Annotated in this window: 44 protein-coding genes, 2 tRNA genes and 2 pseudogenes; 26 read left to right on the plus strand and 22 right to left on the minus strand. The window is 70.5% G+C overall.

All coding sequences use genetic code 11. The annotated features are described in order from the left end of the window. The first annotated feature begins 150 nt into the window (after nt 1–150). The 5 genes from Q0R13_RS20995 (at nt 151) to Q0R13_RS21015 (ending at nt 4,072) form a co-directional block, all read left to right on the plus strand. Nucleotides 151–1,935: an acyl-CoA dehydrogenase C-terminal domain-containing protein gene (locus Q0R13_RS20995; RefSeq protein ID WP_293907642.1), complete on the plus strand. Its 1,785-nt coding sequence runs from the start codon at nt 151–153 to the stop codon at nt 1,933–1,935. A gap of 13 nt (nt 1,936–1,948) precedes the next feature. Then, complete coding sequence (locus Q0R13_RS21000; protein ID WP_293907644.1) at nt 1,949–2,431, plus strand: OsmC family protein; 483 nt, start codon at nt 1,949–1,951, stop codon at nt 2,429–2,431. Nucleotides 2,432–2,515: 84 nt separating this feature from the next. Then, complete coding sequence (locus Q0R13_RS21005) at nt 2,516–2,881, plus strand: hypothetical protein (RefSeq protein ID WP_293907646.1); 366 nt, start codon at nt 2,516–2,518, stop codon at nt 2,879–2,881. Further along, nucleotides 2,878–3,354 (plus strand): hypothetical protein, encoded by a 477-nt coding sequence (locus Q0R13_RS21010; RefSeq protein WP_293907648.1) that lies wholly within the window; start codon nt 2,878–2,880, stop codon nt 3,352–3,354. Before Q0R13_RS21005 ends, Q0R13_RS21010 begins: the two co-directional genes overlap by 4 nt. Before the next feature lie 130 nt (nt 3,355–3,484). Continuing rightward, on the plus strand, nt 3,485–4,072 hold the full coding sequence (locus Q0R13_RS21015; RefSeq protein WP_293907650.1) for a hypothetical protein: 588 nt from the start codon (nt 3,485–3,487) through the stop codon (nt 4,070–4,072). A gap of 13 nt (nt 4,073–4,085) precedes the next feature. On the opposite strand, the gene vsr is transcribed toward Q0R13_RS21015, so the two are convergent. The 3 genes from vsr to Q0R13_RS21030 all read right to left on the minus strand — a co-directional run bounded on the left by vsr (nt 4,086) and on the right by Q0R13_RS21030 (nt 6,924). Further along, on the minus strand, nt 4,086–4,556 hold the full coding sequence (gene vsr, locus Q0R13_RS21020) for a very short patch repair endonuclease (protein WP_293907652.1): 471 nt from the start codon (nt 4,554–4,556) through the stop codon (nt 4,086–4,088). After that, nucleotides 4,553–5,542: a cysteine synthase A gene (gene cysK, locus Q0R13_RS21025; RefSeq protein WP_293907654.1), complete on the minus strand. Its 990-nt coding sequence runs from the start codon at nt 5,540–5,542 to the stop codon at nt 4,553–4,555. Before cysK ends, vsr begins: the two co-directional genes overlap by 4 nt. A 260-nt stretch (nt 5,543–5,802) precedes the next feature. Then, nucleotides 5,803–6,924 (minus strand): DNA cytosine methyltransferase, encoded by a 1,122-nt coding sequence (locus Q0R13_RS21030; RefSeq protein WP_293907656.1) that lies wholly within the window; start codon nt 6,922–6,924, stop codon nt 5,803–5,805. A 74-nt stretch (nt 6,925–6,998) separates the two neighbouring features. On the opposite strand from Q0R13_RS21030, the gene Q0R13_RS21035 reads away from it, so the two are divergent. From Q0R13_RS21035 to recQ, 5 genes are all read left to right on the plus strand, one after another. After that, the gene (locus Q0R13_RS21035) at nt 6,999–8,819 is read left to right on the plus strand and encodes an amidohydrolase family protein (RefSeq protein WP_293907658.1); all 1,821 of its coding nucleotides are present in this window, start codon (nt 6,999–7,001) and stop codon (nt 8,817–8,819) included. A gap of 5 nt (nt 8,820–8,824) precedes the next feature. Then, nucleotides 8,825–9,877 (plus strand): TauD/TfdA family dioxygenase, encoded by a 1,053-nt coding sequence (locus Q0R13_RS21040; protein ID WP_293907660.1) that lies wholly within the window; start codon nt 8,825–8,827, stop codon nt 9,875–9,877. Continuing rightward, nucleotides 9,878–10,633 (plus strand): enoyl-CoA hydratase/isomerase family protein, encoded by a 756-nt coding sequence (locus Q0R13_RS21045; RefSeq protein ID WP_293907662.1) that lies wholly within the window; start codon nt 9,878–9,880, stop codon nt 10,631–10,633. Between the two features lie 95 nt (nt 10,634–10,728). Then, nucleotides 10,729–11,193 (plus strand): BLUF domain-containing protein, encoded by a 465-nt coding sequence (locus tag Q0R13_RS21050; RefSeq protein WP_293907664.1) that lies wholly within the window; start codon nt 10,729–10,731, stop codon nt 11,191–11,193. A gap of 58 nt (nt 11,194–11,251) precedes the next feature. Then, on the plus strand, nt 11,252–13,114 hold the full coding sequence (gene recQ, locus Q0R13_RS21055; RefSeq protein WP_293907666.1) for a DNA helicase RecQ: 1,863 nt from the start codon (nt 11,252–11,254) through the stop codon (nt 13,112–13,114). A 214-nt stretch (nt 13,115–13,328) separates the two neighbouring features. Here the strand turns inward: recQ and Q0R13_RS21060 are convergent, their stop codons facing one another. Together Q0R13_RS21060 and gyrB are read right to left on the minus strand one after the other, a co-directional pair. Beyond that, nucleotides 13,329–15,557: a TonB-dependent receptor gene (locus tag Q0R13_RS21060; protein WP_293907668.1), complete on the minus strand. Its 2,229-nt coding sequence runs from the start codon at nt 15,555–15,557 to the stop codon at nt 13,329–13,331. Nucleotides 15,558–15,708: 151 nt separating this feature from the next. Beyond that, a complete protein-coding gene (gene gyrB / locus Q0R13_RS21065; protein WP_293907670.1) occupies nt 15,709–18,147 on the minus strand; it encodes a DNA topoisomerase (ATP-hydrolyzing) subunit B in 2,439 nt (812 codons plus the stop codon). A 189-nt stretch (nt 18,148–18,336) separates the two neighbouring features. Here gyrB and Q0R13_RS21070 point away from each other — a divergent pair, with 189 nt between their 5' ends. After that, complete coding sequence (locus Q0R13_RS21070) at nt 18,337–19,899, plus strand: TonB family protein (protein WP_293907672.1); 1,563 nt, start codon at nt 18,337–18,339, stop codon at nt 19,897–19,899. Nucleotides 19,900–19,921: 22 nt separating this feature from the next. On the opposite strand, the gene Q0R13_RS21075 is transcribed toward Q0R13_RS21070, so the two are convergent. From Q0R13_RS21075 to Q0R13_RS21090, 4 genes are all read right to left on the minus strand, one after another. Then, nucleotides 19,922–20,767, minus strand: coding sequence for an alpha/beta hydrolase (locus Q0R13_RS21075; protein WP_293907674.1), 846 nt, complete (start codon nt 20,765–20,767; stop codon nt 19,922–19,924). Then, a complete protein-coding gene (locus Q0R13_RS21080) occupies nt 20,764–21,417 on the minus strand; it encodes a hypothetical protein (RefSeq protein WP_293907675.1) in 654 nt (217 codons plus the stop codon). The genes Q0R13_RS21075 and Q0R13_RS21080 overlap by 4 nt, the downstream gene beginning before the upstream one ends. A gap of 77 nt (nt 21,418–21,494) precedes the next feature. Further along, on the minus strand, nt 21,495–22,631 hold the full coding sequence (gene recF, locus Q0R13_RS21085) for a DNA replication/repair protein RecF (RefSeq protein WP_293907676.1): 1,137 nt from the start codon (nt 22,629–22,631) through the stop codon (nt 21,495–21,497). A 41-nt stretch (nt 22,632–22,672) separates the two neighbouring features. After that, a complete protein-coding gene (locus Q0R13_RS21090; RefSeq protein WP_293907677.1) occupies nt 22,673–23,230 on the minus strand; it encodes a metallophosphoesterase family protein in 558 nt (185 codons plus the stop codon). 203 nt (nt 23,231–23,433) lie between these two features. Between Q0R13_RS21090 and polA the strand changes: the two genes are divergently transcribed. Next, nucleotides 23,434–26,316: a DNA polymerase I gene (gene polA, locus Q0R13_RS21095; protein ID WP_293907678.1), complete on the plus strand. Its 2,883-nt coding sequence runs from the start codon at nt 23,434–23,436 to the stop codon at nt 26,314–26,316. A gap of 7 nt (nt 26,317–26,323) precedes the next feature. On the opposite strand, the gene Q0R13_RS21100 is transcribed toward polA, so the two are convergent. Both Q0R13_RS21100 and Q0R13_RS21105 read right to left on the minus strand, forming a co-directional pair. After that, on the minus strand, nt 26,324–28,267 hold the full coding sequence (locus Q0R13_RS21100; RefSeq protein WP_293907679.1) for a right-handed parallel beta-helix repeat-containing protein: 1,944 nt from the start codon (nt 28,265–28,267) through the stop codon (nt 26,324–26,326). A gap of 748 nt (nt 28,268–29,015) precedes the next feature. Continuing rightward, a tRNA-Ala gene (locus Q0R13_RS21105) sits at nt 29,016–29,091 on the minus strand. Nucleotides 29,092–29,214: 123 nt separating this feature from the next. Here Q0R13_RS21105 and Q0R13_RS21110 point away from each other — a divergent pair. The 3 genes from Q0R13_RS21110 to Q0R13_RS21120 all read left to right on the plus strand — a co-directional run bounded on the left by Q0R13_RS21110 (nt 29,215) and on the right by Q0R13_RS21120 (nt 31,029). Continuing rightward, on the plus strand, nt 29,215–29,520 hold the full coding sequence (locus Q0R13_RS21110) for a YggT family protein (RefSeq protein ID WP_293907680.1): 306 nt from the start codon (nt 29,215–29,217) through the stop codon (nt 29,518–29,520). Nucleotides 29,521–29,762: 242 nt separating this feature from the next. Then, nucleotides 29,763–30,524: a Sir2 family NAD-dependent protein deacetylase gene (locus Q0R13_RS21115; protein ID WP_293907681.1), complete on the plus strand. Its 762-nt coding sequence runs from the start codon at nt 29,763–29,765 to the stop codon at nt 30,522–30,524. Nucleotides 30,525–30,603: 79 nt separating this feature from the next. Next, on the plus strand, nt 30,604–31,029 hold the full coding sequence (locus Q0R13_RS21120) for a hypothetical protein (protein ID WP_293907682.1): 426 nt from the start codon (nt 30,604–30,606) through the stop codon (nt 31,027–31,029). A 200-nt stretch (nt 31,030–31,229) separates the two neighbouring features. Here the strand turns inward: Q0R13_RS21120 and Q0R13_RS21125 are convergent, their stop codons facing one another. After that, the gene (locus Q0R13_RS21125; RefSeq protein ID WP_293907684.1) at nt 31,230–32,024 is read right to left on the minus strand and encodes a LytTR family DNA-binding domain-containing protein; all 795 of its coding nucleotides are present in this window, start codon (nt 32,022–32,024) and stop codon (nt 31,230–31,232) included. A 44-nt stretch (nt 32,025–32,068) separates the two neighbouring features. Next, a complete protein-coding gene (locus Q0R13_RS21130) occupies nt 32,069–33,118 on the minus strand; it encodes a histidine kinase (protein ID WP_293907686.1) in 1,050 nt (349 codons plus the stop codon). A 193-nt stretch (nt 33,119–33,311) separates the two neighbouring features. On the opposite strand from Q0R13_RS21130, the gene Q0R13_RS21135 reads away from it, so the two are divergent. Further along, nucleotides 33,312–34,205, plus strand: coding sequence for a LysR substrate-binding domain-containing protein (locus tag Q0R13_RS21135; RefSeq protein ID WP_293907688.1), 894 nt, complete (start codon nt 33,312–33,314; stop codon nt 34,203–34,205). A 76-nt stretch (nt 34,206–34,281) separates the two neighbouring features. On the opposite strand, the gene Q0R13_RS21140 is transcribed toward Q0R13_RS21135, so the two are convergent. Next, the gene (locus Q0R13_RS21140; protein ID WP_293907690.1) at nt 34,282–37,323 is read right to left on the minus strand and encodes a TonB-dependent receptor; all 3,042 of its coding nucleotides are present in this window, start codon (nt 37,321–37,323) and stop codon (nt 34,282–34,284) included. Between the two features lie 505 nt (nt 37,324–37,828). On the opposite strand from Q0R13_RS21140, the gene Q0R13_RS21145 reads away from it, so the two are divergent. Then, a complete protein-coding gene (locus tag Q0R13_RS21145; protein ID WP_293907692.1) occupies nt 37,829–38,617 on the plus strand; it encodes a response regulator transcription factor in 789 nt (262 codons plus the stop codon). A 24-nt stretch (nt 38,618–38,641) separates the two neighbouring features. On the opposite strand, the gene Q0R13_RS21150 is transcribed toward Q0R13_RS21145, so the two are convergent. The 5 genes from Q0R13_RS21150 to hemC all read right to left on the minus strand — a co-directional run bounded on the left by Q0R13_RS21150 (nt 38,642) and on the right by hemC (nt 41,812). Beyond that, nucleotides 38,642–38,717 (minus strand) — tRNA-Thr (locus tag Q0R13_RS21150). 73 nt (nt 38,718–38,790) lie between these two features. Then, nucleotides 38,791–39,741 (minus strand): glycosyltransferase, encoded by a 951-nt coding sequence (locus Q0R13_RS21155; RefSeq protein WP_293907694.1) that lies wholly within the window; start codon nt 39,739–39,741, stop codon nt 38,791–38,793. Nucleotides 39,742–39,765: 24 nt separating this feature from the next. Continuing rightward, entirely contained in the window at nt 39,766–39,981 is a 216-nt protein-coding gene (locus Q0R13_RS21160; protein ID WP_293907696.1) for a hypothetical protein, read from the minus strand. Beyond that, complete coding sequence (locus Q0R13_RS21165; RefSeq protein ID WP_293907698.1) at nt 39,978–40,682, minus strand: uroporphyrinogen-III synthase; 705 nt, start codon at nt 40,680–40,682, stop codon at nt 39,978–39,980. The genes Q0R13_RS21160 and Q0R13_RS21165 overlap by 4 nt, the downstream gene beginning before the upstream one ends. A gap of 152 nt (nt 40,683–40,834) precedes the next feature. Then, nucleotides 40,835–41,812: a hydroxymethylbilane synthase gene (gene hemC / locus Q0R13_RS21170; protein ID WP_293907700.1), complete on the minus strand. Its 978-nt coding sequence runs from the start codon at nt 41,810–41,812 to the stop codon at nt 40,835–40,837. Nucleotides 41,813–41,885: 73 nt separating this feature from the next. Here hemC and tsaD point away from each other — a divergent pair, with 73 nt between their 5' ends. Genes tsaD through Q0R13_RS21190 form a run of 4 tightly spaced genes read left to right on the plus strand, consistent with a single transcriptional unit; the run spans nt 41,886 to nt 44,613 of the window. Further along, on the plus strand, nt 41,886–42,977 hold the full coding sequence (gene tsaD / locus Q0R13_RS21175) for a tRNA (adenosine(37)-N6)-threonylcarbamoyltransferase complex transferase subunit TsaD (RefSeq protein ID WP_293907702.1): 1,092 nt from the start codon (nt 41,886–41,888) through the stop codon (nt 42,975–42,977). Then, on the plus strand, nt 42,974–43,975 hold the full coding sequence (locus Q0R13_RS21180; protein WP_293907704.1) for an NAD(P)H-dependent glycerol-3-phosphate dehydrogenase: 1,002 nt from the start codon (nt 42,974–42,976) through the stop codon (nt 43,973–43,975). The genes tsaD and Q0R13_RS21180 overlap by 4 nt, the downstream gene beginning before the upstream one ends. A 4-nt stretch (nt 43,976–43,979) precedes the next feature. Then, nucleotides 43,980–44,261, plus strand: a complete 282-nt coding sequence (locus Q0R13_RS21185) for a YciI family protein (RefSeq protein ID WP_293907705.1) — start codon at nt 43,980–43,982, stop codon at nt 44,259–44,261. Beyond that, nucleotides 44,248–44,613, plus strand: coding sequence for a Rieske 2Fe-2S domain-containing protein (locus tag Q0R13_RS21190; protein ID WP_293907706.1), 366 nt, complete (start codon nt 44,248–44,250; stop codon nt 44,611–44,613). The genes Q0R13_RS21185 and Q0R13_RS21190 overlap by 14 nt, the downstream gene beginning before the upstream one ends. A gap of 314 nt (nt 44,614–44,927) precedes the next feature. On the opposite strand, the pseudogene Q0R13_RS21195 reads toward Q0R13_RS21190, so the two are convergent. Beyond that, nucleotides 44,928–45,677: pseudogene (locus tag Q0R13_RS21195) on the minus strand (creatininase family protein). 200 nt (nt 45,678–45,877) lie between these two features. Between Q0R13_RS21195 and Q0R13_RS21200 the strand changes: the two are divergent. Next, entirely contained in the window at nt 45,878–47,275 is a 1,398-nt protein-coding gene (locus tag Q0R13_RS21200; RefSeq protein ID WP_293907708.1) for a tail fiber protein, read from the plus strand. Nucleotides 47,276–47,279: 4 nt separating this feature from the next. Here the strand turns inward: Q0R13_RS21200 and Q0R13_RS21205 are convergent, their stop codons facing one another. Further along, on the minus strand, nt 47,280–47,765 hold the full coding sequence (locus Q0R13_RS21205; RefSeq protein ID WP_293907710.1) for a hypothetical protein: 486 nt from the start codon (nt 47,763–47,765) through the stop codon (nt 47,280–47,282). Between the two features lie 110 nt (nt 47,766–47,875). Between Q0R13_RS21205 and acs the strand changes: the two are divergent. The 3 genes and pseudogenes from acs to Q0R13_RS21220 all read left to right on the plus strand — a co-directional run. Further along, nucleotides 47,876–49,807: pseudogene (acs, locus tag Q0R13_RS21210) on the plus strand (acetate--CoA ligase); the annotation flags it as partial. Between the two features lie 69 nt (nt 49,808–49,876). Beyond that, on the plus strand, nt 49,877–50,215 hold the full coding sequence (locus Q0R13_RS21215; RefSeq protein ID WP_366853388.1) for a hypothetical protein: 339 nt from the start codon (nt 49,877–49,879) through the stop codon (nt 50,213–50,215). Nucleotides 50,216–50,218: 3 nt separating this feature from the next. After that, on the plus strand, nt 50,219–51,190 hold the full coding sequence (locus tag Q0R13_RS21220; RefSeq protein WP_293907712.1) for a small ribosomal subunit Rsm22 family protein: 972 nt from the start codon (nt 50,219–50,221) through the stop codon (nt 51,188–51,190). Between the two features lie 16 nt (nt 51,191–51,206). Here the strand turns inward: Q0R13_RS21220 and Q0R13_RS21225 are convergent, their stop codons facing one another. Next, complete coding sequence (locus tag Q0R13_RS21225) at nt 51,207–52,172, minus strand: LysR family transcriptional regulator (protein WP_293907714.1); 966 nt, start codon at nt 52,170–52,172, stop codon at nt 51,207–51,209. Nucleotides 52,173–52,415: 243 nt separating this feature from the next. Here Q0R13_RS21225 and Q0R13_RS21230 point away from each other — a divergent pair, with 243 nt between their 5' ends. After that, nucleotides 52,416–55,241 (plus strand): pitrilysin family protein, encoded by a 2,826-nt coding sequence (locus Q0R13_RS21230; protein WP_293907716.1) that lies wholly within the window; start codon nt 52,416–52,418, stop codon nt 55,239–55,241. Nucleotides 55,242–55,516: the final 275 nt, after the last annotated feature.

Genomic DNA, 55,516 nt, shown 5'->3' on the forward strand with positions numbered 1-55,516 from the left:
TCATCCCGCGACTTGTTCGCGGGACCCATTGTGCGCGGCGTCCGGGGCTTGGCCCTGGCGGCGAAGCTGCGCTTAATCCGCAAGCTCTGAGATCATGGGTCCCGCGAACAAGTCGCGGGATGATGATCTGAGAAGGAGTTCGGAGCACTCATGACCTACCAGGCCCCTGTGCGGGACTATGTGTTCCTGTTGCGCGACGTGCTGCAGCTGGAGCGCTACGCCAATCTGCCGGCCTTCGCGGACGCCGCCATGGATACCGTCGAAGCCATCCTGGAAGAGGCCGGCAAGTTCACAGCCGAAGTGCTGGCGCCGCTGAACGCGGTCGGCGACAAGGAGGGCTGCCGCTGGAGCCCCGACTTCAGCGTCACCACCCCCACCGGCTTCAAGGCCGCCTACGCCAGGCTGGTCGAGGGCGGCTGGCCGGGCCTGGGCTCCGATCCGGCGTTCGGCGGCCAGGGGCTGCCGCATGTGGTCAACATGGCGTTCTCCGAGATGTCGTCCTCGGCGAACATGGCGTTCTCGATGTACCCGGGCCTGACCCACGGATGCTACTCGGCCATCCTGGAAGGCGGGTCGGACGAACAGAAGGCGCTCTACCTGCCCAAGCTGGCCTCGTTCCAGTGGGCCGGGACCATGAACCTGACCGAGCCGCACTGCGGCACGGACCTGGGGCTGCTGCGCACCAAGGCGGTCCCGCAGGGCGACGGGACCTACAGGATCTCGGGCCAGAAGATCTGGATCTCCGGCGGCGAGCAGGACCTGACCGAGAACATCGTCCACCTGGTGCTGGCCCGCATCGAGGGCGCGCCGCAGGGCACCCGCGGCATCAGCCTGTTCATCGTGCCGAAGTTCCTGCCCGACGCGGACGGCAACCCCGGCGCACGCAATTCGGTGAAGTGCCTGGGCCTGGAAGAGAAGATGGGCATCCACGGCAACGCCACCTGTGTGATCAGCCACGAGGAGGCCACCGGCTGGCTGATCGGCGAGGCGAACCGCGGCCTCTCGATCATGTTTGTGATGATGAACGAGGCCCGGCTGGGGGTCGGCCTGCAGGGTATCGCCCAGGCCGAGGCCGCTTACCAGGCCGCAGCCGCCTTCGCCAAGGACCGGCTGCAGGGCCGCTCGCTGACCGGGCCGAAGAACGCCGACGGCCCCGCCGATCCGATCATCGTCCACCCCGACGTGCGCCGGATGCTGATGGACGCCCGGGCCATCGTCGAGGGCGGCCGCGCCTTCATGGCCTGGACCGCGCTGCACGGCGACCTCAGCCACGCCAGCCCGGACGAGGCGACGCGCCAGAAGGGCCGCGACTACATGGGCCTGATGACCCCGGTGGTGAAGGCGTTCCTGACCGACCGCGGCTTCCAGGTCTGTTCCGACGCCATGCAAGTGCACGGCGGCTCCGGCTTCACCGAGCACTTCCCGGCCAGCCAGTACCTGCGCGACGTCCGCATCGCCCTGATCTACGAGGGGACCAACGGGGTCCAGGCCCTGGACCTGGTGGGCCGCAAGCTGGCGGCGGACGGCGGCCGCGGGGTGATGAGCTTCTTCGCCGAGCTGGACGCCTTCGTGGAGGCCGAGCAGGACGCGGCGATGAAACCGTTCACCGCCGGCCTCGCCAAGGCCAAGGCGGAACTGCAGGAGGCCACCCTGTGGCTGATGCAGAACGGCCTGGCCAACCCCGACAACGCCGGGGCCGCCTCCACCGACTACCTGCACCTGTTCGGCCTGACGGCGCTGGCCTACATGTGGTCGCTGCAGGCCAAGGCGTCCCTGGCCCGGATCTCGGGCGGCGACAGCGACCCGTTCTACGACACCAAGCTGACCATCGGCCGCTACTATATCGAGCGCGTGCTGCCGGAGACCGGCGGCCGGCTTGCAAAGCTCAAGACCGGCGCCGATCTGCTGATGAAGCTTCCGGCGGAGGCTTTCTAGAGGGACCCTTGCGATGGCCACGTACCGCGCGACGATCGACTGGGTCCTTGAGGCCGGCGGCGACTTCCCCAAAGGCCGCTACAGCCGCGCGCACACCATCCGGTTCCAGGACCACATCGTCCCCGGCACCGCGTCGGCCCAGGTGATCGGCGCCCGGTGGGCCGCGCCCGGCGCGGTCGACCCGGAGCAGATGCTGGTCGCCTCGCTCTCTACCTGCCACATGCTGACCTTCCTGCACGTCGCCCGCCTGGCCGGCTTCGTCGTCACCGCCTACCGCGACGAGGCGGTGGGGGTGATGGAGAACAACGCCGAGGGCGCCATGGCGGTGACCCGCGTGACCCTGCATCCGGAGATCGGCTACGAAGGCGCCCGTCCCACCGACGCCGAGCGCGACCACCTCCACCACCAGGCCCACGAAGGGTGCTTCATCGCCAATTCGGTGAAGACCGAGGTGATGGTCGAAGAGGTCGTGCCGGCGTCAGCCCAGGCTCTGTAGCCAAGCTATTCGCGCAGCGTCTGCATCCCGACACACGCTCGCGCGTTTGAGCGGTGGGACACGTTTGGAGACTGACAGACCGCTATGCGCAAAACCCTCGCCTACACCGCCCTCGCGGCCGTGCTAGCCCTGCCGCTGATCGCCGGCCCGACCGCGGCCAGCGCGGCATCCTGCCATAGCCGCAAGACCACCGGGACGATCATCGGCGGCGTCGGCGGGGCCCTGCTGGGCAACGCCGTCTCCCATGGCGGCGGCGGCGCGATCGTCGGCGGCCTGGGCGGCGCCGTGGTCGGTCACGAGATCGGCAAGGGCGGCTGCAGCCGGACGGCCTACCACTCCGGCCGCACCCGCTATTCGAACGACCGCCATCCGTCGCGCCCCGTCCGCAAGGTCTACTACGACCAGTACGGCAACCGCGTGGCCTCGGAGCCGGTCGAATATCGTCGATGACCCCGTCGACCGGGCGCGCCGCGCTCGCCGGCCTCTGCCTGACCGCTCTGGCGCTTGGCGCCTGTAGCGGTCGGTCGCAGGCCGAGGGCGCCAATGGCAGGATCTGCTTCGACTTCAAGGCGGCCAAGCCGGTCGCCGTGGCCGGCGCTCCGGAAGGCGCCGGCGTGGTCGACGACTGCCTGCGCCGCTGGGCCTACAGCCTGGCGCCATCCCGCGACGCCGCCGACGCGGTGGCCAACGCAGTGACCATCGCCTGCTCGGCCAAGCTCTCGTATTGGAACCAGCAGACCTTGCAGCAGCCGGGCGCCGAAGACACCTCGGCCAGCCTGATCACCGGCGAGCCGACGACGCCGCTGGGCGAACACAACGCCTTCGCCCACCGCCAGGCGCTGCTCTATGTGGTCCAGGCCCGGGCCGGAACCTGCGCCCCGCCGCCGGCGGTAGCCGGCACGCCCGAGGGGACCGCGGGGTAGAGGCCGTACTGAACACCGCTCATCCCGGCGAAGGCCGGGATGAGCGACATTAGTTCTTCTTATGTTCTTGCATGGCCAAGCTTGGCCGTTCTAAGGTGCAGCCTGGACCCTGAAGGCGAGGCGCGCGGGCATGGGCTTTGCGTTGTCGTGGTTTGCGGTGATGTGCAGCCGCGAGACGGCGATGACCCATATGGGGCTGGAGCCGGGGGTCGAGGTTGGCGACACCACGCCGGACCGGCTGGCGGTGGCCGAGCTGCCCGATGGCTGGCTGCTGTTCATGTCCGGCAACCTCGACGAGGCCTTCATGGACCACGTCACCTCCCTGTCGCAGCACGGGCCGGCGGTCGCCTGCGCCATTGAGGAGCATGTGATGTTCCACGAGGCGCGGGGCTACGCGGCCGGAACGGAGCGGTGGCGCGTGACCCACGATCCCGGGGCCGACGCCGGCATCCATCATCTCGAGGTGGCCGGCGATCCGCCGCAGGCGTTCGAAGCCATCCACCAGGCGGCGGTCGCGCAACAGGACAAGGCGGGTGGCGAGGACGCCGATGTGGACTTCGTCTGCGAGGCGCCGGTCGACCTGGCGATGTCGATCTGCGGATTCCGCCACGATATCGACTGGCCGGAGGGCCTGACGTTCCGTGAGCTTCGCCGCCCGCGTCAGCCGCCGAAAGACCGGGGGCCGGGCCTGTTCCAGCGCCTGTTCGGCCGGAGCTGACCGCGTCCGGCCCCTATCGCCGGGCCGGCTCGAGCAGCGCGCGAAGTCTTTCCAGCAGCCCCGCCGCGTCCTTCAGCTCGCACGCCCAGATCGTCTCCACCCGCCAGCCCAGGGCCGCCATCGCGTCGCGGCTCCTGGCGTCCCGCGCGACGTTGCGCCCGACCTTGCCGACCCAGTAGTCGCGGTTCTGCTTCGGCACCCGCGCGCCGCGGGCGCAGTCGTGGCCGTGCCAGAAGCAGCCGTGGACGAACAGCGCCAGCCGCCGCCCCGGCATGACCACGTCCGGGTTGCCGGGCAGGTCCTTGCGATGCAGGCGATAGCGCGCGCCGAGCGTCGTCAGCGCCTTGCGCACCACCCTCTCCGGTCCGGTGTCGCGCCCCTTCACGCGCCGCATGACGGCGGAGCGCTTCTCGGGGCTGTAGACATCGGTTCCGCCGCCTGGGTCCCCGCCTGCACGGGGATGAGCGGATTCGGATGGGGTCACAGCCCGTCGAACAGGGCGGTGGAGATGTAGCGCTCGGCGAAGCTGGGGATGATCGCCACCACCAGCTTGCCGGCCATCTCGGGACGGCTGGCGATCTCGAAGGCCGCCACCAGGGCGGCGCCGGACGAAATCCCCACCGGGATGCCCTCTTCGCGCGCCACGCGCCGGGCCATGGCGAAGCTGTCCTCGTTGGACACCTGGACCACGTCGTCGATGATCCCGCGGTCCAGGATCGAGGGCACGAAGCCGGCCCCGATGCCCTGGATCTTGTGCGGTCCGGGCGCGCCGCCCGACAACACCGGCGAGTTCTCGGGCTCGACGGCGACCATCCGCACCGAGGGCTTGCGCGCCTTCAGCACCTGGCCGACGCCGGTGATGGTGCCGCCCGTGCCGACCCCGGAGATGACGGCGTCGACGCGGCCCTCGGTGTCGTTCCAGATCTCCTCGGCGGTGGAGACCCGGTGGATCAGCGGGTTGGCGACATTGTCGAACTGCTGCGGCATCACCGCGCCCGGCGTGGCGTCGACGATTTCCTTGGCGCGGGCCACGGCGCCGGCCATGCCGCGCTCGGCGGGGGTCAGCTCCAGGTGGGCGCCCAGGATCAGCAGCATCTTGCGCCGCTCGATGGACATGCTCTCGGGCATCACCAGGGTGATCTTGTAGCCCTTGGCCGCCGCGACGAAGGCCAGCGCGATGCCGGTGTTGCCGGAGGTCGGCTCGACGATCTGGCCGCCGGGCTTCAGCAAGCCCTGGGCCTCCAGATATTCGATCATCGAGACGCCGATGCGGTCCTTGACCGACGAGATCGGGTTGAAGAACTCCAGCTTGGCGACCACCTCGGCTCCGGGCTTCAGGGCGGCGGTCAGATGCGGCAGGCGCACCAGCGGCGTGTCGCCGATCAGATCGAGCACGGAGTCGTAGATCTTGCCCCGCCCCGTGCGCCGATAGCGCGCGGCGTCGTAGACCTTGTCGGGGGTGGCGTCCATGGAACGGATCTCTCGGATTTGGGCTGCCCTGATAGGGCGAAACCTAAGGCTTCGCGCGGCGCTGTGCTAGGCGCCGGCCGGGCCGTTTCTCGACACAGGAGTTGCTCCCCGCTGGGGGAGCTGTCAGCGAAGCTGACTGAGGGGGTCCGCTCAGAACTCTCCTCATCCACCTCAGCGGCCCAGAGGGAATCCCGGGCGGCGCCATCGGGTAGGACCCCCTCCGGCGCTTCGCGCCACCTCCCCCAGCGGGGGAGGAACTGTCACCCCGCCGCCATCGCCGCCGGCGCGCGGAGCAGCGGTTCCAGCAGGTCGCGGGCCAGCCAGCGGACCACCGGGACGGCGACGCCGTCGCCGGCCACGTGCAGGGCGCCGGTGGCGGTTCTGGGGAGGCGGTAGCTGTCGGGCAGGCCCATCAGGCGGGCCGCCTCGCGGGGCGTCAGCAGGCGGCTCCGCACGCGGCCATCCTCGACCACCACGATCGCCTGGCGCGAGGAGCCGCCGCGCGGGGTGCGCAGGCAGCCGGCCAGGCCGTCGAAGCGGACCTCGGCGCGCTGCACAGGCTGGCCGTTCTCGACGCGCGTGCGGCGGAAGACAGCGCCCACGGCGCGGCCGGAGCGGACCTCCAGCCGGGCGCGATGCAGCGGGCCCATCAGTTCGCGCAGCCGCGCGGTCTGGGCGGGCGTGTGCCAGGCGACGGCGGCGTCCGGCTCCAGCAGGGCGGCGAGGCCGGTGTTGCGGGCCGGCGGATGGGCCAGGCGCCACCAGACCCAGTGCGCGGCCACCTCGGCGGGCAGGGCGGCGTGGGCGGCGCGCACGGCCCGGGTGTGGAACGCGCTCTCGCCGGTCAGCCCCGCCGCCACCTCGCGCGCGGCGACCACGAACACCCGCGGCCGCGACTGTGGCAGCAGGCTGGCCGCGTCGATCTCCAGCGCCCCGAACCGGTAGCCCCGCTGCGCCAGCGCCGCGCCCAGGGCCGCGAAGTCCGCCCCGCCATGCGAGGTCAGCAGGCCCGTCACGTTCTCGATGACGATCAGCCGCGGCGCGCGGCCGGCGTCGTCCAGCGCCGCCATCAGCCGCCAGAAGCCGAAGAAGGCGGACGAACGGCCGCCCGCCAGCCCGGCCCGGCCGCCGGCCAGGCTGAAATCCTGGCAGGGGCTGGAGGCCCAGGCGAGGTCGGCGCGGCCCGGCAGGTCGTCGGCCGACAGCTGCCAGACGTCGCCCGCGTGGAAATGCCCCGCCGCATCGGCGAAGTTCGCGCGGTAGGTGGCCGCCTTCACCGGATCGAAGTCGTTGGCGAAACCGCAGGTCCAGCCCGCGCCAAGCCCCAGCCGGGCCATGCCGCCGCCAGCGAAGAATTCATAGAATGTGAAGGGTCGCGCCACCCCTGAAGGCTAGCTTGATTTGCCGCCAATCCACCGCTCCGCGTGCGGCCGGCCGTTAGAAATGCTTCTGCCCCTTGCTCCTCGCCCACCTGGAGCGGAAACTGCGGAAAACGCGGTATGCGGAACAGTCAGGGAGCCCGGCCATGGAAAAGGCCTTCGATCTGGTCGTGCGCGGCGGGACGGTCGTGGACGGGACCGGCGCGGCGCCGTTCGAGGCCGATGTGGGCGTCAAGGACGGCCGGATCGCCGCGGTGGGCAAGGTCGCAGGCGCGGGCGCGCAGGAGATCGACGCCAAGGGACAGATCGTCACTCCGGGCTTCGTCGACATCCACACCCACTACGACGGCCAGGCCACCTGGGACGGGCGGATGCAGCCGTCGTCCTGGCACGGGGTCACCACCGTGGTCATGGGCAACTGCGGCGTCGGCTTCGCGCCCTGCAAGCCCGGCGACCACGACCGGCTGATCCGGCTGATGGAAGGCGTCGAGGACATCCCCTTCCCGGTGCTGGCCGAGGGCCTGCCGTGGAACTGGGAGAGCTATTCGGAATACCTCGACAGCCTGGCCGGCCGGTCGTTCGACGTCGACATCGCCAGCCAGCTGCCGCATGCGGCGCTGCGGGTGTTCGTGATGGGCGAGCGCGGGGTGAACCGCGAGCCCGCCACCGAGGCCGACATCCACGCCATGGCCGCCATCGCCAGGCGGGCCATGGACGCCGGCGCCATCGGCTTCGGCACCTCGCGCACCTTGAACCACCGGTCCTCGGACGGTTCGCCGATCGCCACGCTGACCGCCGGCGAGGACGAGCTGACCGGCATCGCGCTGGGCATGGCCGCCGCCGGCAATGGCGCGGGCAAGGGCGTGCTGCAGGTGGTCTCCGACTTCATCGACCCGGCCGAGGAATTCGCCATGCTGCGGCGGATCGTCGAGCGGTCCGGCCGGCCGTTGTCGTTCTCGCTGCTGCAGAGCCCGCGCGACCCCGAGCAGTGGCGCTTCATGCTGGAACAGATGAGCGAGGCCAAGGCCGCCGGCCTGCAGATCCGCGCCCAGGTGGCGACCCGGCCGGTGGGCGTGCTGTTCGGCCTGGAGCTGACGGTGAACCCGTTCAGTTCCCACCCCAGCTACCGCGCCATCTCCAAGCTGCCGCTCAGCGAGCGGGTCGCCCGGCTGCGCGATCCCGAGTTCCGCGCGCAACTGCTTCGTGAGGAAGCCGAGTCGCCCCGCGCGGCGGGCCAGTCGCCGATGCGCGCCTGGGACCGGATCTATCCGATGGGCGCCGCGCCGGACTACGAGCCGACGCCGGACACCTCGCTGGCCGCCCTCGCCGCCGAGCGCGGGGCCGATCCCTATGCCCTGGCGCTGGACCATATGCTGGAGGGCGGCGGGCGCGGCATGCTCTACCTGCCGCTGCTCAACTATGCCCAGAACACCCTGGATCCAGCCTACCAGATGCTGCAGCACGACTGCGTGGTGCCCGGTCTCTCCGACGGCGGCGCCCACGTGGGCATGATCTGCGACGGGTCGTTCCCGACCACCAACATCGTCCACTGGACGCGGGACCGCACCCGCGGCCCGAAGCTCAGCCTGGCGCACATGGTCAAGGCCCAGTGCCGCGACACCGCCGAGACGGTCGGTCTCTACGACCGTGGCCTGCTGGTCCCCGGCTACCGCGCCGACCTCAACGTCATCGACTATGACCGGCTGACGCTGCGGGCCCCGCAGGTGGCTTACGACCTGCCCACCGGCGGGCGCAGGCTGATCCAGCGCGCCGACGGCTATACCGCGACCATCGTCGCCGGCCAGGTCACCTATCGCGACGGCGAACCCACCGACGCCCTGCCGGGCCGCCTGTTGCGCGGCGCGCAGACCGCCCCTGTCGCCCTGGCCGCGGAGTAGACCCGATGAACGCCATCACCCCCCAATCCTCCGGCGACTTCGCGCCGCAGGTCCTGGAAGAGGCCTGCGAATGGACCGCCGCCGACGTCGCCGACCCGGCGCTGTGGACCGAGCAGCTCTCGCCGGCCGAGGTCGATGAGCTGGACGCCGCCGTGCGGCACGCCTTCTCGGTCTCCGACAACTTCCTGGAGATCGGCAAGGCGGAGTTCCCCCTGCCGACCCTGGGCCCCCGGCTGAAGATCATCGAGACGGAGCTCATGGACGGGCGCGGCTTCGTGCGCCTGCGCGGCCTGCCGCGCGAGCGATGGTCGAACGACGAGATGAGCATAGCCTACTGGGGGATCGGCGCGCACCTGGGCAAGCCGTGGCCGCAGAACGCCAAGGGCCACGTGCTTGGCGACGTCACCGACCACGGCAAGGCGCCGGGCGATCCGACCTCGCGCGGCAACGAGATTGGGCTGGTGGGCCTGGATTTCCACTGCGACGGGTCCGACCTGGTGGGGCTGATGTGCCTGCAGACCGGGGTCTCGGGCGGGCTGTCGGCGGTGGCCAACTCGGTGGCCCTGCACAACCGGCTGGTGCGTGAGCGGCCGGACCTGGCGGCCGAGCTCTACAAGCCGCAGCCGTTCGACTACCGGGGCGAGCAGGCGCCCGGGCGGCCCGGCTGGTACCTGATGCCGATCTTCACCCGCCACGCCGGGCGGCTGTTCATCCGGCTGATCCGGCCCTACGTGCTGGCGTCGCAACGCCACGCCGACGCGCCGCGGCTGACCGAAAAGGCCATCGAGGCCCTGGCCTGGATGCAGGAGATGGCCGAGGGCGGCGACTACTCGGTGATGATGGATTTTCGGCCCGGCGACATGCAATTCATCAACAACTACCATGTGCTGCATGGCCGCACGGCCTATGAGGACGACCGCGCCGTCGGCAAGGTCCGGCACCTGAAGCGGCTGTGGCTGGAGACCGAGGCGCTGACCGAGCGGCCGGAGCAGTTCGTCAACCGGGTCGGCGACGGCTACTGGTCGCGCAAGCTCACCATCAGCCGCATGGACGCCTAGATGACCGAAACCGTCACGCGCAGCGACCGCAACGGGGCGGCCACGCTGACGCTCAACCGGCCCGACAAGCTGAATGCGCTGAACGTCGAGATGTTCGTCGAGCTGGACGCGCATGTGACCGCCATCGCCGCCGAGACCGAGACGGTCGGGCTGGTGATCCTGAAGGGGGCCGGGCGCTGTTTCTCGGCCGGCCACGACCTCTCCGACATCGCCTCGGGCGAGAAGCTGCCGCAGCCGTTCTACCAGTCCAAGGTGATCGAGCGGCTGGCCAACCTGCCGCAGCCCGTGGTCACCGCCGTTCACGGCCACTGCTATACCGGCGCCCTTGAACTGGCCCTGGCCGGCGACATCATCCTGGCCGCCGAGGGGGCGAAGATGGCCGACACCCACGCCAAATGGGCGCTGACCCCGGTCTGGGGCATGAGCCAGCGGCTGCCGCGCCGCGTCGGGACCTATCGCGCCCGCGAGCTGATGTTCACCTGCCGCACCGTGGGCGGGCGCGAGGCGGTCCAGATCGGCCTGGCCGACCTCTGCGTGCCCGACGCCGAGTTCGATGCGCGGGTCGAGGCCCTCGCCCAGCAGATCCTCGCCAACTCCTGGTTCAGCCATCGGGCCAACAAGCGCCTGCTGACCCAGACCGACGGCATGACCCAATCCCAGGGTCTGGCGCACGAGATCTTCCGCGGCGAGGGCCGTGGCCCGGACATGGCCGACCGCATCGCCGGCTTCCAGAACAAGACGGTGAAACAGCGATGATATTAGCCGCTTGTTGAGGCGGAGATGCGAAGGCTCAGCGGACAGTTCGCCGACCGAGATGCTCCATGTCGCAGGTTCCCACATCGCAGGTTCCCATGTCGCAGATTTCCGGCGCCCGGACACTGCACCGCCTGATCTACACCAGCCGGGTGTCCATCCCCGAAGCCGCCATCGACCACGAGATCGGTTCGATCGTCCAGACGTCCAGGCGCAACAACCGCGACGTCGCCATCACCGGTCTGCTGCTGGTGCATGAAGGCTATTTCGTCCAGGCCCTGGAGGGTCCGGCGGAGGCGGTGATGAGCACCTACCGGCGGATTCTCGACGACCCGCGGCACGAGAAGTCCAAGGTGCTCTCCGCAGGACCGGCCGCCGGGCGCGAGTTCGGCGACTGGAACATGTGCGCCCGCCGCATGACGGCGGGCGATGACGCCATCCTCGACACCCTCAGGGCGCGCGACAGGTTCGCGCCGGAGAGCCTTTCCGGGGCGGCCGTCCTGCGCCTGCTGACGGCCGTGCGCGGCATCCAGGCGCGCACCCGGCTGGGCGCGCTGGGATAGCGGGGAAAAACAGGAACGCCACATGGCGCTTTGAGCGAGTCGGCGGCATAAGGGGCCGATGAATCTCGCCGTCGCCGAGACCGGGCCTGCGCCGATCGATACCGCCCGCGACGTCCTGCGGCGCACCTTCGGGCACGCCGAGTTCCGGGGCCTGCAGGCCGAGGTGATCGCCGAGGTGCTGGCCGGGCGCAACGCCCTGGCGGTCCTGCCCACCGGCGGCGGCAAGAGCCTCTGCTACCAGATCCCCAGCCTGATCCGGCCCGGCCTGGGCCTGGTGGTCTCGCCGCTGATCGCGCTGATGACCGACCAGGTGGCGGCGCTGGTGCAGTCGGGCGTGGCGGCGGCGCGGCTGGACAGCAACATCGAGCCCGAGGCCAAGGCCGAGACCTGGCGGCGGATCGAGGCCGGCGAGCTGGACATCCTCTATGTCTCGCCCGAGGGGCTGATGCAGCCCTGGATGCTGGAGCGGCTGTCGCGCACGCCGCTGGCCCTGATCGCCATCGACGAGGCCCACTGCGTCAGCCAGTGGGGCCACGACTTCCGGCCCGACTACCGCATGCTGGGCCGGCTGGCCGACCTCTTCCCGCACGTGCCGCGCCTGGCGGTCACGGCCACCGCCGACGCCAAGACCCGCGAGGACATCCGCGCCGAACTGCGCCTGATGGACTCCGCGGAGTTTGTGGCCAGCTTCGCGCGGCCCGAGCTGATCCTGTCGGCCGAGCGCAAGAAGGGCGGCGCCGAGAAGCGGGTGGTGGAGCTGGTCACCGCGCGGCCGGACCGCTCGGGGGTGGTCTATGCCGGCTCGCGCGACAAGACCGAGAAGATCGCCGAGGCCCTGCGCGCCGCCGGGGTGCCGGCGCTGGCCTATCACGCCGGCCTCGACAAGCGGCTGCGCGAGACCCGGCTGGAAGACTTCCTGGCGGCCGACGCGGCGGTGATGGTGGCGACCATCGCCTTCGGCATGGGGGTGGACAAGCCGGACGTCCGCTTCGTGATCCACGCCGATCCGCCCGGCTCCATCGAGGCCTACTGGCAGGAGATCGGCCGCGCCGGGCGCGACGGCGACCCAGCCGAGGGGATCACCCTCTACGGCGCCGCCGACATGAGCTGGGCGCTGCGCCGCATCGCCGACCGGGAGATGGACGAGGCGGTCAAGCAGGTCCAGGTCCGCAAGGTCCGCCAGCTCTACACCCTGCTGGACGGCGCGGGCTGTCGCGCGGCCACGGTGCGGCGCTACTTCGGAGAGGAGGGCGTCGAGGCCTGTGGCCAGTGCGACCTCTGCCTCGGCGCGGTGGAGACGACCGACGCCACCCAGGCCGCCCAGAAGGCGCTGTCCGCCGCCCATCGGCTGGGTGGGCGCTGTGGCCGCGGCCGCCTGGTCGACCACCTGCTGGGCAAGACCAAGGACGTGCGGCCCGAGGAGCAGGCGCTCTCCACCTGGGGCATCGGCCAGGAACTGTCGGCCAGCCAGTGGCGCGACCTGACCGAGCAGCTGCTGTTCGACGGCCTGCTGCGCGAGGACCCCAACGACGGCCGGCCCCTGGTGGGCCTGGGCGACGCCGAGGCGGTCCGCGCGGTGTTCCGCGGCGAGCGCCGCGTGGCGATGCGCAAGCACCCCGAGGGCGCCGATCACGACCCCACCACCCGCTCGGGCCGGCCGCGGAAGCGCACGCGCGAGGCGATGGCCGTGCTGAGCCCCGGCGACCAGCCGCTGTTCGAGGCCCTGCGCGCCTGGCGCACCGCCGAGGCCAAGACCCAGCACGTCCCGCCCTATGTCATCTTCCACGACCGCACCCTGGCCGAGATCGCCCTCCTCAAGCCCGCCTCCCGCGCCGCCCTCGCCGCCGTCAACGGCGTCGGCGAGGCCAAACTGGCCCACTACGGCGAGGGCGTGCTGGGGATCGTGGGCGGGTTCACCTGAGCGGTCCGGGCTGGCCCTAGCGCCCCTTCACCCTTCGGGTCCCCCTCCCCGCAAGCGGGTGAGGAACAGCGTCGATCCAGTTCCTCACCCGTGAAAACGGGGGAGGGGGACCGCGAAGCGGTGGAGGGGGCGCTGGACTCAAGCGCCCGCTCTAAATCAAAAGTTTAGAGCACGACGGGCGCTTGAACCGGTATCCACTTCAAGCTGTCGTGCTCTAGAACTTCGCCTTTACCTCGACGCCCAGGGTGCGGGGGTCGTTGACGAAGCCGGTCAGGTTGTTGAAGTCGATGCCGCCTTCTAGGCTCTTGTCGTTGGTGATGTTGCGGCCGAACGCGGCCACTTCCCAGGCCGCGCCGGGGGCGCGATAGCCGAACCGCAGGCCGCCTTCCAGCAGGTGCTTGTCCTGGTATTCGGCCGACTCGTAGAGGAAGAAGTTGATCTTCGAGCGGTAGGCCCAGTCGGTGAAGACGAAGATCTCGCCCGACGCCAGCGGCCAGGAATAGCCCGCCGTCACATTGGCGATCCACTTGGGCGCATTCGGCAGCGGGTTGCCGTCGATGCGCACGGTGCCGGGTAGCGGACCCGCCGGGTCCAGCACGGTGCAGCCGGAGCCGCAGGGCGCGGTGAACAGGTTCGGGTCCTGCAGTTCGGTGTGGTTGTACGAGAAGCCGGCGGTCAGCATCAGCCGGTCGATCGGCTCCGCCTCACTGTTGAACTCGAAGCCGTAGCCCTCGGCGTGCCGGGCGTTCAGCAGGCGGTTGAAGTTGGCCCCGCCGCCCACCGCGGTCAGCTGCAGGTTGGTCGCGCGGTAGTAGAACACGTCCGCGTCGAAGCGCGCGCGGGCCACCGGCAGCTTGCCCTTGATGCCGGCCTCGTAGGACATCTCGGTCTCCTTGCCGGCCACCGAGATGGTGTCGCCGAACAAGAGGCGGCCCTGGATCGACGGCGCCCGGTAGCCGCGGGCGACCCGGGCGTAGAGGTTCAGGTCGTCGGTGGCCTTGTAGGTGGCGTTGAGGTTGTAGCTGAGCTCGGTGGAGTGGGGGTCGGCCTTCAGCACCGCCGTGGCGGGGGCGCCGAAAGGCGACTGGATCCGCTGGGCGGCGAAGTCCTTCTTGTCGTGTGAAAGGCGAAGGCCGGCGCCGACGTTCAGCTGCTCGTTGACCTGGTAGTCCAGGTTGGCGAAGCCGGCATAGCTCTCGGTCTTCTGATGCTGGTAGGCGTAGCCGTCCTGGGCGCCTCCGGCCAGGGTGTTGAAGTCGTAGCTGTCGATCTTCACGTCCTCGCGGAAGTAGAAGGCGCCGATCGTATAGCCCAGCGCGCCGGTCTTGCCGGCCAGCCGCACTTCCTCGCTGAACTGGCCCAGCATGGGAATTCCGTCGGCGCTTTCCGACGGGAACGGGATGAAGCCCGGGCCCGACGGGGGGGCGAACACGGCGCCGAAACCGCCGTCGATGTCGGCGCGCGAATAGGTGTGCACCCGCTCCATGCCGGTGATCGAGGTGATCGTCGTGCCGCCGCCGAGGTCGTAGTTCAGCTTCAGGCTCGTGCCGACGGTCTCGACCTTCTGGGTCGCGCGCGGCTGGGCGTCCTGGGCGATCTTGTCCCGCTCGAAGCCGGGGACGAAGCCGCCGCCCAGCTGGATGATGTTGGCGCGGAACACCCGCGGCGTGCCGTCGAGGTGCTGGTAGTGGACGTTCAGCAGCGCGCTGAAGTCGTCGGTGGGGGTGAACAGCAGCTGGCCGCGCAGGGCGAACTGGTCGTAGCCCTCGGTGGCGTTGTTCTGCTTGGTGAAGGTGTTGTCCACCCAGTCGTCGCGGTGCTGGTAGAGGCCCGACAGGCGGCCGGTCAGCATGTCGCCGAGGATCGGGCCGGAGACCGCGCCCTCCGCGTTGATCGTCGAATAGGTGGCGTAGGACGCCGAGCCGTAGCCTTCGAAGTCCTTGGTGGGCTTGGCGCTATCGAACTTCAGCACGCCGGCCGGGGTGTTGCGGCCGAACAGGGTGCCCTGCGGCCCGCGCAGCACTTCCACCTGGTCGATGTCGAACAGCGGGAAGCCCTTCAGGATCGGGCTTTCCAGCACCACGTCGTCATAGACGAAGCTGACCGGCTGGCTGGCGTTGAGGTCGAAGTCGGTGTTGCCCAGGCCGCGGATGTAGGGACGCGGGAAGGTGCGGCCGAAGCTGGATTCCAGGATCAGGCTGGGCACCCGCGACGACAGCATGCGGATGTCGCCGCCGCCGGAGCGGATGGCCGCCAGCTTGTCGCCCTGCACCGCGGTCACCGACAGCGGCACGTCGTTGATGTTCTCGGCCTTCTTCTGGGCGGTGACGATCACCTCGCCCACGGTGTTGGCCTCGGCGGCGGCGGCGGGGAGCGCCAAGGCGAAGGTGGAGACGGAAACGCCTGCCACAAGCCAGGCGCGCAGGGACGCTGACGTCATCATGGAGAAACCTCTGGTTGTCCGGCGGATGGGGGGACCCGCCTTCTGAGGCCGCTAGCTACACCAGACGGCGTGGATTTGGGCGCGCCGCGGGCACACTGTCACAAAATCGTCGCGACCCGTGCTCATCGCGCCACAGTGCCGCGACGCGGCGTCAGACGTCCACCTCGGCGTCCAGGGCGTTTTCCTGGATGAATTCGCGGCGCGGCTCGACCAGATCGCCCATCAGGCGGGTGAACATGTCGTCGGCGTCGTCGGCGTGGTTGACGCGCACCTGCAGCAGGGTTCGGGCCTCGACATCGAGGGTGGTCTCCCACAGCTGTTCGGCGTTCATCTCGCCCAGGCCCTTGTAGCGCTGGATCGACAGGCCGCGGCGGCCGTTGTCCATCACCGCGTTCACCAGGTCGATCGGCCCGCGCACGGTGGTGGTCCGGTCGCGGCGGGTGTAGACGGCCCGCCCGGAGAACACCTGGGCCAGCTCCTTCGAGCGTTCGGCCAGACGCCGGGCGTCGGCGGCGTGCAGCAGCATCTCGTCCAGCACCACCTTCTCGGTGACGCCGCGCTTCACGCGGCTGAAGGCATAGCCGCCGGTGGCGGCCAACTCGCCCGACCAGGGCCCGTCGCCCTCCTCCGCATAGAGGTCCAGGCGCGCCGCCGCCGCGGCCGGGTCGCCGCCGTCCGCCAGCAGGCCGGCCAGGGCCGCCTGCTCGATGGCGAAGGCCGGGGCGCGGGCCGCTAGCCGCTCGACATTGGCCTTGGCCCCGCGCGAGGTCTGCACCATGGCCAGCAGGTCGGCGCCGGTCAGCCGCTCGCCGGAGGCCAGGTCCAGGGTGGCGCCGTCGACGCCCTCGTCGATCAGGTAGATCTCAAGCTCGGGATCGTCCTTCAGGTAGCGGACCGACTTGCCCTTCGAGGCCTTATAGAGCGGCGGCTGGGCGATATAGAGATAGCCGCGCTCGATCACCTCCGGCATCTGCCGGTAGAAGAAGGTCAGCAGCAGGGTCCGGATATGGGCGCCGTCGACGTCGGCGTCGGTCATGATGACGATCTTGTGGTAGCGGATCTTGGCGATATCGAACTCGTCGCGGCCGATCCCCGCGCCCAGGGCCATGATCAGGGTGCCGATCTGGTCCGAGCCCAGCATCCGGTCGAACCGGGCCCGCTCCACGTTGAGGATCTTGCCCCGCAGCGGCAGGATCGCCTGGTTGTCGCGGTTGCGGGCCTGTTTCGCCGAACCGCCGGCGGAGTCCCCCTCCACCAGGAAGATCTCCGACTTGGCGGGGTCCTTCTCGGCGCAGTCGGCCAGCTTTCCGGGTAGGGACGAGATATCCAGCGCCGACTTGCGCCGGGTCAGTTCGCGGGCCTTGCGCGCGGCCTCGCGGGCGGCGGCGGCCTCGGCGATCTGCTGGACGATCATCCGGGCTTCGACCGGGTGCTCCTCGAACCATGAGGCCAGCCCCTCGCCGACCAGGCCTTCCACGGCCGGGCGCACTTCGGACGAGACCAGCTTGTCCTTGGTCTGCGACGAGAACTTTGGGTCCGGCACCTTCACCGACAGCACGCAGGTCAAGCCCTCGCGCCCGTCCTCGCCAGTGACGGTGACCTTCTCCCGCTTCGCCGTGCCGGAGCTCTCCGCGTAGTTGGTGATGATCCGGGTCAGCGCCGAGCGGAACGCCGCCAGGTGGGTGCCACCGTCCCGTTGCGGGATGTTGTTGGTGAAGCACAGGACGTTTTCATGGTAGCCGTCGTTCCACCACAGCGACATGTCCAGCTGCACGTTCTCGCGCTGGCCACGCACGATGATCGGCGTCTTGATCAGCGGCGTCTTGGCCTTGTCCAGGTGGCGCACGAAGGCCTCGATGCCGCCCTCGTAGTGCATGACCTCCTCGGTCGGCTCCGGACCGCGATGGTCCTTCAGCCAGATGGTGACCCCGGAGTTCAGGAACGCCAGCTCACGCAGCCGGTGCTCCAGCGTCTTCAGGTCGAATTCGATGAAGGCGAAGGTCTGCAGCGACGCCAGGAAGGTGACCTCGGTGCCCGACAGCGGCAGGCCGTTCTCGCGCATCGGCGCGTCGCCGGTCGCGATCAGCGGGGAAACCGAGTCGCCGTGGCGGAACTCCATCTCGTACGACTTGCCGCCGCGATAGATCTTCAGCTTCAGCCACTCGGAGAGCGCGTTGACCACCGAGACGCCCACCCCGTGCAGGCCGCCGGAGACCTTGTAGGAGTTCTGGTCGAATTTCCCGCCGGCGTGCAGCTGGGTCATGATCACCTCGGCCGCCGAGATGCCCTCGCCCTCGTGGATGTCCACCGGGATGCCGCGGCCGTCGTCGGTGACCGTCACCGAGCCGTCGGCGTTGAGGATCACCTCGACTCGCGTGGCCCAGCCGGCCAGGGTCTCGTCGATGGCGTTGTCGACCACCTCATAGACCATGTGGTGCAGGCCAGAGCCGTCGTCGGTGTCGCCGATGTACATGCCCGGCCGCTTGCGCACCGCGTCCAGGCCCTTCAGGACCTTGATCGATTCCGCGCCATATTCGGCCTGGCCGTTGCCTTCGGGGGGCACGCCGTCGATATCGTTCTCTTCGCTCATCTTGCGTCCAGCTGAGGCGCCCCGCGTCAGGATGGGCAGGAAAGCCCATGGCGCCCTATGGTAGCGCCGTGCGTTGCGCGGAGCCTGGGATTCTAGGCTTCTGTATATAGGGTCCGGGGCTGATTCTGCACGGATTTCGGCGGCGAAATCGGGGGTGGGATGAGGCGTCTTGTGGGCCCGGCGGCGGTGATGGCGATGCTCGCGTCAGGCACGACCGTGGCGGCGGCCGAAAAGTCCGTCATCACCAACCCCGATTGGCTGGAGCTACCGTCTGGCGAGGTGTTCGCCAGTCTTTATCCGAAGGTGCCGCTGGCGCTTGAGATCGCGGGCTACGCACAGATCAGCTGCGCGATCGACGAGGGCGGCCATCTTGCACACTGCACCGTCCTGGCGGAAGCGCCGAGGGCGCTGGGGTTTGGCGCGGCGGCGCTGACCATGAGCCGGGAATTCCGCATGCGGCCGCAGACCGTCGATGGCAAGGCCGTGGCGGGCGGCATCGTCCGCATCCCGATCCGCTTCACGCTCCCGTCGATCGGGGCGGAACCGAAAGCGACCGGCGTGGATCCCGATGCGCAGGCCTACGCCTTGCGGATCGTCGAGAGCCAGGATGTGGCGCAGATCGTCCTGAAAGCGTTTGACGCGCCTGCCCGCGAGCTTGAGTCCGGCCCGATCGCGGGAACGCCGGATGAGGCGCGCCAGGCTGCCGTGACGGCGCTTCGGAGCGCGGCCCAACACCATGTCGACGACATCCGGGCGGCGATCGCCACGGCGCTTGCTTTGACGAACTCGCGCGAAACGCTGAGACAGCTCGCCGACTTCCAGAATTCCCCGGGCGGCGAAGTCCTACGCGAAAACGCCGCGATCGGCGAGGACATGAAGCGCCTCTCAACGAACCTGGGCGAAACGGTTCTCGCAGAAGCTCATGACGCCCTCTGCAGCCAACGGGCCTGCCGCGCGTCGCCCGACGAGCTGAAAGCGATCGGCGACCTGTCCGAGCTGGACGCCATGGACGCGCCGCAGTGGGTAAAGGCGCCTTCAGCCGTCGCGATCGGCCAAGCTGCGCCGCCGCTGGCCGCCATGCTCGGCGTCGAGGGCGTCGCACGGTTGACCTGCACAGAGCAGGCCGACGGGGGCATTGGCGCCTGCGTTGTTGCTGCGGAAGGGCCGATGGGGTGGGGCTATGGCGCCGCAGCCCTGCGCCTCTCCACAGCCTACCGCCTGGCCCCAACGGCCGACGGCGCCGGGCGACGGGTGTCGCTACGCGTCGCCTTCCCTGCGGTTGAATTTGCCCCTCGCATCACGGTCCAACCCCGGATTGCGTCCGAGTCCATAGAATTGGTGCGGCGCCTGCTCGATCAGGCAAGCGGTCGGGCCGACGTGACTCGCCAGATCGACCGGCAATTGGACGCCATCGCGGCTGCGCCGCACGACGGGGTAGATCCGCAAGTCGCTGACGCTGTGATGGTGGCGATGCGGGCCGCCTTCAACCTCGCGTTCGCCCAACTTTTGGATCGACTTGCGGACATGCTCGCCAGCCGTTTCTCAAACGCGCAACTGGCCGAAGCCTTGGCTTTCAGGGACAGTGCAGCTGCTCACGCCCTGGACGAAAGCATGCCGGCCCTGAATGCCGCCGCGATCTCGGCCGCCCGCCGAAACGCCAGCATCATTGCGTCTGAAGCCCGAGGCGAGTTCTGCAAAACGCACGATTGTGCACAGCAGCCTTTGGCCGCCGCATCGCGTCAGGCGCAATAGGCTTGCAAGCCAAAAGCGCCGCTTAGGCCTCCAGATGCGGCAGCAATAGCCCGTTCACCGCGTCCGGAACCTGGTCCGTCAGGAAGTGGGCGGCGCCCGGAATCGCCTCGAAGCGATAGGGGCCGGTGACGAAGTCGGCGGTGGCTTCGGCGGCCACGCGGCCCACGGTCGCGTCGGCGTCGCCCCAGACGTAAAGCGTGCGCGTGGCAACCGGCGGGACGTCGCGGGCGCGCAGCGAGCTGGACCCGCCGGCGCGATACCACGCCACTGCTGCCTCGATGGCCCCGGGCTCGAAGAGGGTGTCGATGTAGGCCTGGGCCGTCGCGGCCGGCACGCCCTGGGCGTCGAACATCCGGCGCAGGCCCGCGAAGTCGTCTGCCCGCAGCGCCGTGCCCGCGCCCTCGTCCTGGAAGGTCTTGTGGTGGCCGGATCGTTTCGACTGCTGCGCGTCGGTCTCGAACGCCCGGGCGAAGGCGGCCGGGTGCGGCCGCGACAGCACCGCCAGGCTGAGCACGCGCTGCGGATGCTGCGCGGCGATCAGCCAGGCGAGCTGGCCGCCCCAGTCGTGGCCCACCAGGTGGAAACGGTCGTGGCCCAGGGCGTCCATGATCCCCAGGGCGTCGCCGATCAGGTTGGGAACCGCATAGGCCGCGGTCCCGGCGGGCCGGGCGCCGGTCGAATAGCCGCGCTGGTCCGGCGCCACGCAGCGGTAGCCGGCGCCGCTCAGCGCCGCGATCTGCCCCCGCCACGCCCGCCGGGTCTGCGGGAACCCGTGCAGCATCAGCACCGGCGGGCCGTGCGGCGGACCCACCACGTCGACCGTGAAGCTGAGGTCGCCGAGCGCGACCGTGGTCGTAGTCGTGGTCATCCGCCGGGCTCCGAGCCGAACTTGAGGGTGACGAGGTAGCGATAGGCCCACTCGGTGCTCTTGTGCCGGCGCTCGGCGTAGCGGTGGAACGACAGCCGGGCGAGGACCAGGGCCACGATCGGCGCGCCGACGACCAGGCCCGGCGCGCCGTCCAGCACACCCTGGATCATGGCCAAGCCGCCCACGACCGGCAGGACGACCACCAGCGAGCGGAAGAACTTCGACTCCGCCTCGAACCGCTGCACGTCGTTGAACGCCCCTGGCGCATGCAGCATGAGCACGGCCTTGGCCCAGGCGAAGGTGTTCATGGGGATGTCGTCGCGGGCGGCCTGCGGCTGGTGGAAATAGCGCTGGCGGAGGTCCGTCGCCCAGGCATAGGCGTGGTCGTCCGCCTTCGGCCATCGCCGTTCGCGGTAGGGATTGTAGTACCTGTCGTCGATCAGCGAGGCCACGGGGAACACGAAGGCCCCCAGGGCATAGGCTCCGAACGCGAAGGCCACCCATTGCGCCTGGACCGAGACCCGCCCGTCGAAGGGCGCAGGGACCAGCGGTACGAGCGTCAGGAGGAGGGCCGCCATCAGCAGCGCGCCGGGCAGCAGCACGGCGAACAACTCGACCACGCCGACGTAGAAGTCGCCCGGCTTCGGCATTCGGCGTCCCTCCCGGCGGCGGTGGATGGAGAGAGGGTGAGCCTCCACCCGGTCGCGTCAAGGCTGAGCTTGCGGCCTCAACCCAGCGGCGCCAACCCCGAGCCGTCCACGGCGAACCCCTGCGCCCGGCCCTTCAGCCCGTCGAACAGCATCTCGTCGGTGCCGGTGAGGAAGGCCTGCAACTCCAGGGCCTCGATCTCGTCGAACAGGGCGGCGCGGCGGCGGGCGTCCAGGTGGGCCGCCACCTCGTCCAGGAGGAGGATCGGACTGGGGCCGGCGGCTCGGGCCAGGCGGGCGGCCTGGGCCAGCACCAGGTTGAGGATCAGCGCCTTCTGTTCGCCGGTGGAGCATTCGGCGGCGGGGCGGTCCTTCTCGTCGTGGATCACCGACAGGTCGCCGCGGTGCGGGCCGCTGAGCGCCCGGCCGGCGGCTGCGTCGCGGTCGCGGCCGGCGGCCAGCGCGCGGGCCAGGCGCAGCTCCAGGTCGGCGAACGCCGCGCCCTCCAGGGCCAGCCGCTCCCATTCGCCGGTCAGCGCCAGCCGCGCCAGAGGGAACGGCCGCTCGCCCCGGGTGGCGATCTCGGCGGTGAGGGCGGTCAACGTGCGCGCCCGCGCCTCGGCCATCAGCGCCCCGGCCTCGGCCATCCTGGCCTCCAGGGCGTCCAGCCAGGCGGCATCCGCCGGGCCGTCGGTCAGCAGCCGCGTCCGCTCACGCAGGGCCTTCTCATAGGCCTGGACGTGGGCGGCGTGGATCGGCTCGGCGGCAAACGCCAGCCGGTCGAAGAACCGCCGCCGCTCGGCCGCGCCCTCCAGGAACAGCCGGTCCTGCGCCGGCGTGAGCCAGACCTGGCGCACATGCTCGGCCAGCCGGCCGGGCGGGGCGGGCTCGCCCTCCACCCGCACCAGCCGCCGCGCCGCGCCGGCCTGCTCGACCCCGGTGCCCAGCCGGGTCTCGCCCTGTTCGGTCCGCACCGTGACCGACACCGCCCAGGCCCGGCCCGCGGCCTCGCCCGACAGCCGCCGGCCCACCTCGGCGAGGCCCGAGCCGCGCAGGCCACGGCCGGGGATCAGGAAGCTGACGGCCTCCAGCAGGTTGGTCTTGCCCGCCCCGTTCGGCCCGGCCAGCCAGACCGGCCGCCCGTCCAGGCCCAGCTCCGCCGTGGCATAGGATCGGAAGTCGGTCAGGGTGAGGCGGGTCAGGGCGCAGGCGGTCACGGGCGCGGTCTTAGCCGGTTTCGTGGCCGGGCGCGAAACCGCTAGCCGACGAAGACGATCTCCGGTTCCAGCCCGGCTGCCGTCCGCACCAGCCGCCCGAAGGTCGGGGCCGCACCCGCCGCCGGCAGGATCGCGCTGCCGGGATTGAGTGCGACGCCCTGGCGGCCGATGGCGTCGGTAGCGGCCTTGTGGGTCGAGGCGTGCAGCAGGACGTCGACTTCGGTCCCGAACAGCCGGCGGCAGGCCTCGGCGAAGTCCGCGGCCGGGGTGAAGGGGTCGGACGCCGTGGCCAGGCCGGCGGCCGTCGCGTCGAACACGCAACCCACCCGCGTCCCGCCGATGTGCAGCAGCAGCGCCGGATGGTCGGTCCGCGGATCGTCGGCGTCGTCCTGGCCGCGCACGCCGACGACGGTGGCGATCTCTTCCAGCTGGTCCAGTCCGGCGCTGTCACCCATGTCGCCCAGGGTGACGATCAGGTGCGCGTCGGACAGCGCGGCCAGAACATGGGCCGGGAACTCCGGTCCGTCGCCGGGGTGGATGTGGCAGTCGGCGAGGATCGCCACGATCCCCGCGTCGAAGGTCAGCGCCCGTGCAGTCATTTGCCTGCCTCCCGTGGCCGTGGCCCATTATCCGTCGGTGTCCGGATTCCGCCAGCGCCGTGTCACAACCGTCCCCATATCCACGGCCTGGGCCGGGGGCCGGAGGTCCTGGTCCTGCCGAACCGCCTGGGACGTCGCCAGCGCCTGAGCCGATTGCGGGAGAAGCGGATGACCTGCGCCTCGCCTCGCCTTATCTTGCCGCCATGACCGACACGCTCGACGCCACGCCGCAGACCCTGGGCGATATCCCGCGCGATCCGACCCAGGACGGGCCGGCGATGCGGCTCTATCTGGTGGACGGCTCGGGGTTCATCTTCCGGGCCTTCCATGCCCTGCCGCCGCTGACCCGGAAGTCCGACGGCCTGCCGATCGGGGCGGTCAGCGGCTTCTGCAACATGATCTGGAAGCTGCTGGTCGAGATGAGGGCCTCGGCCGAGGCGCCGACCCACCTGGCGGTGATCTTCGACCACTCCGAGGCGACCTTCCGCAACAAGCTGTACGACAGGTACAAGGCTCACCGCCCGCCGCCGCCCGAGGACCTGGTCCCCCAGTTCCCCCTGGTGCGCGACGCCACCCGCGCGTTCGGCGTGCCCTGCATCGAGCTGCCCGGCTACGAGGCCGACGACCTGATCGCCGCCTATGCCTGCAAGGTCCGCGACCTGGGCGGCGAGGTGGTGATCGTCTCGTCCGACAAGGACCTGATGCAGCTGGTCGGCCCCAAGGTCTCCATGCTGGACACCATGAAGACGCCGAACCTGAAGATCGGCGCCGAGCAGGTGTTCGACAAGTTCGGGGTGACGCCGGACAAGGTGGTCGACGTCCAGGCGCTGTGCGGCGACAGCGTCGACAACGTGCCGGGCGCCCCCGGCATAGGGGTCAAGACCGCCTCGGCCCTGATCAATGAATACGGCGACCTCGACACGCTGCTGGCCCGCGCCGGGGAGATCAAGCAGGACAAACGCCGCCAGACCCTGATCGACTTCGCCGATCAGATCCGCCTGTCGCGCCAGCTGGTGCAGCTGGACTGCGACACGCCGCTCCCGGAACCGGTCGATGCGCTGCAGGTGCAGGACCCGGACGGCCCTACCCTGCAGGCCTTCCTGGAGCTGATGGAGTTCCGCACCCTGGCGAAGCGGATCGGCGACGGCATGGCCGGCGGCCAGGGGATCACGGCGCCCGCCACCCCGGCGCCCGAGACCCGTGCCCCGCAGGCGCCCACCCACGGCGCCGTCGACGTCAACGCCTATGAATGCGTCCGCGACCTGGCCGCCCTCGATGCCTGGATCGCCCGCGCCTATGCGGCCGGCGTCGTGGCCTTCGACACCGAGACCGACGCGCTGGGCGCCACCAGCGCCAACCTGGTCGGAGTCTCCCTGGCCGTCGCGGCGGGCGAGGCCTGCTACATCCCGGTGGGCCACGCCCACGAGGGCGAGGGCGGCCTGCAGCTGGACGCGCCCGCCGACCTCACCCAGATTCCCATCGACGCGGCCATGGCGCGGCTGAAGCCGCTGCTGGAGGACCCGTCGATCCTGAAGGTGGCCCAGAACGCCAAGTACGATCTGGCCGTCCTGGCCCGCTACGGCATCGATGTGACCCCGGTCGACGACACCATGCTGATCAGCTTCGCCCTGGAAGGGGGCCTGCACAAAAGCCACGGCATGGATGAGCTGTCGAAGCGCCTGCTCGACCATGAGCCGATCAGCTTCAAGACCGTCGCCGGGGCTGGCAAGGCGCAGAAGAGCTTCAAGCACGTCGAGCTGCCGGCGGCGACCTGCTACGCCGCCGAGGACGCCGACGTCACCTTAAGGATCTGGGAGCACCTGCGCCCGCGCCTGGCGCACGAGCGTCTGCTGACCGTCTACGAGACCCTCGAGCGGCCGATGCCCAGGGTGCTGGTGGAGATGGAGCTGGCCGGGATCAAGGTCGACCCCGACCGCCTGCGCCAGCTCTCCAACGACTTCTCGGTGCGCATGGTCGAACTGGAGGCCGAGGCCCACCGCGTGGCGGGCCGGCCGTTCAACCTGGGCTCGCCCAAGCAGATCGGCGACATCCTGTTCGGCGAGATGGGCCTGGCGTCGGGCCGCACCACCGCCACGGGCGCGCAATCCACCGACGCCTCGATGCTGGAGGACCTGGCCGCCCAGGGCCACGAGCTGCCGCGCATCCTGCTGGACTGGCGCCAGCTGTCGAAGCTGAAGGGCACCTACACCGACAACCTGGTGACCGCGAGCGACCCGAAGACCGGGCGGGTCCACACCTCCTATTCGCTGGCGGCGGCCACCACCGGCCGGCTCGCGTCCAGCGACCCCAACCTGCAGAACATCCCAATCCGCACGGAGGAAGGCCGCAAGATCCGCAAGTGCTTCATCGCCGAGCCGGGTCACCTGCTGATCAGCGCCGACTACAGCCAGATCGAGCTGCGCCTGCTGGCCCATATCGGCGACATCCCGCAGCTGAAGCAGGCCTTCGCCGACGGCCTCGACATCCACGCCATGACCGCCTCGGAGGTGTTCGGGGTGCCGGTCGAGGGCATGCCGGCCGACACCCGGCGGCGCGCCAAGGCGATCAATTTCGGCATCGTCTACGGCATCTCGGCCTTCGGCCTGGCCAACCAGCTGTCGATCCCGCGCGAGGAGGCCGGGGCCTATATCAAGACCTACTTCGAGCGCTTCCCCGGCATCCGCACCTACATGGACCGCATGACCCGCCAGGTGCGGTCGGAGGGCTTCGTCACCACGATCTTCGGCCGCAAGGTCTGGATCCCCGCCGCCCAGGGCAAATCGCCGGCCGAGCGGGCGTTCGGCGACCGCGCGGCGATCAACGCGCCGATCCAGGGCGCCGCCGCCGACGTGATGCGGCGCGCCATGGTGCGGATGCCGGGCGCCCTGCGCGACGCCGGGCTCAGCGCCAGGATGCTGCTGCAGGTCCACGACGAACTGGTGTTCGAGGCGCCGCAGGCCGAGGCCGAGGCGGTGATCGTCGTGGCCAAGCGGATCATGGAAGGCGCGGCCGAACCGGCGCTGTCGATTTCCGTCCCGCTGGTCGTCGAGGCCCGCGCCGCCGCCAACTGGGACGACGCACACTAGATCCCCGTCAGGCGAACATGAAGTCGCCCGTCGTCAGCCGGTAGCCGTTCAGCAGCTGGATGGTCTCGTCGGCGCGGGTGGCGGCGTCATGGATCATCCAGGCGGTCGCGCTGCCGGCCACGGCGGAGATCGTCGAGCCGACAGAGTAGCCGACCAGGTCGATGTGGTCGCCGGCCGCGAAGTCCTGGACGCGGTCGCCGTTCGCCTCGCCCCGGGCGAACACGAACCGGTCCGCGCCCGCCCCGCCGGTCAGCAGGTCGGCGTCCGCGCCGCCATCCAGGGTGTCGGCCCCGTCCAGGCCCGACAGGGTGTCCGCGCCCGCCAGCCCATAGATGTGGTTCGCGCCGGCCCCGCCGGTGATCAGGTTCGCCAGCTCGTTGCCCGTCCCGTCGAGGGCGCCGGCCCCGGAGAGCGCCAGGCGCTCCAGGTTGGCGCCCAGCGTATAGCTCACGCTGGAGGCCACGTAGTCGTAGCCGCCCGCCGCGCCGGCGACCGTCTCCACGGCCAGGTCGCGCACATCGTCAATCACGTAGTAGTCGTCCCCGGCGCCGCCTCCGATCCGGTCGCCGCCCAGGCCACCGACCAGCTTGTCGGCGCCGTCGCCGCCCTGGAGGGTGTCGTCGCCCGCGCCGCCGTTCAGCGTGTCGCCGCCCGCCCCGCCCGACAGCAGGTTGCCGGCGGCATTGCCGGAAAGCACGTCGGCCAGCGCGTTGCCATAGCCGTCCACCGCCGCTGCGCCGGTCAGCGTCAGCCGCTCGACATTCGCCGCCAGGGTATAGCTGAGCGCGCTCTGCACCAGGTCATTGCCGGCGCCGACCGCCTCGACCACCGTGTCGCCGCTGGCGTTGACCACATAGACGTCGTCGCCGAGGCCGCCGTTCAGGATGTCCGCCCCGGCGGTGCCGACCAGGGTGTCGGCGCCCGGCGTCCCGTTGAAGGTCGGCAGGCCGGACCCGCCGTGCGCCGCCTGCCACGCCGCCAGATAGGCCGCGCCGCCGTCCGAGACCTGGGCGACGATGGTGTTGTTGGTCTGCACCAGGTTGGTGTCGCCGGTCAGGCTGATCAGGGTGGTCTGGTTGTTGGACAGGGTTCCGTTGTCGACGTTCACCAGCCGGATCCACGACTTGTAGTCCAGGAACCCCACGACGATGTTGTCGCTCACCGTCACGTCCTGCCCGTGGAAGACGGCGATGCCGTTGTAGCCGGCGCCGGCCACCAGGTTCCCGGTGATGGTCACGTGCTGGTAGGGCAGGGTGCCCACCTCGTCGTTCAGGAAGACGCCCTGCGGCAGGACGCCGGTCCCCGTGCCGCGCAGGAACACATTGTCGGTGATGGCGATGTCGTGGGCCGAGGCCGTCGTGCCGCTGGTCCAGAACTGGATCGCGTCCGGGTGATCGGCGGGCTTCGGGTGGAAACTGCTGAAGCTGTTGCCGGTGACCGTGACGAAGGACGAGCCGCCGCCGCGGATCCCGTCCATCTGGATCTCCTTGAAGGTGTTGCCCTGGATCGTCAGGTGGTCGTCGTTCAGCTGGCCGAGGCCGATCCACAGTTGCTGGAAGGTCGAGTCGGCGACGGTCACGTGGGAACTGTCGCGCACCAGCATGGCGGCGCGGTCGTTCTGCGGGTCGCCATCCAGGGAGCCGTGGACGCTCAGGCCCGTCAGGGTCACGTCGTGGCTCTTGGCGATCAGGAACGGATTGTCGCCCGCCGCCGCGTCGACGCGGAACTCCAGGCCCTGGAAGGTCAGGTTCGAGCTGGCGGTCACGTTGAGCCTGGTCAGGGTGGCCAGGGTGTCCGGCGTCGCCGAGGTCACCGTCACGCCCTGGGCATAGTTCAGCCCCGAGGCGACCACCCCGGTATAGACGCCGGGCTCCAGCAGGATGGTGTCGCCCCCCTGGGCGACCTTCAGGGCCGCGTTGAGCAGGGCCGTGGTGCTGACGGTGGTGATCATCGGTGGGGGTCCCCGAACGTATTGATCCGGTCGGGTAGAGATTTGAACAGAACAAAGTCCGGCCAAAGGCCCCCCGGCCTCAGCACCTTGAGCAACACGCCTCGAATACAACCTGTACTTGAAGGCCATATACATTCCGCGGGCATGACCTGAAACTGCCATGACCGTGGATGAGCGAGGTGTCGCACACAACTCTGAAGAACAAACGTCCGTTCCCGACGCCGCGATCTCTCGCAGGGAAAAGAGTCGCCGAAAAGGCGAAACGATGTCGCAGGGACTCTACTTACGGGCGAGAGGGGTTCCTGGTGGGGCCGAGGGGAACGATGCGCTCATGGGGTCGGACGGTAGACCAGGATGGCCGCCGGCTGCCCGAGCCCGCCAGCGCGGGCGCCGACGAACAGGCGGTCGAACTCCGGTACGAAGGCCTCCGACGAGCCGATGCTGCGTTCGGCGCGCGCATGGAAGACTCCGTCCTGGAATGATGACTACGCGACCGCCAAGGCCGATTTGGATGATCGACTGACCGGCCTGCTGACAGACCTCAAAGCGCGTGCCGCCGGGCCTTGTGGGGCACAATGACCGTGCGGTGCGGCTCACCTGCCCTGGCGCCGGGGTTCCGCCTGCTCGGCGTTACATGCCTGTCGGCATCTGCCCTCTGGATCAGGTGCGGCAGAGGCAGGGCGCCCGGACATTCTAAGGGGCTGACTCTTCGAGCTTTTCCAAGCCACTCAACGGCTTGGGAGGTTCCTGGTGGAGCCGAGGGGAATCGAACCCCTGACCTCCTCATTGCGAACGAGGCGCTCTACCATCTGAGCTACGGCCCCCAGGAAGCGGCGGAATAAGGCGATCCAGGGCCCTTGTGTCAAGCCGGGTCGCGCGGCGGCGGCATAAAGGCCCGAGCAGGGCCGCGCCTTGTCAGCGCCTCAAAGGCCGGTAGAAGCAGGGCCATGGGCAGCTTTATTCTCTATATCGTCGGCGGGCTACTCCAGCTCCTGATCCTGGCGATCGTGATCAGCGCGATCCTCTCGTGGTTGGTCGCGTTCAACGTCATCAACCTGCGCAACCAGTCGGTCTACAACGTGGTCAGCACCCTGGAGGCCGTGACCCGGCCGATCATGCGCCCGGTCCAGCGCATGATCCCGCCACTGGGCGGCGTCGACATCAGCCCGATCATCGTCATCCTGGTGCTGCAGTCGGCGCGCAGCTATCTGCTCCCATGGATCGGCGGCCTGCTCTATCCGCTCATCGGATGAGCGGCGTTCGTCGTACGGTCCGCGTCAACCTGGTCGCCTGAAAAATCACGTTCTGTGGAACTTCCCGGGACGGCCGCCGTTGAGTTGACGATCGCCCAACGACTTGCGTGTCGGATACGGGCGATCCAGATCGGCCCGGCTCACCCTGGCATCCCCCCGACCAAAGGCCGGGCCGGTCCCCTTCCCCACCTCAAACGTCCCGGCTTTCGCGAGCTTGGCGTCCGGGCTTAAGCTGGCGGTCCATGTCCAGCCGCCCGCTCTCCACCCGCGCCGACCTGACCCGCGCCATCGCCGACGCGCGCCGGGTGGCGGTGTTCACCGGCGCCGGCATCTCCACCGAGAGCGGCATCCCCGACTTCCGCAGCCCCGGCGGGGTGTGGAGCCAGATGAAGCCGATCTACTTCCAGGACTTCGTAGCCAGCGAGGAACGCCGCCGCGAGGCCTGGAGCCGGGCGTTCTCCGGGCGCGCCGGCTGGGTGGGCCGCGAGCCCAACGCCGGCCACCTCGGCGTCGCCCGCCTGATCGCCCAGGGCAAGGCCTCCAGCGTGATCACCCAGAACGTCGACGACCTGCACCAGGCCGCGGGCGTGCCGCGCGACCGGGTGATCGAGCTGCACGGCAACGCCACCTATGCGACCTGCCTGGAGTGCGGCCTGCGCCACGAGCTGGCCGAGCTCAAGGCGCTGTGGGACGCCACCGGCGACCTGCCAGCCTGCCGGGCCTGCGGCGGCATCGTCAAGACCGCGACGATCTCGTTCGGCCAGGCCATGCCGTACGAGCCGATGGCCCGCGCCGAGGCCGAGACCCTGGCCTGCGACCTGTTCCTGGTGCTGGGGTCGTCGCTGGTGGTCTATCCGGCCGCCGGCTTCCCGCTGATCGCCAAGCGCAACGGCGCCACGGTGGCCATCGTCAACCGCGAGCCCACCGACCTGGACGCCCACGCCGACCTGGTGCTGCACGATGAGATCGGCCCGGTGATGAGCCAGGCGGCGCCGGGCAACTAATTTCGCCGCGCCGGCATTTGGTCACACCCAGGCCGCTTTCCGTGGGGTATGCGCTCCGCCGCATTCCTCGGAGTCCTAAGTGATCAGATCGCTCGCCGCCGCCGGCCGTCCCCCCCTGTTCCTGGCCGCTCTTCTGCTGCTGGCCGCCTGCACCCCTGGCGGGGGCAAGTCCGCGCCGGCCGATCCCAACGCCGGCCTCGACGCCCAGATCCTCACCTGGCGCACCGCGCTGGAGGATGGCCACCCGGTCTGCCGCACCAAGGTCGCGGGCCACGGCTGCGACGGCTTCCAGGTGATGTGCAAGGCCATGCAGGAGATCACCCCCGACGAGACCGCCAAGGGCGTCACCGCCCAGGTGATCGCCGCGATCACCTTCAACGGCCGCAACCCCGACGGCTCCTCCGGCAAGGCCGGCTCCGCCTTCGCGGTGTTCTCCAAGGCCGGCGGCCAATGGACCCGCGCCGAAGCCATGCCCGTCAACATGAACACCTGCGCGCCGCTGTAAGACGTCCGCTCCCCCGCGAAGCGAGAGGGAGAGGGTAGGGAGAGGGCCGGCGCGTGAGAACGTGATCCGCCGTGGGTCCAGCCAGGACCCCTTCACGCCGCCGCCGCGGGCCCTTGGGTCGCCAACGGGAAAGACGGACTGGCCCAGCCGACCCTCTCCCTCTCGGCTTCGCCGGGGGAGAGGAGGCGCGTCGTTGGCGCTCAGCTTCCGGCCCTTGCCCCGATGATCCGGCGCACCTGGGCCGCCTGGCGGCGGGCCACCGGCACTTCGGCGCCGGATTGCAGCACCACGGCGCAGGGGCCGCCCGGGCGGCGGGCCAGGCGCACGATGCGGTCGCGGCGCACCAGGGCGCCGCGGTGGATGCGCAGGAACTGGGCGGGGTCCAGCTCGGCCTGCAAGGTGCGGATCGCCTTGCGCACCAGGAAGCTGCGGCCGCGGCTGTGGATGCGGACATAGTCGCGCTCGGCCTCCACCCAGTCGATCAGCGCCACCGGCAGCCGCAGGCGGTCGCCGCGGTCCGGCACCCAGATCTCCTCAGCATAGCCGCTGTCGACGGGCTCGACCTCGGCGGCGCGCAGGGCGGCCACCACCTCCTCCAGCTCGGCAATCCGCGAGCGGGCGTTGCGTGAGCTCAGCGCCTGGCGCGCGCGCTCCAGCGCCTCGTGCAGCCGGCCGAACTCCACCGGCTTCAGCAGGTAGTCCACCGCCGCCAGCTCGAACGCGTCGGCGGCGAAGCGGCTGAAGGCGGTGACGAAGATGAAGGCCGGCGCCTCGCGGGGGTCGATGGCCCGCGCCAGGTCCAGGCCCGACAGCCCCGGCATGCGGATGTCGAGCAGCATCACGTCGATCCCGCCCCTGCGGATCAGCGCCAGCGCCGCCGCCCCGTCGCCGGCCTGACCCACCACCTCGACCCCCGGCTCCTTGTCCAGCGCCATCATCAGGCGGCGCAGCGCCGGCGGCTCGTCGTCGACCAGGGCCACGCGCAGGAGCCGCATCGTCTGGCTCGCCGCACCGATCGAGGGACCTGTTCCGTCCGGTGTCATGCCCGCTCCAGGGGGATCTCGACCGACGCCAGGAAGCCCTGCGGCCGACGGGGGCCACAGGTCAGGGCGGCGGTCTTGCCGTAGATCAGGTCAAGCCGGCGGCGCACGTTCTCCAGCCCCAGGCCCAGCTTCGGCGGCGAGTGCCCCGCCCCGTCGCCGCCGTCGTCGCTGACCGTCAGCCGCAGCCGGCCGTTGGAGGACTCGGCGGTGATCTCGATGGTCACCGTCGCGGTCGAGCGGGCCACGCCGTACTTCACCGCGTTTTCCACCAGCGGCTGCAGGATCAGGCTGGGCGCCAGGGCGTCGCGCAGCTCCACGGGGATGTGCTCCACATAGTTCAGCCGGTCCTCGAACCGCGCCTGTTCGATCAGCAGGTACTGGCGTTGCGCGTCGATCTCGTCGGACAGCGGCGCCTTGTCGGGCAGCTCCTTCTCCAGGGTGTGGCGCAGGAAGCTGGACAGCGACAGCACCACCCGCTCGGCCCGCTCGTTCTCCCGGGCGAGGATCAGCGACGACAGGGCGTTGAGGGTGTTGAACAGGAAGTGCGGGTTGATCTGGTAGCGCAGCATCCGGTTCTGCGCGTCCATCGCCAGCGCCTGGGAGGCCACCAGCCGCAGGTTCTTCTCCTTCAGCTCCGCCTCATAGCGGATGGCGAAGTAGAGGGCGCACCAGGAGATGAAGGTCCAGAAGAACATCGAGGCGGTGAACGCCGCCGAGATCGGCGACAACGGCTCCACCTTCCACTGCGGCGCGATCAGGTAGAACGCCACATAGTTCAGGAGCGAGTAGGCGTAACCGCCCAGCGCCGACAGCGCGACCGCCACCACCAGCCGCCGCCAGATCGGCTGGTCGGCCAGGGCCGACAGAATCTTGCCGATGGCGATACAGGCCAGGACCCCGGCCAGCGTCATCCCCAGCCGGCGCAGCGCCATGGCGCCGGCGTGCGGCATCGGGTCCGCCATCACCCGGGCGGTGACGATCACATAGGTCAGCGTCCAGAGGACCAGGTTCGCGACCAGGTAGTTGTTCGGACGCGCGAGCCGCATGCTGTCTCCCAACCGCGTTCATTCTGTCGCTTTTCGCCGGCCGACCAAGGCCGCTTGTCGACCCAGCAGGGCCGTTCGCCGCAAAACCGGCCGCTCGCCATCCAGGGTCGCGCCCTTCGCCGCAATTCGCATGAAGACAATTCAGGATGGACCATCCTCGCTGGCAACAGCTGTTGCTGCAGGAGCAATCCGCGTGCCCGTCCGCCCGCCATCGCTGAGGGCCATCGCCGCCTTCGAGGCCGCGGCCCGCCATGAGAGCTTCACCAAGGCCGCCGACGAACTGAACCTCACCCAGAGCGCCATCAGCCACGCCATCCGCTCGCTGGAGCTGCGGCTGGGGGTGGACCTGTTCGACCGCTTCGGCCGCACCGTGGCGCTGACCGAGCCCGGACGCGCCTTCGTCAGCCGCCTGCGGCTCAGCCTCAGCCTGATCTCCGAGGCGTTCGAGGCGCCCGGCCGGCCCGGCCGCATGCGGCTGGTGGTGGCCGCCACAGCCGGGATCGCCGAGCGCATCCTGGGCGCGCGCCTGCCCGCCTTCCTGGCCGGCCACCCGGACCGCGAGCTGGACCTGCGCACCGTCACCGGCGCGGCCGAGGTCAGCGCCGGCGACGCCGACGTGGCCATCCTCTATGGCGCCGGCGCCTGCGCGGGCCTGACCCAGCGCCGCCTGGCGGGCGAGGCCCTGTTCCCGGTGGCCGCGCCCGGCGTCGACCTGCCGCGCCGGCCGGAGGACCTGATCCGGTGCGCGCTCATCCACCAGCCCGAGCACCCCTGGCGACTATGGCTGGAGCAGGTGGGCCTGAACGACCTGCCGACCAGCGCCGCGCTGACCGCCGACAACCATCTGGCGGCTCTGGAGCTGGCCCGGGGCGGGGCCGGCGTCTGCCTGGCCCGCGGCCTGCTGGCCCGCGACGACCTGCGCGCCGGCCGCCTGGTCCGCCTGTTCGACGCCGAGGCCGCCCTCAGAGAAGACTACACCGCCGTCTGGAACCCCGCCTCGCACCGCGCCGACCTGATCCGGCCCTTCGTGGACTGGCTGGCCGCCGTCCTGGAACCCGCCGTCGCCCCGGTCCTGCACGCGGCCTGAGCCCCAAAAAATTTGTTCGGCACGAAGGAAAGGAGCCCCCGCCAATACGGAGGCTCCAGGCGCAGAGCGGCGCGCCCTAGAAGTCGGCGGTGAGGCCGATGAAGGCGTAGCGGCCGAAGGCGTCGTACAGCTGCGGCCAGGTGTTGCCGTTGCAGGGGCCGTTGGGGCAGTTGGACGCGCCGGTCAGCGGCGGGTCGCGGTCGAAGATGTTGTTCACCCCGGCGCGGAAGTTGAGGTTGCCGCGCACCGTCCAGCTGGCGGTCAGGTCGAAGTAGTCGCGGGCCCCCAGCGTCCGGTCGCTCTCATAGGCGATACCGGTGTTGTTCAGCTGGGGATCCTTGTCGAAGGCGTCCAGCCGCACCTTGTTGAAGTGGCGCCACTGTAGCGACAGCGAGGCGTTCTTGATCCAGTCGCCGTACTCGAACGGGGTGTTCCAGGTCAGTCGCAGCTTGTGACGCCAGGTCGGGTTCGGCGAGCTGAGGCCGCCGGCCACGGAGCAGACCGTCCCGTAGAGTCCGGCGCAGTCGAAGGCTGGCCCGCCCGGCGCCGACTGGACCTTCAGGCTGTCCAGCCAAGTGCCCACAAAGTTCAGGCTGACCGCGCCCATGTTCTCGAGGCCGAACCGGTCGAGGTCGGTGCGGTAGCCGGCGTTGACGTCGATGCCTTTGGTGCGCAGCGAGCCGGTGTTGACCGTCTGGTCGGCCACGAAGCCCTGCGGCGAGAGCCAGATCGACCCGGCGGCGTCACGGTGGACCAGGGCGCAGGAGGCCGCGTCGTTGCCGGTGATGCAGCTGTTTATGGTCACGTCGGCCCCGACCGTGCCGATGAAGTCCTTCACCTTGATGTCGAAATAGTCGGCCGAGAGGTTGAAGCCCGGGAGGAAGGTTGGCGTGGCCACGACGCCCACCGAGAATGTGTCGCTGGTCTCCGGCGTCAGGTTGCGGTTGCCCTGCAGCTGGCCGTTGTACTGGTTGGCGGGGTTGCGCTCGATGGCCAGCACCTGGGCGGTGGTCAGGTTGAAGATCGCGGCGCACCGGGCCACCAGCGGGCTGGCCGCGGCCAGGCCGGCGCAGGGGTCCTGGGTGCCGTCCAGGGTCACGTTCGGTGGGCTGAACAGCTCCAGCACGTGCGGCGCGCGCACCGCGCGCTGGTAGCTGCCGCGGACCCGCAGGTCGTCGACGATCTGCCAGTCGCCGGCGATCTTGTAGGTGTCGGTGGTGCCGGTCGAGGAATAGTCCGAGTAGCGGTAGGCCAGTTCCACCTGGGCCCGCTTGATGAACGGCCGGTCGGTGACGATCGGGATCCGCGCCTCGCCGAACAATTCGTAGATGTCGTAGCTGCCGCTGACCGGCGGCGAGGCCCCGCCGGCCCCATTGAGGGCCCCGGAGGACGCCACGAAGTCGGCGGCGTAGTCCAGCTGTTCGCGACGATATTCCGCGCCCACCGAGATCCCGACGCCGTCCGCCGCCCACGGGGACTTCACCCCATAGTCGGTGAGGTCGCCGCCGATCGACAGATTCACCACCCGCTCGAACAGGTTGCCGATCGTGCTGGAGGGGGTCTGCAGGTAGGCGAGCGCCGCCTTGTCGACCCCGCCGAGCTGGAAGATGTTGTAGGGAACGCAGGCCAGGTCGGCCTTGGTGACCACCGAGGCGCAGGTTGGCACGCCGTTCACATTGACGACGTTCAGGGCGTTGTCGATCGCGGTCTTGCGGAAGTAGCCGGTCTGCACCTGGTGGAAGGCCACCCGGCCGTACTGCATGTAGAAGTCGTAGGTGAAGGCGTCGTTCAGGTCGCCCTTGATGCCGATGACATAGCGGTACTGGGTGTGTTCGATCTGGCCCTGGCGGCCGCCGCCCTCGATGTTCCGGCGCGAGATCGTGCCGGTGAAGACACCCGCCGGGTTGGTGGCGCAGGTGCCGCCGCCGGTGGCCACGGTGGGAACCAGCAGGCCGGCCTGCTGGGCCGACAGGAACGGGTTGGCGCAGTTGACGGAGAAGGTGCCGGCGAAGATGCCGCCCGGCGCGATCTGGTAGGTGGAGGTGTCGTCCATGAACATAAGGTCGGCGTAGACCTTGGCCCAGGGCGCGACCTCGTAGTTGGCGAAGGCCCCCATCACATAGCGGTCGTCCGGGCGCTGGTAGTAGTTGGAGGGGCCGAAGTTGTAGACGTCGCGGGCGGCGACACGCGGGCGGAAGGTGTTGCCGGGCCCAGTGACGTCGACCACGAAGCCGCCGACCCGGGCGGGGAAGGCCGTGCCCGAGCCGCCGCAGCCGAACTGGCTGAAGTCCGGGGTGCCCGAGTTCACGGTGCACGACGAATAGTCGCGGTTGGCCTGCAGGATCGGCTCGACATGCCGATAGCCCGCGTAGGCCGTGACATTGCCCTTGCCGTCCGGCGCATTGACCCCCACGACCAGGGTGACTTCCGACTGCTCGCCGTCGCGCACGTTCTTCTTCGGCAGGCCGTAGAACTGCGGGTTGGCCGAGGCGGCGCGGGCGGCTTTCACCACCGACTGGAAGGCGTCGTTGTTGTTGTCGTGCTGATAGATTCCGTAGTTGGTGTCGATCCGCACGCCCTCGAAATTCTTCTGCAGGATGAAGTTGACCACCCCGGCCACGGCGTCTGCGCCATAGACCGCCGAGGCGCCGCCGGTCAGCACGTCCACCCGCTGGATCAGGGCCCCGGGGATGAAGTTCAGGTCGGCGGAGAGCGAGGCGCCGGTGGTGTTCGGCGTGCCCGGCATCAGTCGGCGACCGTCGATCAGCACCAGGGTCCGGGTCGGGCCGAGGCCGCGCAGGTTGACCGTCGCGGTGCCGGTCGACCCGTTGGAAATCGCCGAGCCCTGGGACGCGAAGGCCTGTGGCAGGCTGTTGATCAGGTCCTCGACGCGGGTCACGCCCTGAGCCTTCAGGTCCTGGGCGCTGATCGCCGTCACCGGGCTGACGCTGGTCAGGTTCGGCGTCGGGATGCGGGTGCCGGTCACCACCACCTCGGACACCTCATCCGTCGACGTCGCCGCCGCCGCGGCCGCGGCCGGGTTAGCGAAGGCCAGCGCGGCCACGCAACAGATCGTCGAAGACGCCAGCAGGCGCTCGCGCAGGCTCAAGATGTTCAAGGTCAAAGTCCTCCAGCAGGCCGGCGGCGCGCGCCGCTCCCGGCCTGATCCCCACATGAAATCCGGCCCCGCTCGCCGCCGGGGACCCCGGATGCGCGACCCAGGCCGCGGGAGGAAAACTATTGTCGCAGGCCGCCAGCCTTTACTGAATTTGTCTTATGATACTGATGAACTTGGCTCATGCGTCAGGCGATTCTACGCCTTCTCCAATGTTCGCCGTAGATCATATATCTCTGTATGATCAATACTATCGAGGCTCACAGATGGAAATCGCGAGCGCCCGCCGCGCTCCACTGTCGGCTCAAGGCGACAAGTCGTTCCTGGAAGAATGTGGCAAAAAGAAAACAACCGTTGACCTGTGTTACGATTGTCACCGGCCTGTGACACATGAACAGTCTTCATGTGAAGTATGACGAGATGTCGTCACGAGTGTTCAGGCCAACGGTCTAAAGTCATGGTGCGCCGGGGTCCGGCCCGCGATCGTCCTCGGGACCGGAAGCCAGCCATGACCCCAGCCACGACCAATGTCGCCTTCGAATTCGCCGCCGGGACGGGGCGGGCACGCCTGCCCGCCGCGCACGGTTCGACCCGGGTTTTGTGGATCGACGCCGACGGCGGCGCCATCGAGCCTGGCCTGGAGATGCTGCGCCGCCACGGCTACGAGGTCGAACGCTGCGGCTCAGCGCTGGAGGCCCAGCCCACCCTCGACCGCCAGGACGCCGACCTGATCATCCTGGAGACCGCCCTGCCAGACGCCGACGGCCTGGCCCTGTGCCGCCGACTGTCCGAGGCCGACGGCGCGCCGGTGCTGGTGGTCGCCTGCGCCGCCGATACCCTGGACCGCGTCGCGGGGCTGGAGTTCGGCGCCGATGACGTCCTGCCGAAGTCGATCCATCCCCTGGAGCTGCTGGCCCGGGTCCGCGCCCTGCTGCGCCGCACCGCCCGCCACGCGCGCCACACCGCCGCCGCGGGGCTGGAGACCTGGCGCTTCGACGCCGAGCTCGGCTACGTCACCTCGCCCGCCGGCCGCACGGTGCGCCTCAGCCCCGCCGACGCCGCCCTGCTGCGCGCCCTGGCCGCCCGCCCCGGCGAGGTCCTGCCCCGCGACGCCCTGGTGGCCCTGCTGCACGGCGACGGCTCGACTGCCGGCGGCCGGTCCATCGACGCTCGTGTCGCCCGCCTGCGCCGCACGCTGTCGGCCTGCGACGGCGCCGGCGACCTGATCAAGACCCTGCGCGGCGGCGGCTACCTCTTCCAGGCCCAGGTCACGGCGCGCGCCGGCTTGGCGGCCTGAGACGGTCTGGAAGGATATGAGGAATGGTGCCGCCTAGGTGACTCGAACACCTGACCCCCGCATTACGAATGCGGTGCTCTACCAGCTGAGCTAAGGCGGCCCTGGTCCAGGGACGCGGGCTTGTAACCGCGTAGGCCCGATTTGCAAAGCGTCAGGCGGTCACGGCCCGCCCTTCACGCCCCGTTGGCGGTCACGCCCATCGCCTCGCGCCAGAACAGCTCCAGGGCTTCCACGCACTGGGCATGGCTCCAGTGGGCCGCGGTGGTGCGGGCGGCGTGGCGGATCAGGTGGGCGGCAGCGCCGGCCTGCTCGGCCAGGGCCACGGCGCGGACCAGGGCCATCGCAGCGGCCTCGCAGTCGTCCTCCTCGACCCAGAGACCGTTCATCGAGGTGGTGTATTCGCGCGGTCCGAGGCCGGTGAAGCCGGCGACCAGGCAGTCACAGGCCATGGCCTCCAGGATGGTCATGCTCATCCCCTCCAGCCGCGCCAGGCTGAGGAACACCGAGGCGCGGCCCAGGGCGGCGGCGGTCTGGGCCTCGCTGCGCGCCTCGATCACGTCCCACCGCCAGTCGGTCCCGCCCGTGTAGAGGCGGCCGAACATGTGCTGGATGGCGTGCAGCTCGACCGGCCGCTTGCGCGGGATGGCGGCGATGACCGGCTGCTTGGCGGTGGGGACGAACACGCGCTCGTCGGCGAAGGCCGGGACCGTGCCGATCAGGTCGTGATCGAGGTAGCGCGACAGCCACAACGCCACGCCCGGGCTGCAGGCCATGAACGACCGGTAGTGGGCGCGGGCCTCAGGCGACAGCCGCGCCACTCCCTGGGCCGCCGCGGCATAGGGGTTCTGGCAGAACACCACCTTGCGGTTGGGGAGCACGACCGAGGCCGCCATCAGCTCGCCGGCGTCCTCGGGGAACACCAGGATGTCGTCCGGCCCCGGCCGGCCGGTGGCGCGCTCCATCGGCGCGGCGTGATCGAACCAGGTCGGGGCCGGCGCGTCGCCCAGCACCCGGACCACGGCGTCGTAGCCCAGCCGGGTCAGGGCCTCCACGTGCCGGAAGCTGACCTTGTTGCCGCCGGTGGCGCTCGCCGGGGCGGGCAGGAGATAGACGATCCTCGGCACGCTGATCCCGTTCCGGCGCTAAGCCTAGTTCACCGCGCGGCCGGGCGCCGCGGCCGGCGATGGGGTCGGCGCCGGCGTCGAGGACGCGGTGTGCGGATCGGCCGGCAGCAGGCGCGGACCCAGCGCCACGACGCCGGCGCCCGCCAGCACGCAGAGCAACCCGAAGGCGATCAGCAGCCAGAACCCGAACCCCAGCAGCGGCCGCCGCAACCGGTCACGGGCCTCGGGCCGATCGCTCACGGCCGCCGGTCGATCAGGTTCAGCAGCGCGCCCTCCAGCGGGAAGGGCGGGAAGGCCCGGGCCGCCAGGCGCGTGCGGCTGAGCGGCTTCATCACCGCCTTGGAGAGGCCCAGCGCGCGGAGCTGCGGTCCCGGATGCTGCTTCAGCAGCAGGGCCAGCACCTGGGCGGCGCGCGGCGAGTGCAGCAGCACCGCGTCGCTGCGGGCCAGCGCCTCGGCGGCCTCCGCCTCGATATCCACCGGCGCGGTCTCGTAGAGGATCAGGTGGCGGGCCTCGACGCCGTGCTTCTCCAGCGCGCCGGCCAGGTCGCCGGCCGGCTCCGCCGCGCCGGGATGCAGCACGACGCCGCGCATCTCGCCGCGCCGCACAGCGATGCCCTCGGCCAGGGCGTCGACGTCGCCGTCCGCCGACAGCACGGTCTTGAAACCCACCGCGCGGGCCGCCAGGGCCGTCGCCGAGCCGACCGCGAACACCTTCAGGCCCCGATCGCCGGTGGCGTCGGCGAAGGCGCGCACGCCGTTGGCGGAGGTGAAGGCCAGCGCCGCCACGCCGCGCAGGTCGACGGGCACGTCCGGCAGCACCTGCACCGCCAGCAGCGGCGCCACCACCGCCTCATGGCCCAGCGCCCGCACGCGCTCGGCGGTGGCGTCCGCGCCGGGCTGGGCCCGGGTGATCCAGATTCTCTGCTTGCGCCCCGCCATGCGGCGACCCTGCTCCCCGACCGTTGACCTCAACCGTCCGACGATGCGGCGCGGCGGAGGCTTGTTCAATGCCCCGACCGCAGATCGGTGTGGGCCAGGGTGCGAAAATCCCCAAATCTCCTCTCCCCTGGCGAAGCCAGAGGGAGGGGTGTTTACAGCACGATCGCGTCGCCGGCCTCGTCCTTGATCGCCTGGCCCAGCGACAGGCCAAGGTCGCGGGCCGAGGCCAGGGGGTCGGAGAGCTGCGAGAGCTCCGCCGAGCCGGCGTGGCGGAAGCGCAGGCGGCCATCGGGCGACAGGGCCTCGACGATCAGCTGCACGCCGCCGGCCTCCAGCCAGGCGTGCGCCCCCACCGGGGTCTTGCAGGAGCCCTCCAGCGAGGCCAGGGCGCCGCGCTCGGCGGTCACGCACAGGGTAGTGGTCTCGCAGCGCAGGGCCTGCAGCCAGGGCAGGTCGCGGTCGGCCTCACGGGTCTCGATGGCCAGGGCGCCCTGCCCCGGGGCGGGCGGAGACTCCTTGGGGTCGATCAGGCTCTTGGGCAGGTCGCCCATCCCCAGCCGCCGCAGGCCCGCATAGGCCAGCAGGATCGCATCGGCCTCGCCCGCCGCCAGCTTGGCCAGCCGGGTGTCGACATTGCCGCGCAGCATCTGCACGGCCAGGTCCGGCCGCCGGTACAGTGACTGCGCCTGGCGCCGCAGGCTGGCGGTGCCCAGGCGCGCGCCCTGCGGCAGGTCCTCCAGCGTCACGGCCTCGCGGCTGAGGAAGGCGTCGCGCGGGTCCTCGCGCACGGGGATCGCGGCGACGCACAGGCCGTCCGGCAACACCGAGGGCATGTCCTTCATCGAATGGATGGCGCAATCGATGCGGCCGTCGAGCAGCGCCTCCTCGATCTCCTTGGTGAACAGGCCCTTGCCGCCGATCTCCAGCAGGCGGCGATCCTGGATGCGGTCGCCGGAAGTGGTGATGACGATCAGCGGCGCCACGCGCTCGACCTCGGCGGCGTTCAGCGGGTCGGCGCCCAGCAGGCCGGCGATGCGGCGCTGCGTGTGGCCGGCCTGCGCCAGGCTGAGCTTGGAGCCACGGGCGCCGATCCGGACGGGTGTCAAAGGCTGGGGCGGTTGCGAAGGCACGGGCGGCGGTCTACCTGCGGGAACGGAAAACGTAGCAGGCCTGCTACAGTAGCAACCTGCCACCGGCAACCGGATGACCCCAGCCCAACTCGTCTTAGGTATCGAGACCAGCTGCGACGAGACCGCCGCCGCCGTGGTCCGCCGCCACGCCGATGGCCGCGCCGAGGTGCTGTCGTCGGTCGTCGGCAGCCAGGTCGCCGCGCATGCGCCCTATGGCGGCGTGGTGCCGGAGATCGCCGCCCGCGCCCACGTCGAGAGCATCGAGGCCATCGCCGAGGCCGCCCTGGCGGAGGCCGGCGTGGGCTACGCCGCGCTGACCGGGGTCGCGGCCACGGCGGGGCCGGGCCTGGTCGGCGGGGTGATGGTCGGGCTGTCGTTCGGCAAGGCGGTGGCGCTGGCCCGCGGCCTGCCGCTGGTGGCGGTGAACCACCTGGAGGGCCATGCGGTCTCCGCCCGGCTGGGTGCGGACATCGCCTACCCGTTCCTGCTGCTGCTGGTCAGCGGCGGGCATTGCCAGCTGCTGAGCGTGGAGGGCGTGGGCGCCTGCCGCCGCCTGGGCTCGACCCTCGACGACGCTGCCGGCGAGGCCTTCGACAAGATCGCCAAGGCCCTGGGCCTGCCCTATCCGGGCGGCCCGGCGTTGGAGGCGCTGGCCGACGGCGGCGACGCGGGAGCCTTTCAGCTGCCGCGCATGCTGCTCGGCCGCAAGGACTGCGATTTCTCGTTCTCCGGCCTGAAGACCGCCGCCGCGCGGCTGGTCGAGGGCGTGAGCGGGGAGACCCAGCGCCGCGACCTGGCGGCCGCCGTCCAGGCCGCCATCGCCGGCCAGCTGGCCGAGAAGTCGGACCGCGCCATGGCCGCCTACGCCCTCGCCCACCGCGGCCAGGGCCTGCGGTTCGTGGTGGCTGGCGGCGTCGCGGCCAACCGGGCGGTCCGGGCCCGGCTGGAGGCGACGGCGACGGCGGGCGGCTTCAGCTTCGCGGCCCCGCCGCTGGCCTACTGCACCGACAATGCCGCCATGATCGCGCTGGCCGGCGCCGAGCGGCTGGCCCTGGGGATCTCCGACGGCCTCGACGCTGTGGCCCGCCCGCGCTGGCCGCTGGACGAAGCCGCGGCCAACGCCAACCCGATCCACACCCCCGGCCGCAAAGGCGCCAAGGCATGAGCCGCCCTGGGCTCAACCGGGCCGGCGTGATCGGCGGCGGCGCGTGGGGCACGGCCCTGGCGCAGGTCTGCGCCCGCGCCGGCCGCGAGGTCATCCTGTGGGCCCGCGAGCCCGAGGTGGTGGAGAGCATCAACACCGCCCATGAGAACCGGGTCTTCCTGGCCGGCCTGCCGCTGGATCCGCTGATCCGCGCCACCGCCGATCTCGCGGACCTGGCCGGCAGCGACCTGGTGTTGGCCGTGGCGCCGGCCCAGCACCTGCGCGCCACGCTCGGCGCCTTCGCCGCCCACGCCAAGGCCGGCCTGCCGATCCTGCTCTGCTCCAAGGGCGTCGAGCAAGGCACGCTGAAGCTGATGACCGAGGTGCTGGGCGAGACCATCCCGCAGGCCGCCCCGGCGGTGCTTTCCGGCCCCAGCTTCGCCGGCGAGGTGGCGCGCGGCCTGCCCACCGCCGTGACCCTGGCCTGTCCCGCGGACGGCTGCGCCGAAGACCTTGCGGAGGCCATCGCCACGCCCACGTTCCGGCCCTACTTCGCCACCGACATGATCGGCGCCGAGGCCGGCGGGGCGGTGAAGAACGTGCTGGCCATCGCCTGCGGCATCGTCGAGGGCCGCGGGCTGGGCCGCTCCGCCCACGCCGCCCTGATCACCCGCGGTTTCGCCGAACTGACCCGGCTGGCCGTGGCGCTGGGCGGCCAGGCCGAGACGGTGGCCGGCCTCTGCGGCCTTGGCGATCTGGTGCTGACCTGCTCCAGCCCGCAATCGCGCAACATGAGCGTCGGCCTGGCCCTGGGCCGCGGCCAGACCCTGGACGAGGCGCTGTCCGGCAAGCTCTCGGTCGCCGAGGGCGTCGCCTCGGCCCCCGCCGTGCGCGACCTGGCCCGCAAGCTTGGCGTCGAGACCCCGATCTGCGAGGCGGTCGCCGCCATCCTGGCCGGCCAGGCCGGGGTCGACGACGCCATCCGTGGCCTGCTTTCCCGGCCGTTGCGAGAGGAATGACCCGATGCCGCTCTTCGTCCTGCACTGCCTCGACAAGGCGGGTTCGCTCGACCTGCGCCTGACCAACCGCGAGGCGCATCTGGCCTATGTCGGCGGCCGGACCGAGGTGAAGCTGGGCGGCCCGCTGCTCGACGACCAGGGCGATATGGCCGGCTCGCTGCTGATCCTCGAGGTCGCCGACAAGGCCGCCGCCGAAGCGTTCAGCGCCGCGGATCCCTATACCCGGGCCGGGCTGTGGCAGCGCGTGGCGATCACCGCCTTCCGAGCCTCGCTTGGCCAACTCTGAGCCTGACAATTCCGCCCGTCCGCCGGCCGGCGTCCGCCTCTGCGCCCTGGCGGAGATCGCCGACCCTGGCGGCAAGAGCTTCCGGTTCCGCGACGGCTCGCGGCTGTTCGCCGGCTTCGTGATCCGCCAGGGCGAGGCTGCCCGCGGCTTCGTCGACAGCTGCCCCCACGCCGGCTGGCCCCTGGCCCCGATGGACGACCGCTACCTGACCCGCGACGGCCGCCACATCCTCTGCTCGGGCCACGGGGCGCTGTTCACCCTGCAAGGCGTGGCCGTCACCGCGCCGTGCCTTGGCGAGCAGATCGCGCCCTGGCCGGTCGAGGTGAGGGGCGACGAGGTCTGGACGGCCTGACGCCATCCCCCACGCGGCGCCCCCACGCCGTGTGTCATCCCGGTTTGGGCGCAGCCCAAGACCGGGACCCACGATTGTTACGGGAGGTCGGTTCGACCGTCGCTTGCCCTACGGCCCAGCCATGAAAAAGCCTGGCCTCGAACGGAACATTATGGCAACATCATCCAGTCGTGGGGCCCGGTCTTCGCCTGGCGGCGAAACCGGGATGACAGCCGGGGGTTGGGGTTTCGAGGTCGGAATCTACCCAAGGGTGTCATCCCGTGTTTGGGCAAAGCCCAAGACCGGGACTCACGATCCTCCTGTCGCGCAAGCAGCTACCCCGGCGCCACCTCGGCCCCGAACCCGGCCACGTCCTCCAGCAGCGACGCGGCGGCCAGCTTCACCAGTTCCCCGCCCTTTTCCGGCGTCGCCAGGCCGGGGTCGGAACCCATGCGGCCGTCGGCGTAGCGGGCGCGGAAGTCGGCGGCTTCGCGGATCGGGCCGGTGGGGGCGATCTGGGGGGCGTAGTTGGCGTTCTTGATGGCGTCAGGATAGGCCCACTGGGTCACCGCGATCTCGCTGGGGGTGGCGTGGCTGCCGTGGCCCACCGGGAACTGGCGGTTGGCCAGGCCCAGCACGCCCTTCAGGTCCCACCAGTTCTTCAGCTTGCAGGCGAAGCCGCGGTTGCGGCCCGAATAGCTGACCTAGGCGTAGAGCTCGGAGAAGGCCGCCTCGATGGTGGCGACGTTGCCGCCGTGGCCGTTCAGGAAATAGATCTTCTCGAACCCGTGGTGCGCCAGGCTGCGCACCCAGTCGCCGATCGCCAGCATGAAGGTGGAGGGGCGCAGCGCGATGGTGCCCGGGAAGTCCAGGTGATGCTGCGCCATGCCGATGTTGAAGGTGGGCGCCACCAGGATGTCACCGGCCTTCTGCGCCTCGTGGGCGATGATTTCCGGGCACAGCCAGTCGGTGCCCAGCAGGCCGGTCGGGCCATGCTGCTCGTTGGAGCCGATCGGGATCACCACGGTCTTCGAGCGGGCCAGGAACCCGTCGATCTCGGCCCAGGTGGAAAAGTGCAGCAGCATGGGAATTCCTCGGACTGAGACGCAGGCGCCTTACTACCGGGTGGCCCCGCGGATAAAGCAAATCCGACGTGGCGCGAAAGGCGGGGCCGGGCTTCGACTCGCGCAAAAGGAGAATCGATAGCGCGGTTCTCTGGCTTGGGTTTAGGCTGCTCTAGGTCTGCAGTGCGGCCGTAGGCGGCGCCTGGACCGGGGGCCATGCCGTGCGACAATTCCACCTCATGTCGGCCGCCGCCGGCGCGTTTCTCGCGGTGGCGACTGCCGCCGCCGCGCAGACCGGATCGGCCGGGTCCGGCGCGCCGATCAACAACTATCAGCCGTCGCTGGTGCTGACCCAGTCCATAGCCACCCAGGGCAACTTTCCGTGCCGCGAGTGCGGCGACGCGAGCGCCATCAACACGATCGGCATGATCCACACCTTCGCGGGCGACTTCGGAGCCTTCGGCATGCCGAAGGCGCAGGGCCAGACCCTGTCGATCGGCGGCAACACCGCGCTGTTTGCGGTCCTTCAGGAGCGCTACGGCGGCAACGGCAAGACGACCTTCGCCCTGCCCGACCTCACCGGCCGCGCCGCGATCGGCATCGGCGGCCAGCCCGGCGGGGCGACCTATGGCCTGGGCGATCAGGTCGGTTCGGCGACCAACGTCATGACCCTGGGCCAGCTGCCGACCCATGACCACGGCCTGCCGGGCGGCGGCGTGACTGGCCCGGCCGGCGGCTCCAGCCCGCTCGACAACGTCCAGCCCGCGCTCGGCCTCAACTACCAGATCGCCTACCGGGCCCCGGCGGGTGGGACCGGGTCCGACCCGTTCCTGGGCGAGGTCAGCCTGTTCGCCGGCAACTTCGATCCCGGCGGCTTCATGCAAGCCGATGGGCGCGTGCTGGCCATCGCCGACTACGGCGCGCTCTACGGCGTCATCGGCAAGACCTACGGCGGCGACGGCTTGACCACCTTCGCCCTGCCGGACCTGCGCGGCCGCATCGCGGTAGGCGTAGGCGACGGAGTCACCTTGGGAGAGGCGTTCGGCAGCGACTCCGTGGTGTTGAGCGAGAGCAATCTGCCCGCCCATGACCACAGCCTGCCCGGCGGCGGTCTCACCGATCTCGACGGCGGCGGCTCTCCGTTCGACAACGCCCAGGCCTCGCTGGGGCTGAACTATCTGATCTCGCTGCAGGGCCTCTTCCCCAGCCGCGACGGCAGCGGCGCGGCGCCGGACGCGCCTTACTATGGCGAGGTGGTCGCTTACGCCGGCAAGGTGGCGCCCGCCGGCTGGGCGTTCGCCAACGGCCAACTTCTCACGATCAGGAGCAACTCCGCCCTGTTCTCTATCCTCACCACCGTCTACGGCGGCGACGGCAAATCCACCTTCGCCCTGCCCGACCTGCGCGGACGCACGATCCTCGGCTCGGGGGCGGGCTTCAACGTCGGCGACATCCTGGGCGAGCGCAACACCACCCTGACAGTCGCCCAGATGGCGCCCCATACCCACGACCTGCCGGTCGGCGGCGGCGTGCCGGAGCCCGCGACCTGGACCCTGATGATCGGCGGCTTCGGCCTGGCCGGCATGGCGCTGCGCCGGCGCCGCGCGCTGGCGGCCTGACGGATCAGTCTCCGGCGACGGCGATCGTCAGGTCGGTCGCCTTCATGCCGACCAGCCGCCAGCGGTCCTTGGCCTTGGCGAAGGTCAGTAGGCATGGGCCCGCCTTGACATCCTTCAGGCAGGCGTGGCGGCCGTCCACCTGGGTCATCAGCCGCGCCACCTGACCGGGCGTCGGCGCCGTGCGCAGGGCCTCGCCGCTGCCGGCCCGCACCACCCGGAAGGCCGCAGGGCTGATCATCCGGTCCAGGGCGAACTCCGAGGCCCCGCCGTCCACGTCCAGCAGAGTGGCCCGGCCCATCTCCGCCACCTGGCGGCGCACGTCCTCGCGCACCGCCGTGCGGTCGATCTGCGCCTCGAAGGCGACCCGGTCGCCCTTGACCGCCGCCGCCAGCAGCCGGCTGGCGCTTTCGGTGGCGCTCTGCGGCGCCGAGCCGCCACAGGCGCTGAGTCCCAGGGCGGCGAACACGAGGATGGCAGGCGCGCGATACATCGCTGGAAAATCCCCGGCTTGTTGAGTCGCCGCAAGGGTGCAGGGTGCGGCGTGTTGCGCCCGGCCGCCCACTCCGGCTACTGCGTAACACGCAGCCTTGGAGGTTCAGCGTGTCCGACGGCGACGTTTTCCCGGTTCCCGAGGCCTGGGCGAAGAAGGCCCACATGAACGCGGCCGCCTATGAGGCCGCGGTGCGGCGCGAGGACGCCGACCCCGCCGGCTACTGGGGCGACATCGGCCGGCGCCTGGACTGGATCACGCCCTTCACCGAGGTGAAGGACATTTCCTTCCACCGGGAGGACTTCCGTGTGCGCTGGTACGCCGATGGCGTGCTCAACGTCTCGGTCAACTGCCTGGACCGCCACCTGCACTCCAACGGCGACACCGTGGCCCTGATCTGGGAGAGCGATGACCCGGCGGTCTATGACACCCTGACCTATCGCGAGCTGCACACCGAGGTCTGCCGCTGGGCCAATGTGCTGAAGGCCAAGGGGGTCGGCAAGGGCGACCGGGTGACCATCTACCTGCCGATGATCCCGGCGGCGGCGGCCTCGATGCTGGCCTGCGCGCGGATCGGGGCGATCCATTCGGTGGTGTTCGGCGGCTTCTCCCCCGACAGCATCGCCGGCCGCATCCAGGATTGCGACTCCAAGGTGGTGATCACCGCCAACGAGGGCCTGCGCGGCGGCAAGACCGTGCCGCTGAAGGCCAATGTGGACGAGGCGCTGAAGGCCTGCCCGGGCGTCACCGACGTGATCGTGGTCCGCCGCACCGCCACCGACGTGCCGATGATGGCCGGCCGCGACGCCTGGTTCTCGGACCTGAAGAAGACCGTCCCCGACACCTGCGATCCCGAGCCGATGAACGCCGAGGACCCGCTGTTCATCCTCTACACCTCCGGCTCGACCGGAAAGCCCAAGGGGGTGCTGCACACCACCGGCGGCTACCTGGCCTGGGCCAGCTGGACGCATGAGACGGTGTTCGACTATCGGCCGGGCGAGGTCTTCTGGTGCACCGCCGACGTCGGCTGGGTCACGGGCCACAGCTATGTGGTCTACGGCCCCCTGGCCAACGGCGCGACCAGCCTGATGTTCGAGGGCGTGCCCAACTATCCGACCTCCTCGCGGTTCTGGGAGGTCTGCGACAAGCACAAGGTCGAGATCTTCTACACCGCGCCCACGGCGCTGCGGGCGCTGATGCGCGAGGGCGACGGGCCGGTGCAGAAGGCGTCGCGCGCCTCGATCCGCCTGCTGGGCACGGTCGGCGAGCCGATCAATCCGGAGGCCTGGCTCTGGTACCACCGCGTGGTGGGCGAGGGCCGCTGCCCGATCGTCGACACCTGGTGGCAGACCGAGACCGGCGCCTGCCTGATGACCCCGCTGCCCGGCGCCCACGCGCTGAAGCCCGGCTCCTGCGCCAAGCCGTTGCCCGGCGTGAAGCCACAGCTGGTCGACGCCGAGGGCCTGGTGCTGGACGGCGCGATCAACGGCAACCTCTGCATCACCGACAGCTGGCCCGGCATGATGCGGACGGTCTATGGCGACCACCAGAGGTTCATCGACACCTACTTCTCAACCTATCCGGGCAAATACTTCACCGGCGACGGCGCGCGGCGCGACGAGGACGGCTACTACTGGATCACCGGCCGGGTGGACGACGTGATCAACGTGTCCGGCCACCGCCTGGGCACCGCCGAGATCGAGAGCGCCCTGGTCAGCCACGTCGCGGTCGCCGAGGCCGCCGTCGTCGGCTATCCGCACGATATCAAGGGCCAGGGCATCTACTGCTACGTGACGCTGAAGGTCGGCATCGACCCGACCGAGGCGCTGATGGCCGACCTGCGCGGCCATGTCCGCCGCGAGATCGGCCCGTTCGCGGCGCCCGACGTCATCCAGTTCGCGCCCGGCCTGCCCAAGACCCGCTCGGGCAAGATCATGCGCCGCATCCTGCGCAAGATCGCCGAGGACGACCTGGCCAACCTGGGCGACACCTCCACCCTGGCCGAACCGGCCGTGGTCGACGACCTGGTCAGGAACCGCGCCGCGCGCCGCGGCGACGACGACGTCATCGTCTCGGGCCAGCGCCTGTCCTGCGACGACATCGAGGCGACCCTGGCCGTGCACCACGCCGTCGCCGAGGTCGCCGTGGTCGGGGCGCCGCACGCCACCAAGGGCGAGGGGCTGTGGGCCTTCGTCACTCCCGATCCCGCGCTGATCGCCTCCGACGTGCTGGCCGCCGACCTGAAGGGCTACCTGCGCCGCGAGATGGGCGAGGCCGCGGTGCCGGAGGCGGTGATCTTCGGCGCCCTGCCGAAGACCGCCGCGGGCGAGGTGGTCCGTCCGGTGCTGCAGCGCATCGCCGCCACCGGCGAGGTGGGCGACACCTCGGGGCTGGCCGACCCCGCGGTCGCCGAGGCTCTGGCGAAACAGCGGGCCGCCGCCCTGGCCTGAGCGATGTCGCGCGAGCTGCCGCCGGCGCTCCGCGCCGCCATCGACCGCGAGCTCGCCGGCGTCTCGCGCCGCGACCTGGCCCAACGCACGGCGGCCACCACCGCCACCTATCGCGGCGGCGGCGCCTCGGCGACGGCGATCCAGGGCCGCGACGACGCCCTGGCCTATGCGCTCGCCAGGTTGCCCGCCACCTACGCCGCCACCTGCGAGGTGTTCGCCGAGGCGCAGCGGATGGCCCCCGGCTTCGCGCCTGCGTCCCTGCTCGACGCCGGCAGCGGACCCGGCGGCGGCAGCTGGGCGGCGCTGGAGGCCTGGCCGTCGCTGCGCGACATCCGCTGGCTGGACGCCAGCCCGCCGTTCCTCGACCTGGCCCGGCGCCTGGCCACCGGCAACCCGCTGGACCGTGCCGAGGCCCGCCGCGCCGACCTCACCGCCGGCGGCTTCCCGCCCGCCGACCTGGTCCTCGCCAGCTACGCCCTGGCCGAAATCCCACCGCCCAAGCAGCCGTTAGTGGCGGACGCGCTCTGGCAGGCGACGGCCGGCGTCCTGGCCCTGGTCGAGCCGGGCACGCCCGCCGGCTACAGGCGCCTGCTGGCCGCCCGCGACGCCCTGATCGCCGCCGGCGCGACGATCCTCGCTCCCTGCCCGCACCACGCCGCCTGCCCGCTGGTCGCCCCCGACTGGTGCCACTTCAGCGTCCGCCTGCCGCGCAGCCGCGACCACCGCCTGGCCAAGGGCGCCGAGGTCCCCTTCGAGGACGAGAAGTTCGCCTACCTGCTGGCCGCCCGGCCCCACATCGCCGCCGAGGCCCGCACGCCCCGCGTCGTGGCCCGCCCCCGGGTCGGCAAGCCCGGCATCGACCTCAAACTCTGCACCGCCGACGGCCTCGAGCAGCGCTTCGTCCCGCGCCGCGACAAGCCAGCCTATGCGGTCGCCCGCCGGCTGGACTGGGGCGACGTATACCCCACCGCCTAGGATGATTTGGAGACTTCTATCCCCCAGACCCCATCTTGGTCGGGAAGGGCACGATGCGGTCGGCGTCTTCGGCCAGGCGCATGCGGCCGCGCTCCTCCACCAGCTTGATCTGGGCGGACAGGTAGGGGGCCATGAAGTCGATGAAGGCGCGCACCCGCGGCGTGTCCTTCAGCTCGCGCCGGGTGACGATCCACGAGCTGGCGCGGGCCTCTTCGATGCAGTCGGAACAGCGCACCATGTCGCGGTCGGTGTCGGCGATGGTGCAGGGTAACGCGCCGATCCCCAGGCCGGCCTTCACCGCATGCACCAGGCTGCCCATGCTGTTGGAGCGGGTGATCGGCGACTTGCCGCCCGAGTGACGCATCATCCAGGTGGCGGCCGGCATCTCGCCCATGTCGACGGTGACGTCGATCAGGTCGTGGTCCTTCAGGTCGTCGTAGGACGCCGGCACCCCGCGCCGGGACGCGTAGTCGCGGCTGCAATAGAGCGCCATGTCATGGTCGCAGATCTTGCGCGCCACCAGGTCGGAGATCGCCAGGGTCTGGGCCGTGCGGATGGCCAGGTCGGCCTCGCCGTTCTCCAGGTCCAGCGAGCGGTCGGTGATCACCAGGTCGACCTGCACGTCGGGGTGCGCCTTGCGGAACTCCGGCAGGGCCGGGATCACCATGCTGTTGGCCACCAGCTCGTTGGTGGTGAGCCGCAGGCCCCCGGCCACGCCGCGCAGCTGGCCCGCCGCCTGGTTGGCGAAGCGGATGGCGGCGCGCTCGACAGCCTCGGCGTCGCCGATCATCGCGTCGCCGGACTCGGTCAGCCGGCTGCCGGTCTGGCCGCGTTCGAACAGCTTGAAGCCCAGGTCGTGCTCCAGGCTCTCGATCCGTCGCGCCACGGTGGTCTGGTTGACGCCCAGCGCCTTGGAGGCAGCCAGGGTCGAGCCGCCTCGCGCCACGGCCAGGAACGCCTTCAGGTCATTCCAATCGAACATAGTCTTATTCTGCGGTTGTGCAGACCGGTCCTGCAAGAGCGCTATTTGCTCAGCGGCCTGGCCGACCCGTATGCTTGCGGCCCCCAAGTGCAGCCGGAACAATCGCCCCTTCGTCTTGCATATAGGCTCGCCCCTTCGCACCCCAAGCCCCGTGCGGGAAACAGGCGGCCACATGAAAACTCGTAAGCTTTCCACGTCGCGGTTGGGTGCTAGGTTCTGGGCTCCAACCGTCCGGGATGTTCCATGTTTCGCACCCTCCGCGCCGCCGGCCTCGCCGTTCTGCTCACGACCACGGCCCTGGCGCCGCTGGCGCTCGCCGCCCCGGCCGCAGCGGCCGAAGTCCCGCCGATCAAGTTCACCTCGCGGACCCTGCCGAACGGCTTGAAGGCCTACACCTCGCTCGACCGGGCGACGCCCAACGTGACCGTCCAGGTCTGGTACGGCGTGGGCTCCAAGGACGACCCGGAGGGCCGCTCCGGCTTCGCGCACCTGTTCGAACACCTGATGTTCAAGGCCACGCGCGACCTGCCGGCCGAGAGCTTCGACCGCATGACCGAGGACGTCGGCGGCGCCAACAACGCGTCGACCGCCGACGACTTCACCGACTACTACGACGTCGTGCCGGCCAACCACCTGGAGCGGCTGATCTGGGCCGAGGCCAGCCGGCTGGGCACGCTGGTGGTCGACGAGGCCAACTTCAAGTCGGAGCGCGACGTGGTCAAGGAGGAGCTGCGCCAGCGGGTCCTGGCCTCGCCGTACGGCCGGCTTACGGCGCTGTACCTGCCGCAGGCCAGCTACACCACCCACCCCTACAAGCGCCCCGGCATCGGCTCGATCGAGGAACTGGATGCCGCGACCGTCGACGACGTGCGCGCCTTCCACGAGACCTACTATCGGCCCGACAACGCCGCCCTGATCGTGGTCGGCAACTTTGACGAGGGGAAGCTGAACGCCTGGATCGACCGCTATTTCGGCCCGCTGAAGACCCCTACCAAGCCGCTGCCGCGGGTCACCGTCAAGGAGCCGCCGCGCACCACGCCCGGGGTGTTCGACGGCTACGGCCCCAACGTTCCGCTGCCGGCCGTGGTGGTGAGCTGGCAGGGCGCGGCGGCCTCCGACCCCGACGCCCCGGCGCTCAAGGTGCTGGACGCCATCCTGTCGGCCGGCAAGTCGTCGCGGCTCTACAACAGCCTGGTCTACAGGCAGCAGATCGCCGCGGAATCCTTCTCCAACGCCGACCTGCCGCACGACCAGGGCCTGGTCATGGTCGGCGCGATCATGGCCAGCGGCCACACGATCGCGCAGGGCGAGACCGCCCTGCTGGCCGAGGTGAAGCGGCTGCGCGACGCCCCGCCGACCCAGGCGGAACTCTCCGAGGCCAAGAACGAGCTGCTCACCGACGCCCTGCGCGAACGCGAGACCATCGAGGGCCGGGCCAGCGCGCTGGGCTATGCCCTGCGGGTCGACGGCGACCCGGCGGCGGTGAACACCACCCTGGCGAAGCTGCAGGCCGTGACCGGCGCCGACATCCAGCGGGTGGCGAAGAAATATCTCGTCGACGACCGCCGCATGACCATCCGCTACCGCCCGGAGAGCGAGCGTCCGAAGGGCGATGCGCCGCCCGTCGTCCCGCAGCCGCCCAGGACCGTAGCCAGCTTCAACGGCGCGGTCTTCACCCTGGCCCCCGAGGCGGAGCGCCAGAAGCCGCCGCCCATCGCCGCGCCCGTGCAGCCGGTGCTGCCGAAGCCGGCGGAGAAGACCCTGGCCAACGGCCTGCGGGTCATCGTCGCCCGCTCGTCCGACCTGCCCCTGGTCACCGCCGACCTGACGGTGAAGACGGGGGCCTGGGCCGATCCTGCCGGCCTGGCCGGCGCTGCCTCGATGATGGCCGACATGCTGAGCGAGGGCACCCTAACCCGCTCGGCCCAGCAGATCGCCAGCCAGACCGAGAGCCTGGGCGCCAACCTGTCGTCGGCCGGCGGCCTGGAGTCCTCGTCGGTGACGCTCAATGTCATGCCCGACAAGCTGAAGGCGGCGATGACGATCATGGCCGACGTGGCGATCCATCCGGCCTTTTCGCCTGAGGAGCTGGACCGCCAGCGCGAGCAGTCGCTGGACGGCCTGCGCGTCGCCTACCAGCAGCCGGGCCAGGTGGCGGGCTTTGCCGCCGCCCCGGTGGTCTATGGCGGCACGCCGTTCGGCCACGCGGTCCAAGGGACGCCGGACTCGCTGACCAAGCTCAAGCCCGCCGATCTGGCGAAGCTGCACCAGACCTGGTTCCGACCGGACAACGCCATCCTGGTGCTGACCGGCGACATCAGCGCCGAGCAGGGCTTCGCGATGGCCGAACAGGCGTTCGGGGCCTGGGCGAAGCCGGCCGCCGCCTTGCCGCCGTCGCCCACGATCACGCCCCAGGCCAAGGCCCGCGCCGTGGCCATCGACATCCCCGGCACCGGCCAGGCCTCGGTCAATGTGCTGAAGCCGGCCATCGCGCGGAACGACCCGGACTATTATCCCGGCGTGGTGGCCACGACGGTGCTGGGCGGCGGCTATTCCGCCCGCCTGAACCAGGAAATCCGCATCAAGCGCGGCCTGTCCTATGGCGCCTCGGCCCGGCTCTCGACCACCCGGACCACCGGCTCCTTCCGCGCCTCGGCGCAGACCAAGAACGAATCGGCCGTCCAGGTCCTGGACCTGATCACCGCCGAGATGGCGACACTGGCCGCCGAGCCGGCCGGCGCGGCCGAGCTGACGGCGCGCAAGTCCACCCTGGTGGGCGAATACGGCCGCGAACTGGCCACCTCCGGCGGCCTGGCCGATATCCTGGGCAACCTGGCGCTCTACGGCGTCCCCCTCGACGAGGTCGGCCGCTACACCGCCAAGGTCGAGGCCGTCGATGCGGGCCAGGTGCAAGCCTTCGCCCGGCGCACCCTGGACCCGGCCCAGGCCAGCGTGGTGATCGCCGGCGACGCCAAGACCTTCACCGAGGCCCTGAAGGCCAAGTTGCCGAACCTGGAGGTGATCCCCAGCGACCAGCTGGACCTGGCGAGCCCGACCCTGAAGAAGTGAGCTTTCCCTCCCTTGATGGGGAGGGACAGACCGCGAAGCGGTCAGGGTGGGGGAGTCGCGATCATTCCCGACGCCCAGCTCCGGCCCGCACTTCCCCACCCTGCTCGCCTTCGGCGAGCGGTCCCTCCCCATTAATACCAATCGCCGCTGACGCTGACTCAGGGGATTCCCTTGAGGGCCGAACAGTGATTCACGCTGGTTGTCCGAGAGGAGGGCGTGATGGGCTCTGTGGTGGTGTTGCGGGAGGATTTCGACGCGGTGTCGGTTCGCCGGCT

This window comes from Phenylobacterium sp. (assembly GCF_025351295.1).
In the GTDB taxonomy this organism is placed as follows: Bacteria; Pseudomonadota; Alphaproteobacteria; order Caulobacterales; family Caulobacteraceae; genus Phenylobacterium.

Coding starts and splice junctions, on each gene's coding strand:
- Q0R13_RS21100 (WP_293907679.1), bottom strand. CDS start 28,267: ATGATCACCACCGTCAGCACCACGGCCCTGCTCAACGCGGCCCTGAAG.
- Q0R13_RS21185 (WP_293907705.1), top strand. CDS start 43,980: ATGCCGCTCTTCGTCCTGCACTGCCTCGACAAGGCGGGTTCGCTCGAC.
- Q0R13_RS21060 (WP_293907668.1), bottom strand. CDS start 15,557: ATGATGACGTCAGCGTCCCTGCGCGCCTGGCTTGTGGCAGGCGTTTCC.
- Q0R13_RS21080 (WP_293907675.1), bottom strand. CDS start 21,417: ATGCCGAAGCCGGGCGACTTCTACGTCGGCGTGGTCGAGTTGTTCGCC.
- Q0R13_RS21010 (WP_293907648.1), top strand. CDS start 2,878: ATGACCCCGTCGACCGGGCGCGCCGCGCTCGCCGGCCTCTGCCTGACC.
- Q0R13_RS21165 (WP_293907698.1), bottom strand. CDS start 40,682: ATGGCGGGGCGCAAGCAGAGAATCTGGATCACCCGGGCCCAGCCCGGC.
- Q0R13_RS21110 (WP_293907680.1), top strand. CDS start 29,215: ATGGGCAGCTTTATTCTCTATATCGTCGGCGGGCTACTCCAGCTCCTG.
- Q0R13_RS21145 (WP_293907692.1), top strand. CDS start 37,829: ATGACCCCAGCCACGACCAATGTCGCCTTCGAATTCGCCGCCGGGACG.
- Q0R13_RS21115 (WP_293907681.1), top strand. CDS start 29,763: ATGTCCAGCCGCCCGCTCTCCACCCGCGCCGACCTGACCCGCGCCATC.
- Q0R13_RS21130 (WP_293907686.1), bottom strand. CDS start 33,118: ATGCGGCTCGCGCGTCCGAACAACTACCTGGTCGCGAACCTGGTCCTC.
- Q0R13_RS21180 (WP_293907704.1), top strand. CDS start 42,974: ATGAGCCGCCCTGGGCTCAACCGGGCCGGCGTGATCGGCGGCGGCGCG.
- Q0R13_RS21040 (WP_293907660.1), top strand. CDS start 8,825: ATGAACGCCATCACCCCCCAATCCTCCGGCGACTTCGCGCCGCAGGTC.
- Q0R13_RS21205 (WP_293907710.1), bottom strand. CDS start 47,765: ATGTATCGCGCGCCTGCCATCCTCGTGTTCGCCGCCCTGGGACTCAGC.
- cysK (WP_293907654.1), bottom strand. CDS start 5,542: ATGGACGCCACCCCCGACAAGGTCTACGACGCCGCGCGCTATCGGCGC.
- Q0R13_RS21015 (WP_293907650.1), top strand. CDS start 3,485: ATGGGCTTTGCGTTGTCGTGGTTTGCGGTGATGTGCAGCCGCGAGACG.
- polA (WP_293907678.1), top strand. CDS start 23,434: ATGACCGACACGCTCGACGCCACGCCGCAGACCCTGGGCGATATCCCG.
- Q0R13_RS21075 (WP_293907674.1), bottom strand. CDS start 20,767: ATGACCACGACTACGACCACGGTCGCGCTCGGCGACCTCAGCTTCACG.
- Q0R13_RS21220 (WP_293907712.1), top strand. CDS start 50,219: ATGTCGCGCGAGCTGCCGCCGGCGCTCCGCGCCGCCATCGACCGCGAG.
- Q0R13_RS21045 (WP_293907662.1), top strand. CDS start 9,878: ATGACCGAAACCGTCACGCGCAGCGACCGCAACGGGGCGGCCACGCTG.
- Q0R13_RS21225 (WP_293907714.1), bottom strand. CDS start 52,172: ATGTTCGATTGGAATGACCTGAAGGCGTTCCTGGCCGTGGCGCGAGGC.
- Q0R13_RS20995 (WP_293907642.1), top strand. CDS start 151: ATGACCTACCAGGCCCCTGTGCGGGACTATGTGTTCCTGTTGCGCGAC.
- Q0R13_RS21000 (WP_293907644.1), top strand. CDS start 1,949: ATGGCCACGTACCGCGCGACGATCGACTGGGTCCTTGAGGCCGGCGGC.
- Q0R13_RS21230 (WP_293907716.1), top strand. CDS start 52,416: ATGTTTCGCACCCTCCGCGCCGCCGGCCTCGCCGTTCTGCTCACGACC.
- Q0R13_RS21070 (WP_293907672.1), top strand. CDS start 18,337: ATGGCGATGCTCGCGTCAGGCACGACCGTGGCGGCGGCCGAAAAGTCC.
- Q0R13_RS21125 (WP_293907684.1), bottom strand. CDS start 32,024: ATGCGGCTCCTGCGCGTGGCCCTGGTCGACGACGAGCCGCCGGCGCTG.
- Q0R13_RS21050 (WP_293907664.1), top strand. CDS start 10,729: ATGTCGCAGATTTCCGGCGCCCGGACACTGCACCGCCTGATCTACACC.
- gyrB (WP_293907670.1), bottom strand. CDS start 18,147: ATGAGCGAAGAGAACGATATCGACGGCGTGCCCCCCGAAGGCAACGGC.
- recQ (WP_293907666.1), top strand. CDS start 11,252: ATGAATCTCGCCGTCGCCGAGACCGGGCCTGCGCCGATCGATACCGCC.
- Q0R13_RS21005 (WP_293907646.1), top strand. CDS start 2,516: ATGCGCAAAACCCTCGCCTACACCGCCCTCGCGGCCGTGCTAGCCCTG.
- Q0R13_RS21090 (WP_293907677.1), bottom strand. CDS start 23,230: ATGACTGCACGGGCGCTGACCTTCGACGCGGGGATCGTGGCGATCCTC.
- tsaD (WP_293907702.1), top strand. CDS start 41,886: ATGACCCCAGCCCAACTCGTCTTAGGTATCGAGACCAGCTGCGACGAG.